Below are 53,661 nucleotides of genomic sequence, written 5' to 3'. Positions count from 1 at the left end.
TTATCGGCTCGCAGTTTGGGGTAGAGGAAGAAGCGACAAAAATATTGCGTCACTTGGTTGTCCAAACGAGACAGTACAGAGACAAGAAATGTCCCGGTAAAGACGCAATATCACCTTGCCAACCGCGCGAGCGCCCGCTCAAGGCGTTCACAACACAACAAGCATGACGGCCACCGCTCGCGGCGCGCCGCAGTGCGTCCTATCGTCTGGAGAGTCATCATGGAACGTTTTGCCCGTTTGCTGCCCTTTCGCCAATTCGGCCGTCTGCGCCATCTGCGCACGCTGATCGCGTGCGGCATGCCGCGCGCCGAAACCACGCCCGATCTCTTCGACGAAATGCCAGCGCTGCCGTCGCGCCAGCCGGCTTTCGCGCGCGTGTCGCTCAACAGCGGCGTGCATGCGGATGCAGCGGAACGCGCGCCGGTGCGCGTTTATCGCGGACAATCCCGCGTCATTCTGGTAGGCAAGATCGACGAAGTATCGCGCATGATCGATCGCTGCATCGCCGAGGAAAACGCGGGGCTCGCCGGCGGAATCCTTGCCTGAGCGCGCGTTGCATGTTGCGACGGCGATTTGTGCCTGGAATTGAGGCCGAACGCACGAAGAACGAGAAATTTTGGGATATATCCCGCATCCGCATGGTCAATTCCAGATTCACGTTCTGCAAGAGAGGCTTCGCCGTCGCATGACCCGCACCACCCGATCTATCGCCACCGCGCTCGTCGTCGTGATTCTGAGCGCGGCGCTCGGTTTCATTTATGCGTCACCCTACATCGCGTTGAATCGCGTGAAGCGCGCCGCCGATGCGCGCGACGCGCAGACCGTCAACCAGTACGTCGATTTTCCCGCCCTGCGCGCAAGTCTCAAGGATCAGATCGCCGGATTGCTCACGCGGCGCGTCGATATTCAGAAAAGCGGCAATCCGCTGGCGATCATCGGTGCCATGATCGGCGCGGCGCTGGTCGGTCCCCTGGTGGACTCGTACGCGACGCCGGACGGTGTCGCGGCCATCCTGAACGGCATCCCGCCGCGCGGCAATCCGGGAGAGCGTCCGCCACAGCCTGGTAGTGTCGCGTCGGCGAATCCTGCTGGTTCATCGGATGCGTCCGGCGTGTCCGGCGTCGCGAACGCGCCTCAAGCGCCGAAAGAACCGCCTCAGACCACGGCCGGTTATCGAAGCCTGAACGAATTCGTCGTCACCTATCGGCACGGCGCGGGCGACGCCCGTTACTCGGCGATCTTTCATCGCGACGGCCTCGTGTCATGGAAGCTCGTCGCGGTGGATCTGAACGGTTGACGGATCAGGCGCCGGCTTCCGCTTTGACCGGCTTCGCCGCATACGCCGCCTCGTCCTCCGCTTCGGCGGATTCACCGGCCTGACACACGGCGACGAGAATGCTGCACTTCACGCGATCGAGCAGCGGCGTGTTGCCCGCGCCCATCCACCAGCGCGCAAGCCCGTTGCGGCAGCGATGCCCGACGACCACGAGGTCCACCTGAAGGCTTTCGGCCAGGGCCGCGATCTCGTCGATCGGGTGCCCGAACGCGAAGTGCCCCTGCGCCTGCAGACCGCGCTCGCGCAGCCAGTCGACGCCTTCCTGCAGAATGTCGCGCGCCGCCTCCTCGAAACGCCCGCACGCCATATCGGTAAGCAGTCCGGCGCTCTGTGCAATGCTCGAACGCATGTCCACCACCGCGAGCACGTGCGTTTCCGCATTCAGATCGAGCGCGAGATTCGCGCCCTGCCGGAGCGCCTTGCGGCCCTCTCTGGAGCCGTCATAGCACAGCAGGATTTTTCGATAGCTTTCCATCATGACCTCCCTGGCCAACTCGCCTTTTCGCTTCGCCGGACGCGACTCAAAGCGCAATTTACACGCGGCGTGACTTCATCATCGTGTGTCGCCCCATGCGTGGCAACGCTGGAAAACGCTAACCGGCGTGCCTGCGCGCGAACATGCTAGCTTGCACCGTGCCAGATACCCGCAGTCCTTGGCCGACAAGCCTCTGGCACTATCGGCCGGAACCGGTTCGATGCCCGCTGCACACGTTTGACACGGACATGCGGCGTGCGGTTGCACGGCGCTGGCCGCCCGAGCGCCGCGCTGGTGCATTGGATTACACTAGCCCGCTGGATTTCCCTGATGCGCCTTTCCCTCGCGGGTCGAATGCATGACTGATCAAACATTGCACCAAGGTGCGCGGCCCGGCGTCGATGAAAGGGGCGCGCCCGCCATCGAGTTCAGCGAAGTAAGGAAACACTACGGTGAGCGCAGCGTCGTCGATGGCCTGTCCTTCGAGGTGCGGCGCGGCGAATGCTTTGGACTGCTCGGACCGAACGGCGCGGGCAAGACGACGACGCTCAAGATGCTGCTCGGCATCACCTCGCCGGACAGCGGCGCCATCCGGCTCGTCGGCGAGCCGGTGCCGGCCCGCGCGCGTCACGCGCGCGAGCGTGTGGGCGTCGTGCCGCAGTTCGACAATCTCGACCCCGATTTCACGGTGCGCGAGAACCTCGTCGTGTTCGGCCGTTACTTCGGCCTGACGGGTGCGCGCATGGACGCGCTCGTGCCTTCGCTGCTCGAATTCGCGCGGCTCGAAAGCAAGGCCGATGCGCGCGTCGGCGAACTGTCGGGTGGCATGAAGCGGCGTCTCACGCTGGCGCGCGCGCTCGTCAACGATCCCGACGTCCTCGTGATGGACGAACCGACCACCGGCCTCGATCCGCAGGCGCGTCATCTGATCTGGGAACGGCTGCGCTCGCTGCTCGCGCGCGGCAAGACGATCCTCCTGACCACGCATTTCATGGAAGAAGCCGAGCGTCTGTGCGACCGCGTCTGCGTGATCGAGGAAGGCCGCAAGATCGCGGAGGGACGTCCCCACGACCTCGTCGAGTCGGTGATCGGTTCGGATGTCATCGAGATCTACGGGCCCGATCCGCAGGCGCTCGCCGCCGAACTGGCGCCTCTGGTCGAGCGCATGGAAGTGAGCGGCGAGACGCTCTTCTGCTATGTCGACGACCCGCAACCCGTGCATGCGCGCGTGAAGGGCCGCGCCGGCGTGCGCTATCTGCATCGTCCGGCGAATCTCGAAGATGTGTTTCTGCGTCTCACCGGACGTGAAATGGTGGACTGACCGAATGGATACGCTCGAACCATCGCGCGTGGGAAAAAAGCGCGCGCCGTCCGCGAAGCACGCGGAAAGCTTCACGCCGATGTCCAGCGCACTGCCCGCCAACGCCACGCACTGGATGTCGGTGTGGCGGCGCAACTATCTCGTCTGGAAGAAGCTCGCGATCGCCTCGATGATCGGCAATCTCGCCGATCCGATGATCTATCTGTTCGGTCTGGGACTCGGTCTCGGGCTGATGGTCGGACATGTCGAGGGCGTTTCGTATATCGCGTTCCTCGCGGCGGGCACGGCGGCGTCGAGCGTCATGATGTCCGCGAGTTTCGAGGCGATGTACTCGGGCTTCTCGCGCATGCACGTGCAGCGCACGTGGGAGGCGATCATGCACACGCCGCTCACGCTCGGCGATATCGTGCTCGGCGAGATCGTGTGGGCCGCGAGCAAATCGGTACTGTCGGGCGTGGCGATCATGATCGTCGCGGGCGCGCTGGGCTATGCGAGCTTTCCTTCGATGCTGATCGCGCTCCCCGTCATCGTGCTGACCGGGCTCGCGTTCGCCAGCACCGCGATGGTCATCACCGCGCTCGCGCCGAGCTACGATTTCTTCATGTTTTATCAGACGCTCGCGCTCACGCCGATGCTGCTGCTCTCCGGCGTGTTCTTTCCGATCGCGCAGTTGCCCGCGCTCGCGCAGCATGTCACGCAGGCGCTGCCGTTGTTTCACGCGGTGGAGCTGATTCGCCCGGCGATGCTCGGCCGTCCGTTCAATGGCGTCGCACTGCATGTGATCGTGCTGACTGCGTATGTCGTCGTGCCGTTCGGCCTGTGTGCGTGGCTGTTCAGGCGACGCATGATGAAATGAAAAACGGCGATGGACTTCGAAGGTCCATCGCCGTTTTTACGTCTGCACGATAAGGCGCTACTTCACCGGAAACTCGTGATGTCCGCCGAAGCCGAAGCGCATCGCCGAGAGCAGCCGCTCGGGGAACGCTTCGACATCCCGCGAGCGGAAGCGCGTGTAGAGCGCCGCCGACAGCACCTGCGCCGGCACCGCTTCTTCGATCGCCGCCTCGATGGTCCAGCGCCCTTCGCCGCTGTCCGCGACCTCCGCCGAGTAGCGATCGAGCGAGCGGTCGCCGGCGAGCGCGCCCGCGGTCAAATCGAGCAGCCACGACGAAACGACGCTGCCGCGACGCCACACCTCCGCGACATCGGCGAGATCGAGCGAGTAGCGTTCGCTCTCGGGCAATTCCGTCGAATCCTTGCGCTCGAGCACATGGAAGCCCTCGGCATACGCCTGCATCAACCCGTATTCGATGCCGTTGTGCACCATCTTCACGAAGTGCCCCGAGCCGACCGGTCCGCAATGCATATAGCCGTTCTCGACACGCGGATCGCGCCCTTCGCGCCCCGGTGTCTCGGGCACGTCGCCGCGTCCGGGTGCGAGCGTCGCGAGAATCGGATCGATGCGCCTCACGACCTCCTCTTCGCCGCCGATCATCATGCAGTAACCGCGCGTGAGGCCCCACACGCCGCCCGACGTGCCCACATCCACATAATGGATGCCTTGCTCGCGCAACTCCTTGGCGCGGCGGATATCGTCCTTGTAGAAGCTGTTGCCGCCGTCGATGATCACGTCGTCCGCGCCGAGGATCTTGCGAAGGTCGTTCAGCGTGTCCTCGGTGATCTTGCCCGCCGGCAGCATCAGCCAGACGACGCGCGGCGCGGCCAGCTTCGCGACGAGATCGCCGAGATCCTTCGCGCCGGTCGCGCCCTCGCCCGCCAGCGTCTCGGTGGCTTGCGGATTGTGGTCGTACACGACGCACGCATGTCCGTCGCGCATCAGGCGCCGTCCGATGTTGCCGCCCATGCGCCCCAGTCCCACGATGCCGATCTGCATGTTGGTCACTCCTTGCCGTTGGATTTCACGCGTTCGATCTGCTTCTTCGCGGCCTCGTAGACCGCTTCCGGCGTGAAGCCGAACTTCGTCTTGAGCGCCTTGAGCGGCGCGGAGGCGCCGAACGTATGCATGACGATCTGCGATCCCAGGCGGCCGACATAGCGGTCCCAGCCGAGCGTCGCGGCCTGCTCGACGCATACTCGCGCGTGCACGTCCGGCGTGAGCACCGAATCCTTGTACGCCCGATCCTGCTGCTCGAAGATGTCCCATGACGGCATCGAGACCACGCGCGCCGCCACGCCCTCGCCTTTCAGCTTCTCGTACGCCTCGACGCACAATGACACTTCGCTGCCGGTGGCCATGAGGATGACTTCGGGCTTTTTGCCGCCCTCGGTATCGGCGAGCACGTAGGCACCGCGCTTCACGCCATCCGCCGATGCGTATTTCTTGCGGTCGAACGTGGGCAGCGGCTGGCGCGTGAGCACGATGCACGACGGCTCCTTCGGATGCGACAGCGCCACGCGCCACGCTTCGCCGACTTCGTTCGCGTCCGCCGGACGCAGCGTGCACAGGCCCGGCACGCCGCGCAAGGACGCAAGCTGTTCGATCGGCTGATGCGTCGGGCCGTCCTCGCCGACGCCGATCGAGTCGTGCGTGAACACGTAGATCACCGGGACTTCCATGATCGCGGAGAGGCGGATCGGCGGCTTCATGTAGTCGCTGAAGATCAGGAACGTCGAACCGTACGGCCGCAGCCCGGAAAGCGCGAGACCGTTGCAGACCGCGCCCATGCCGTGCTCGCGAATGCCGAAATGCAGATTCCGGCCGCCGTAGTTGTCGAACTCGAAGCTGCCCGCGCCTTCGAACTTGAGGTTCGTCTTGGTCGATGGCGACAGGTCCGCCGCGCCGCCGATCAGCCACGGAATGCGCTGCGCGATCGCGTTCAGCACCTTGCCCGACGACTCGCGCGTGGCGATGCCCTTCGCGTCCGGCTCGAAGGTGGGGATGTCGGCGTCCCAGCCTTCGGGCAGCTTGCCTTCGAGCATCTGCCACGCCTCTTTCGCGAGTTCCGGATTGCTCTTCTCGTAGGCATCGAAACGCTGCTTCCATTCGGCGTGCAGCTTCTTGCCGCGCGCGCCCATGCCGTCGGCGAAGTGCTGCATGACGCCATCGGGCACGTAGAACTGCTTGTCCTCCGGCCAGCCGTAGAACTTCTTCGCGAGCTTCACTTCCTCTTCGCCCAGCGCCTCGCCGTGCGCGCTCGCCGTGTTCTGCTTGTTCGGCGCGCCCCAGCCGATGATGCTCTTCACGACGATCAGCGTCGGCTTGTCGGTGTGCGACTTCGCCTTGTTGATGGCGTTTTCGAGCGCGTTGCCGTCGTTGGCGTCGTCCACGTGCAGCGTGTGCCAGTTGTAGCCGTGAAAGCGCGCTTCCACGTCGTCGCTGTAGGCGAGTTCCGTGTGGCCTTCGATCGTGATCGTGTTGCTGTCGTAGATCCAGATGAGATTCGAGAGCCGCAAGTGCCCGGCGAGCGACGCGGCTTCGTGCGACACGCCCTCCATCATGTCGCCGTCGCCGCAGAGCGCGTAGACGCGGTAATCGAAGAGCTTGTCGTTGCCCTTGTTGTAGCGGGTCTCCTTCCAGCGCGCGGCCATCGCCATGCCGACGCTGTTGCCGAGACCCTGGCCGAGCGGTCCGGTCGTCGTCTCGACGCCGGTTGTCATGCGAAATTCGGGGTGGCCCGGCGTCTTGCTGTCGAGCTGACGGAAGTGCTCGATGTCCTCGAGCGACACCGCGGGCTTGCCGGTGGGCTTGCCGTCTTCGTCGAATTCCTTTACGCCGGCCAGATGCAGCAGCGAATACAGCAGCATCGACGCATGCCCGACCGACAGCACGAAGCGGTCGCGATTCGGCCACATCGGCGCGTCGGGGTCGTAGCGCAGATGGTTCTGCCAGAGATGGAAGGCGACGGGCGCGAGCGCCATTGGCGTGCCGGGATGGCCGGAATTGGCCTTCTGCACGGCGTCCATCGAGAGGGTGCGAATGGTGTCGATCGTGAGGCGATCGAGGTCTTTGGCCTGAGGTGTTGCTTGAGACATGAGCGACGACTCCTTTGCGAAGAGCGCGCTGTGGCGAGAGGCGCCGCAGCGGGCAACCAGGACCATCGAGCAAGTGTAGTGCCTTGCGAGTGGCACCGCACCGCATGTGACACGGGGAGCGCGCCGCCAAATCCCATGTGAGGGATTCGCGGCGGCGGTGAGGCAGAATACGGGCCGAACGTTAGCCCGAAGTTACAAAGCGCGAAGCTTTAAAGCGATATCCGACGAGAACGCGAACGTCAATGCTGACACATTCGCGGCCGGACGATGCAATTCTTCATCAAATGACTGAGCCGGCAGGGAAATTCTTCAGGGCGCCGGATTCGGCTGGCGTTCGTGCAAAGCCTCGATCTCGGCCAGAATTTCCTCCGACAGTTCAATATCCACGCTCTCGATGTTCTCCTTCAGTTGCTGCATCGAGGTCGCGCCGATCAGCGTGCTCGTCGTGAATGGCCGCGTGTTGACGAACGCGAGCGCGAGCTGCGTCGGCGTGAGTCCGTGGCGCTTCGCCAGCTCGACATAGGACGTGATCGCGGCGATCGATTGCGGCTTGCTGTAACGCTGGAAGCGCTCGAATAGCGTGATGCGCGCGCCCGCCGGACGCGCCCCGCCTTCGTACTTGCCGGACAGCCAGCCGAACGCGAGCGGCGAATACGCGAGCAGCCCGACGCCTACCTTATGCGTGAATTCGGACAGCCCGGTTTCGAACGTGCGATTCACCAGGCTGTACGGATTCTGAATGCTGACGATCTTCGGCACGCCCGCCTTCTCGGCCGCGCGCAGGAATTGCGCGACGCCCCACGGCGTTTCGTTCGACACGCCCACGTGGCGGATCTTGCCCGCCTTCACGAGTTCGCCGAGCGCGTCGAGCGTTTCCTCGATCGGCACCGTGTATTCGTCGTCGAGATACGGATACGCGGGGCGGCCGAAGGTCATCGTGCTGCGGTCGGGCCAGTGCAACTGATACAGATCGACGTAATCGGTCTGCAGCCGCTTCAGGCTGTCGTCGATGGCTTCATTCAGATTCTTGCGGTCGAACTGGTTGCCCGCGCCGCGGATATGACGCGGATTGTGCGGCTGGCGCGCAGGCCCGGCGATCTTGGTCGCGAGCACGATATCGGCGCGCTTCGCCGGATTCTTCGCGAGCCATGTGCCGATATATTCCTCCGTGCGGCCCTGCGTCTCGGGGCGCGGCGGCACCGGGTACATTTCGGCGGCATCGATCAGATTCACGCCCTGAGCGAGTGCGTAGTCGATCTGCTCGTGCGCCTCGCGCTCGGTGTTCTGCTCGCCCCAGGTCATGGTGCCGAGGCCGATCAGGCTCACGTCGACGCCCGAATCCCCCAGTTTCCGAAACTTCATTGCTCGATTCCTCTTGTTGGCTTTGTGTTTGCGCGCTGTCGGCGCATTGTCGGAAATGCTGCCTGACTGCCGGGCTGGCTTTCCGGCAAGCGCAAAAACTACCATAGGCGCGAAACATCTGCTCTCGCGGCTAGAATGGCAAGCTGCCAATACGTTCGAAAGGAACATTCGACCGATGCCGTCCGAAAGCGATCGCGAGAAAAAGGGCTCGTCGCTCATCGTCATGCTCGTCGCGGCGACGTTCTTCATGGAGAACCTCGACGGCACGATCATCGCCACCGCCCTGCCGCAGATGGCGCATTCGTTCAACGTGCATCCCGCCGACATGTCTCTCGGCATCACCGCGTATCTGCTCACGCTCGCGGTCTTCATCCCGATCTCCGGCTGGGCCGCCGACCGGTTTGGCCTGCGCACCGTGTTCGCCAGCGCGATCGCCGTGTTCACCGCGGCGTCCGTGCTGTGCGCGACCACCTCGACCTTGCCCGCTTTCGCGGCGGCGCGCGTGCTGCAGGGCATCGGCGGCGCAATGATGGTGCCGGTCGGCCGGCTCGCCGTTCTACGCGCGACGCCCAAGGAAGGCCTGATGCGCGCAATCGCCATCATCACGTGGCCCGGGCTCGTCGCGCCGGTGATCGGCCCGCCGCTCGGCGGCTTCATCACGACCTATTCGTCATGGCGCTGGATCTTCTATCTGAACGTGCCGCTGGGCCTGATCGGCCTGATGCTGACGCTGCGCTTCATCGACAACGTGCGTGAGGACGCGAAGCGGCGCTTCGACATGCAGGGCTTCGCGCTGTGCGGCATCGCGTGCACGACGCTGCTCTACGCGATGGAACTGATCGGCCGCAGCGATGCGAACTGGAGTTTCGTCGGCCTGCTGATCGCGGTGGGGTTGGTCTCGGGCGTCGCGTCGTGGCGGCATCTGCGGCGCGCGGCACAGCCGGTGGTCGATCTGTCGGCGCTGAAGGTCAAGACCTTTGCGGTGGCGATGGGCGGCGGCTCGCTGTTTCGCATCGCGATCAGCGCGGCGCCGTTCCTTTTGCCGCTGATGTTCCAGGTCGGCTTCGGCATGAACGCGTTCGAATCCGGGCTGCTCACGCTGGCCGTATTCGCGGGCAATCTCTCGATGAAACTGATCACCACGCCCGTCATGCGCCGGTTCGGCTTCAGACCGGTGCTGATCGTGAACGGCGTGATAGCCGCGCTCTCGCTCGCCGCGATGAGCCTGCTCACACCGTCGACGCCAACGCTCGTGATCGTCGTCGTGCTGTTCGCGAGCGGCCTTTCGCGCTCGTTGCAGTTCACCGCGCTCAACACGCTGTCCTTCGCGGACGTGCCGAAAGCGCAGATGAGCGGCGCGTCGGCGCTCTCCAGCACGCTGTTTCAGATGACGATGGGCATCGGCGTGGCGATCGGCGCGATTGCCTTGCGGATCGGCGAATGGATTCACGGCCACGACGCGCATTCGATCGGGCCGGAGGATTTCAGCGTCGCGTTTCTGATCGTGGCCCTCATCGGGTTGATTGGCGTCGTGGACCTGTTCGGGCTCGCGCGCGACGCGGGCGCGCTGGTTTCGGGGCATGGGAAGCGGAAGGCGTGATCGGGAGAAACAGCGGGCGAAACATTTAGGGCTCAAGCCCCCGCCGCCCGCGCCGATAACCGCGATATGAACTCGCAAACGCTCGACTCCCTCTCCGCCCTGACCGAAACCGTCGCCGTCATCCGCCACGCGAAAGGCCTGAAAAACCCCCACGACTTGCCCGCAGGCTCGCTCGAGCATCAACTCGCCAGCGACGCGTTCGCCGCCGACTTCCTCCGCGCGCTGGATGCCGAGCCCGGCATCGGCACGTGGTGGCCGATCTGATCCGGTGCGCCTCCTCTCGATGACATATCGGACCGCCCGGCGGCAACGCCACGGTCCCGATTCGCACGATCCGGGCAGCCCGTTTCCCGAAATAACCGTCTTCTGAGTCAAGTCTTGCTATTTGGCGAAACGTTTGCGCGCCGCTATCAAGTCGCGTGTGCGCGCGCCGACAACTCGCATATCGCCAAGACCAAATCAGGAGATGCCAGTGAAGTGGGCAGTATCACTTTTTGCCATCGCCGTCGCAGTCGCCGTGACCGGCTGCGCGCCGATGCCCGCGGCCAGCACGGCCCAGACCGACAGGCCGCTGGTTTCCACGGAAATCATGCGCTTCGAGATTCCCGCCGACGCGCTCGGCGCACGCGACGCGCAACTGAGCGCGATCCTCGCGAAAGCCGGCGCGCTCGCCGCCGCGCAGAAGCAGCCGACGACCATCCTCGTCACCGCGCTCGCGCAGGATTTCCCCTACCTCAATCAGGCGATCTGGAAAGGCGTGCCGGCAAGACATTCGGTCAGGCTGAGCCTCGAGAATCTGACCGCTGGCGCGCGCCAGCCGTACAGCGTGTCGATCAAGCCGACGCAGGGAGGCTGAGCCGATGCGCACGATCCTGAGTCTCGCCTCCGGCCTGCTGCTGTGCGCCACCGCGCACGCCGGTCCGCTCGACGTGAGCGCGCCCGCCTCCGGGCAAACGCTGGCCGCGCTCGCGCCGGCCACGCAAAAGGTCTATCCGCCGCTGCCGACGCTCGCGATGCTGCCGCCCGCCGGCAGCGACGACGACGAACCGCCCGCCAGAACCGTCGGCAAGAAAGGCAAGAAAACGCGCCGCGTCGTGGATTGCAAATGCAACGGGCCGGAGCCGCGGCTCGTCGTGTCCGACGAATCGCGCTCTTATCTGAAAGACGTCGACCATCGCATCGACATCGCGCTCGGGCAGTAAGCCGCGCTCGTTCATTCCCGGAAGGAGCTTCGCTTCATGGTCCATACGACTCAACGCATCATCGCCGCCTGGCTGCTGCTCGGCGCATCGCTCGTGGCGGACGCCGCTCGCGCCGACGATTGCTTCGAGCAGGCAGGCGCCTATCAGGGCGTCAATCCGCTCGTGCTGCGCGCGGTGGCCTGGCGCGAATCGAAAGGCGACGTCGCCGCAATCAACCGCAACGCCAACGGCTCGATCGATGTCGGCCAGTTGCAGATCAATTCGATCCACTTCCCCGATCTCGCGCGCCAGGGCATTCCGCATCGCGCGCTCACCGATCCGTGCGTCAACGTGTTCGTCGCCGCGTGGCTGCTCAAGCAAAAGATGGTCAAGTACGGCAATACGTGGCGAGCGATCGGCGCGTATCACTCGGAGTCGCCGAAGCATCGCGATGCCTACGCGCGCAGCATTCAGGCGATTCTCGTCAGTTGGGGCGAGTTGCAGCCGACGGTGCGCTGAGCCGGTGCGCGCTCAACGTCGCAGCCAGTCCAGCCAGCCGAGCGCGATCGCCGCGTTGACGATCACGCCGCAGGTTGCCGCGAGCGCCGCGATCATCGTCCAGAAGGCGCTGCGGCGTGAGGCCTGCGCCGAGTCGCGGGCGAGCTGCGCGGCATCGTTGGCCGAACTCACCGACGCGAACATCGCGCGAAACTGCTCGTCCTGACGCGCGCCTTCCTTGCGGCGCAGCCACGCGCGCTTGAATGCGGCTTCGGGGTCGGTGTCGGCGGATTCGTCGAGATCGGCGCGGATCGCCGGTTCGCCTTGCGCCTCGTAACGGCGGTAACGCGCCTCGCGCGCCGCTTGTGCGGCTTGTGCCGCTTGCGCATCGTTGTGTTCGTCGTTTTCGTTCATCACGATGACCCGATCCTTCGTTGCCTCGCGCGATTTTGCGCTTCGGCGGGCGTCATCGCCGACGCCCGCCATGCCGGCACCTCAAAGCTGGCTCATGCCGCCATCGATGATGATCTCCGTGCCGACGATGAAGCCCGACTCCGGCGACGCCAGATGCAGCACCGTCGCCGCCACCTCGCTCGACTTGCCGAAGCGCCCGAGCGGAATCTGACTCGTCAGTTGCGCGACGGTTTCGTCGTCCATGCCGAGCTTGGCGTGCAGCGGCGTCGTCACCGGACCGGGACTCACGACATTCACGCGCGCGCCGCGCGGCAGCAATTCCGCCGACAAGGTCTTGGCGAGCGACACGAGCGCTGCCTTGCTCGCCGCATACACGGACGAAGCCGGCATGCCGATGTGCGCGTTGATCGAGCCGTTCAGCACGATCGAAGCGCCCGCATTGAGCAGCGGCACGAGCGCCTGAATCTGGAAGTACGGCCCCTTCACGTTGATCGCGAAGGTTTCGTCCCACGCCTTTTCGTCGATATCGGTGAACGGCGCGAAGGTGCCGACGCCCGCATTGACGAAAATCGCATCGAGCCGGATGTTCGCGTCGATCAGCTTTTGCGCGAGTTCGCGCGCGGCGCCGACCGTGCCGGTGACATTGCGAATGGCGATGGCGTCCGCGCCCAGCGACGCGCGCGCCGTGCCGAGCGACGCCTCATCGCGACCGGTGATGACGACCCGCGCGCCTTCCGCCGCGAACGCCTGCGCTGCCGCGAGACCGATGCCGCTGTTGCCGCCGGTGACCAGAACTGTCTTGCCTTCGAAGCGATTCATGACGTTCTCCTTGTGAACGTTGATCAGTGTGAAGTCATTATGGGTAATGGCCGTAGCCTTGCCGTACGACATTTCCGGCGCACACATTCGATATCATCGAACATGTTTCCCGTGCGTTCGGCGGCCCACATTCGCGCCTTGAACGCGACGCGAACGGCACCTAGAGTTACGCAGTCTTTTCCCGCCCGCTTGCATCTTCCCCGTTCGCCCGTTCGTCAACTCATCGCATTTCCGACAGGAGGCGTTTCATGCAAGAAGCGCAAGGCAATTCGAACGCGGCGCCCGATCCCGGCCGGCTGCTGCAGATGGGCATGGCGTTCTGGGCATCGAAGGCGCTGCTGTCCGCCGTCGAGCTGGGCGTGTTCACGCAACTGGCGAACGGCCCGCGCCCCGCCGACGAACTCGCCGATGCGCTCGAACTGCATCCGCGCGGCGCGCTCGATTTTCTCGACACGCTGGTCGCGCTGAACCTCCTCACGCGCGACGACGGCCGCTACGCCAACGTCGCCGACGCCGATCTTTTCCTCGATAGCAACAAGCCTTCATACGTTGGCGGATTGCTGGAGATGGCGAATTCGCGGCTCTATCCGTTCTGGGGATCGCTGACCGAGGCATTGCGCACGGGCCTGCCGCAAAACGAATCGAAGCACGGCGGCAACGTCTTCGATGCGCTCTACAGCGATCCGGCGCGCCTGCGCACCTTCCTGCATGCGATGAGCGGCGTCAGCATGGGCGCGGCGCAGGCTATCGCGCAGCAGTTTCCGTGGAGCCGGTACGGTTCGTTCATCGATCTCGGCGCGGCGCAGGGCGCATTGCCGGTGCAGATCGCGCTCGCGCATTCGCATTTGACGGGCGGCGGTTTCGATTTGCCCGTCGTCGGTCCGATCTTCGTCGAATACGTCGCCGCCAACGGGCTTCAGGAGCGCGTGCGCTTTTATCCGGGAGATTTTTTCAAGGACCCGATTCCGTCGGCGGACGTGCTCGTGATGGGACACATCCTGCACGACTGGAATCTGCAGGAGAAGCGCGAGTTGCTGGCGAAGTGCTACGCGGCGCTGCCGCCGGGTGGCTGCCTCGTCGTCTACGACGCGATCATCGACGACGAACGGCGCGAGAACGCCTTCGGCCTGCTGATGAGCCTCAACATGCTGATCGAGACGCCCGGCGGCTTCGACTACACCGGCGCGCAATGCTGCGCGTGGATGAAGGAAGCGGGATTCGCGACGGCACGCGTCGAACCGCTGGTCGGCGGAGACTCGATGGTCATCGCCACCAAGTAAGCACGCGGGCGGCCGCCCGCGTGTGAGCGAAGCGCCGTCAGCGGTCGTTCGACATGCCTTTGAGACGATCGTTGCCGGCGTCGCGGGCGGCGTCGGCGGTCGAGAAATTTTCTTCCGAGACGAGCGCGCGCTTGACCTCGCGCGACGCGAAATCGACGAGCGCGATCACCCAGACGAAACCGCCCGCCTGCTCCGCGGTCTGCACGAATGCGCCCAGATTGCCTTCATTCGACGATGCCATAACGACCTCCACGTTCATGGTGATGCGCCCTGCCGGTTTCGCTGGAAGCGTATGCACCGGATGCAATGCGTCGGCTGAAGGGGCGCCGAGAGGCGGCAGCCGGCCGCCGTGATCAGGACTCGAAGTCGAGACCGCCGAACAGCACCGACGGTTCCGCTTGCGAGCGCGTCGCGAGATCGACGTCGCGCGCGCCTTGCCAGGCGTCGAGCTTGGCGCCGATCGCGTCGAGATATCGCAGGAAACGGGCCTCTCCGCCCGCGCCGAGCAATCGTTCGATTTCCTCGTCGTCCCAGGTCAGGAACACGTTGAGCGGATGCGCGTAGCGGTGCCGGTGTCCGTCGCCCTGTCCTGGTGCGGGCTCGGCACTGACACGTAACCGCGTCGGAACGTGTGCGCTTTCATAGGAAAGAATCTCGATGCGCACGCCGTGATCGACCACGCGCGCAACGCGCTCGACGATACGCGGCAGGAACTCGATTTCGAAGCGGTACGCCTGTTCGCTATTCAAGACTTGTCTCCGCGAGCGGAGTGCGTGTCGGAAAACCGCGCCCTTCGCGCGTCTCAGACCGCCGGCAGATCTTCGAGCGACTTCTCGATCTGGCCGTCCTGCACGCGCGCCTCGATGCCGATATGGCCGTTCGTATAAGGCAGCGCGCTGACTTTCGGGCCGAGGAAAGGACGTCCGCCGAGCGTGAAGAGCGTGCGGACCTCCTTGCCGCTCTTGATGGCATCCACGACTTGCTGGACATCCACGATGGTGGTGGGCGCCGCCCAGTTGTTGGTCGCTGGATCGAAGCTGCCCCAGCGCACGCTGGTCACACGGTCGTTGACCCAGCGTACGCCGTCGATCGCCAAAGTAGCCATAGCTGCCTCCAATGTCGTCGTTGGGGTTGGTCTCAAAATCCTAGCATGGTGTGGGAAAGGCGGTTGGCGTTTGCGCGCCCCGATGCGTTCAGGCGGGACGCCCGAACCGCCGCGCTGCGGTAAAATCCCGAATTCGCCTTTATTTTCAAGCGGCTTCGCAATCGAGTGAAGTCGAAATCGAAGTACTTATCGAAGTACCTATCGAAGTACCCACCGAAGAAGTACCCACCGAAGTCATCATCGCCCATGTCAGCCGTATCGAAGATCAGCCCCCGCCGCGTATCCGTCGCTCCGATGATGGACTGGACCGACCGCCATTGCCGGTCCCTGCACCGACTCGTGTCGCGCCACACCTGGCTCTATACGGAAATGGTGACGACGGGCGCGCTGCTCTACGGCGACGTCGCGCGTCATCTCGCGTTCACGCCCGCGGAAGCGCCTGTCGCGCTGCAACTCGGCGGCAGCGAGCCGGATGATCTCGCCCGCAGCGCAAAGCTCGGCGAGCAATGGGGTTACGACGAGATCAACCTGAATTGCGGCTGCCCGTCCGAACGCGTGCAGCGCGGCGCCTTCGGCGCGTGCCTGATGAAGGAGCCGCGCCTCGTCGCGGACTGCGTCAAGGCAATGCGCGATGCGGTGTCGATTCCGGTGACGGTCAAGCATCGCATCGGCGTGGATACGGTCGAGGACTACGAGTTCGTGCGCGATTTCGTCGGCACGATCGCCGATGCGGGCTGCGAGGTGTTCATCGTGCACGCGCGCAATGCGATTCTCAAAGGCCTGAGCCCGAAGGAGAACCGCGAGATTCCGCCCCTCAAGTACGAATATGCGTACCGGCTGAAGCGCGATTTCCCGCATCTGGAAATCTCGATCAACGGCGGCATCAAGACGCTCGATGAAGTCGAGGAGCATCTGAAACACGTCGATGGCGTAATGCTCGGACGCGAGGCTTATCACAATCCCTATGTGCTCGCCGGCGTCGATACGCGCTTCTATGCCGCCGACACGCCGGTGCCGACGCGCGAAGAGATCGAAGCCGGTCTCATCGACTATGCGCGCGCCGAACTCGCACGCGGCAACTATCTCGGCGCGGTGACGCGGCATGCGCTCGGCCTCTATCGCGGCGTCGCGGGCGCGCGCGGATGGCGTCGCGTTTTGTCTGACAGCCGGCGGCTCGCGACGGGCGATCTGTCCATTTTCGACGAGGCGCGCAGCCATCTTCGCGAGGCTGTCGAAGCGGTCGAATCGTGACACGCGCAGCCTGCGGAAAAAGATGCTCGAAAGGGCTAGGCAAGCGCAATCATTGTTCGTATAATCTCGCTTCTTGATTGCTGCAGCGTTTCTGAAGCAGTCGGGATCGCGGTAACAGTGGTGGCTGTAGCTCAGTTGGTAGAGTCCAGGATTGTGATTCCTGTCGTCGTGGGTTCGAGTCCCATCAGCCACCCCACCGAGAATTCATGCAAAAAGCCCAGTCGAAAGACTGGGCTTTTTGCATTCCGGGTTTGCCCCGGATGCGCCCCGGGCACACCGCATGCGCATCCGGAAACTCCCCTTCGCGGAGACCGATCATGCGCGGACGACACCTCGCGACAGCCGCCCTTCTCCTCGCCGCCTCGTTCGCGGCGCACGCCCAGACCAATCGCCCCGACGATACCGCATCGATGGTCAAGCCGCCTTCGGCCCCCGGCGCGCCGTCCGCGAGCGCCACCCGCCCCGACAATCCCGACAACATGCCGGTCAAGCGCCCGAACCCGCCGCAGAACAGCGATCGCATGCTGCATCACAGCCCGGCGAGCGACGCCATCGCGAAATAGCCTGCAAAGACCCGCAATCACCCTAAGACCCAGCCTAAAAGCGCGCGCGACGCCTCTATAATGGCGCTCGTCCGATAAACCGAGAGAACCGCGCCCAAGGCCTCAAGCGGTCTAGCCAATGCAAAAAGTCATTCTGCCGTTCGTTTCCGGTTTCCTCGCCGCGCTCTTTTTTCGCGAATCGACTCTGGCGCTCCTGCACGCAGCGGGCATCGCCGATCCGGCCGGGTTCTCCACCGCACCGTTTCTGCCGCTGGGTATCCCTGAATTCATCGCCAATGCGCTCTGGAGTTCGGTCTTCGGCGTGCTGATGGCGTGGTTGCTGCGCGTCGCACCCGATCGCAGCGCGCCATGGATCGGTGCGCTCGTGTTCGGCGGCATCGTGTTGACGGCGGTGGGCGCGTTCGTGATCGACCCGGTGCGCGGCGTCTGGCCGAGCGGCAACATGCTGCCGCGTCTTGCGCCGAATCTGATCGCCAATGCGATCTGGGGCTGGGGAGCGCTCGTCTTCATGCGCGCCTTCATGGCAGGCAGCGAAGCGCGCTGAACCTGCCGCCTCGAAACGAAAGCGGCCCGGACGCAACCAGTGGGCCGCTCCTTCGTTTCAGTCCTTCAGTAGCCGTAGCGGATGCGCCGCCGGCGTCCACGCGCTCTCGAACATGCGGTCGACATCGGCGGCGTTGACGTCCTCCGCGCGCGCGATCTTCCAGCGCGGCTCGTTGTCCTTGTCGACGATGCGCGCGCGTATGCCCTCCACCACGTCGCCGCGCTCGAACACCGTGCGCGTGAGATCGAGGTCGCGGCGCAGCGTCTCGGCCATCGTCGAAAACTTCGCGCGATCGACCTGCTGCAACGCGATATCGACCGAAAGCGGCGAACGCTCGCGCAGCTCGGCCACCGTTTCCCGCGCCCAGTCGTTGCCGGCATCGGCCTCGCGCGCAAGCGACGCCAGAATCGACGCGCCATTGCCCGCGGCGAAGTGCTTGTCGATCATCGTGCGTGCGCCGGCAAGCGCGCTCTTCTCGGGAATCGGCGCGACCTTGTGCTTCGTCGTCTCGCTCTGCACGAAGCGCACGATCTCGACGCCATCGAGAAAGCGCTGATGCCTGAGCGATTCGATCAGTCCAGGCAGCGCGCCGTCGTCGAGATGAGCGTCGGCCATGCGCGCGTACAGCGCGTCGGCTGCGCCCATGCTCGCGCCCGTCGCCGCGAGATAGCGGCCGATCGCGCCCGGCGCGCGCGACAGGAACCAGCTCACGCCCACATCGGGAAAGAGCCCGATGCGCGTCTCGGGCATTGCCATTTTCGTTGACGGCGTGACGATGCGCAGTCCGCCCGTATGATGCGCGCCCTGCGAAATGCCCATGCCCCCACCCATCACGACGCCATTCACGACCGCGATGTACGGCTTCGGAAACGTGAAGATCGCGTGATTGAGCTTGTATTCGTCGGTGAAGAACGCGTCGATCGCCTCGCGCTCGCCGGCCTTCGCCGAATCGTACAGAAAGCGGATATCGCCGCCCGCGCAGAACGCCCGCGCATGCGGGCTGTACACGACGACGGCGCGGATCGCCTGATCGTGACGCCACGCGCGCAATGCCTCGCTGATCGCGCGCAGCATCGGCGCTGTCAAGGCGTTGAGTGCCTTCGGACGATCGAGCGCAATGAAGCCGATGCCGTTGGCGGTGTCGATACGGATGTCTTCGGTGGTCATCGTGTTGAAGTGTCGGGTCGGTTCGCTGTCTTGCTTCGAGATTCGGTTCCTCGAGGTCCTGTTCCGTCCGCCGGCGCACACCATGCATCGAGCGACAACTCGACGAGCGTCGCGACCGGTGTCTGCGGCAACGGCGCGCCGTTCAGCGCAAGCGCGACGATGCCGTGCAGGTTCGCCCACAGCCCTTCGGCACACGCGCCCGGCGCGACATGCGGCGGCAGCCGGTCAGCCGCGCGCAGTTCGACGAACGCATCCGCGATCAGCGACAGCGTCGGAGCGCGTCCATGGGCCGCCGGGTCGATGGCGTTCGCGGCCGCGTCAGGCGGTTCCGCGGGCTCCATGAACATCAGCCGATACGTCTCGGGCTCGGCCAGCCCGAATTCGACATAAGCACGCGCCATTGCGTTCAGCCGCGCAGCAGGCTCCGCGATGCTCGCCTGCGCAAGAAACGCCTCATGCAGACGCGCGTGCCCTTCCATGCGCAACGCCTGCGCGATCTCGCCACGGCTCCTGAAATGAAGATAAAGCGCGGCGGGCGAGTAGTCGATCGCGTCGGCGAGTTTTCTCATCGACAACGATGCGAATCCGTCGCGCTTCACGATCTGGCGCGAAACTTCAAGTATGCGCTCACGCAGCGCCTCGCGCTGCTCGCGTCTCTGGCTCGAGCGCTGCGCCTGCAGTCCCGTCCGGGGCATTGTCGGCACCGCCTCTTTTGAAGTCAAATCGCGTCGCGCCCGGCCGGGCCCGGTCGGGTCAGACGATCATCTTGCCGTCGTCGTCCCGACGCGATGCCGCGCGATAAAGCGGCTCCTCTGAGTCCCGCATCACGACGGACGCGAACACGATGCACAACGCAAGTATCAGCACACCGACGGCTGCCCAGATGAGCCATAGCGCGTTGGACTCGACAAGTGAGTGAAGAAAGGATTGAAGCATGACGACCCCGCGCGATTTTTATATTTGGTTGTTCAACGAAAGCGCATTCCGTTGAGCAAGTAATGTGCCGAGCGAATCGCATCGCGTGCGGCGAATATCGAGATGGTACTCCGTTGCGCGTTGCCGGGAAAGGACGCGCGAGGGATTCGGTTGCAAAGAGAGCGGGCGGCGCGAGGAAGGACTTACATCGAGCATTGTAAGACGAGACGCGCAGCCTCAGGCGATCACACGTCCCGGCGGAAAATGGCCGCTCTTGAGCAGCACGGGCATGCCGTTGGTTATGCGCAGATGCTCGCGCGCAACTGCTTCGATGCGCGGACGTCCGGCGTCGAAGGCATTGATCCAGCCGGCGCTGTCATAGGTTTGCGCGCCGAAATGATCTTCCAGTGCCTCGACGGAAATGGCGCACGGCACGCGCCGGCCATCGACGAGCGCGGCGAACTCGATCGTCAGATTGGAGTCGCGGTAATCCGGCGCATCCGGGAGGAATCGGATATCCATGATGGTCTCGTTGCTCGATTCGGCGACTATGGTACTCGCGCTCGCATCGCGCGGTCCAGCGGAGCGCCATTCACGCGATCAGCACGGATTCGTCGACATCGACGACCAGCAGCGAGCTTGCCAGCGGATCGGCGTAATTGAAGTCCAGCAGACGGCTCATCTCGCGCACGCGCTCGCACACACGCTGGCGCACGTCTTCCGGAAGCCGCGGATAGTCACGCAGCACCTGCGTGTCGAAGCGATAGTGCACGCCCCACGCGATGTTGCCCGGATGATTTGCGACGCCCCCCGTCCGCCAGCTCACGAACAGCGAGGGCGATGCTTCGACGCCGACTTCGGCGACATCCGCGCCGCTCGGAAACAGGTCGATCAGGCAACTGGCGACGTCGTACAGCACGGCGTGCCGGAGATGAACGGGTCGCATCACGTCGAATGCAGCAAGCGGTCGATGTACTCGCGCGCCGCCTGCTCTACATGTTCGAGCGCCTCGTCCTCGGTCGCGAAGCGGCGCTCGGGCCCAAGATCGACGAGCGCCTCGAAACGATGCACGTCGTCCGGACCACCCCGCGCGAGACTCACCGAGCCGACGTAGATCGGTGCGCCGTCGCCATCGCGCTCGTGAGTCTGCACGAGCCGCGCCGTGGCGCTGATGAAATACCCTCGATAAGGACCCGTCACTCTCTCCGCCATGTTCTCACCTCCCTGTGTGCGAGCCACGCGTGTCGGCGCATCGTCCGCGCGGCAGGCAATTCCAACCGAAAATCCAGATGGTTAAGGCGTGCGATCCGGAAAATAGTTCATCGGCGATTGCTCCGTGCGCAGCACGGCAGGTGCGAACCGCCTCGCTCAATCCGTTCGCAAGCATCGCGCCCGCGATCGGACTTCGGGCATTCGTCGATGCCGAGGAGTTTGACGAGGTGCTCCCCGCTAACAACCGCTTACGGGTCGCGTAAGCCGCGTATGGGACAATGCGCATCTCAAAAGTGCCCTGCCCGTCGGTCCGGCATGCGGCGCAACTCGAATTTCGCTCTCACGAGGTAAAGATGATGGAACACGGACGGCGCATGCGCCGGATCTCCGCGCGCGCGGCGCAGATTGCGCCTGGGTCGTGGTTGCGCACGGCCACGTTCGGCGCGTTCGGCGCGTTCAGCGCGGCGGCGCTGGTCGTCGCGGGCCTGTCGGGCTGCGCTTCGTCGAACGATGCATCGCTCATCAATCTGCCCGATGGCCAGACGGGTTATGCCGTCAACTGCAGCGGCGCCGATGCGGGTTCGAGCTGGGCGAGCTGCTACGTGCTCGCCGGCAAGAAATGCGGCGCGACCGGCTACGACATCGTCTCGAAGGACAACGAGGAAGGCGGCCCGACCGGCGGCGGCATCACCAACGTGATTTCGGCGAACGTCAAGAACCGCTCGATGATCGTGCGCTGCAAGTAAGCGCGATGCCTCAATGCGCGCTCATCTTCGAGAACGCGTTGAGCACCACCACGCCGGCGACGATCAGACCCATGCCGAACATGGCGGGCAGATCGGGCACCTGCTTGAAGAGCAGCGCGGCGACGAGCGTGATCAGCACGATGCCCGCGCCCGACCACACCGCATACACGACGCCGACCGGCAACGCGCGCAGCGTCAGCGACAACAGATAGAACGATAGCCCGTATCCGACGACGACGATCGCCGCGGGCAACGCGCGCGTGAAGCCATCGGAGGCGCGTAACGCGGAAGTCGCGACGACTTCCGCGACGATCGCGATCGCGAGAAGCAGATAAGCGGATGAGCGCATCGGCGTTCAGTCTCTCCTGGTTCGTTTGCCGGCTGTCTCAGTCGTGCTTGAGCGACAGTTCGCCGAAGTTCTGGCCGAGCACCGCGCACAACGCTTCGACCACGAGTTGATGATCGTCGCGCTGCGGCAGTCCCGATACCGCGACCGATCCGATCACGCCCGCACCCGCCACGCGCAACGGAAACGCGCCGCCATGCGTTGCGTACTCCGCGGGATCGAGGCTGAACTTCTCCGCGAGCGTCGTCCCGGCCTGCTGCAACGTGAGGCCCATCGCGTAGGAACTGCGGTGAAAGTGCTCGACGGTGCGCGACTTGCGTTCGACCCAGCGCGCGTTGTCGGGCGTGGTGCCGTCGAGCGCAACGTAGAAGAGCTTGCGTCCGAAAGTGCGCACGTCGATGACGATCGCGGCGTTTCGCGCGAGCGCCATCTCGCGCAGTTGCGAGCCGATCTGCCACGCGTGATCGGCATGGAACTGCGGGAACGCGAGCGTTTGTTCCTGATGCGCGATGGCTTGCAGATCGTGTGGGATATCCATGAGCGCGAGACTCCTTGTATGCGTGCGTCGAATGAGGATGGCGTGTGCGGCGCATCGGATGAACGCGCCAACGCCCAAGCCTTGCGATTTTGACATGTGTGCAAAGCACCGCAACATGCAAACGGCCATGAAGCGGTTCTATTGCGACGCGGCGCGAACACACGAACGATCCGGGATCTTTGCGATTTCGAATTCGATGCAAACGAGGCATTGCATCGAGGTAAGCAATGACTTATAATCTTTTCTTCGACGGACGCGGGGTGGAGCAGTCTGGCAGCTCGTCGGGCTCATAACCCGAAGGTCGTAGGTTCAAATCCTACCCCCGCAACCAACCGTCCAGAATCACGTTGAAAAGCCCGGTCAACCCGGGCTTTTTGCTTTTCTGCTCGCGCAATTGCCGTGCGGAGGCTGCATCGACAAGCTGCGTCGAAGCGCCTAGCCCCTCACCCGAAAGCCCCGCGACACGCGTGGCATAATCGTCCGCTCATCATCGTTCATACAGCGACCAGCTAACGAGCGCGGCATGCACTTCTTGCGTCGGAGCATCATCCGGAAGATCGGCGGTTTCGCGGCCTTGTGCGCGATCCTGCTGCTTTCGCTCGCGCCGGCCGTTTCGCAGTCGGTCGAGCATGCGCGTCTCGATTCGTTGCTCGCGTCGGTGTGCGCATCGGGCACGCAGGCGTCGCCCGAATCACATGCCTCTCACGCAAAGCACGGCGTAGTCGATCATCTGCAGGCGTGCGCCTATTGCGATCTCGCGACGCATGCACCCACGCCGCCGAACTCGCCGAATCGCGCGGCCGCTGGCCGGGCCCCACGCGAAGCCTTCGCGGCCGGCCATTTCGTCGAGGCGCCCCGACGCGCGCCGCTGAACGACGCGCAACCCCGCGCCCCGCCCGCCCTCGCCTGATTCCACCCGGAGGCTTCGCGCATCGCATGATGCAGCTCGAAGCCGCTTTCGCACATCACCCGATGCATCACCGGCTTCGGGCATGCAAGGACACATCATGAAGTCATCAACATTCCTGCGCGGCGTGCTTGCGCTGGCATTCATCGGCCTCGCGCCGCTCGCTGTCGCGCACGCATTGCCGAAGCTCCAGCAACCCGGCCCCGGCGCCACTGTCAGCGCGCCGCATGAAGTCTCGATCGAATTCGGCGAAGCGCTTGAGCCGACCTTCAGCAAGCTCATCGTCACCAATGCGCAGGGCACGCAGGTCAACACGGAAAAATCCATCGTCGATGCGAACGACAAGAAGCACATGAGCGTCGCGCTCCCCGACCTGCAAGCGGGCGTCTACAAGGTGCAATGGACCGCGGTCGCGGCGGATGGCCATCGCACGCAAGGTCACTACAACTTCACCGTCAAGTGAGGACACAATGAAAAAAATCGCTGTATTCGCGGGCGCGCTCGCGTGCGCATCGCTGGCCCACGCCGCCTCGCTCGAAGCGCGCGACTGCTGGGTCCGCGCGATGCCGCCGAATCTGCCGTCTTCGGGCTACTTCACGCTCGCCAACAACGGCGACAAGCCCGAGACGCTCACGGCCGCCGAAACCCCCGCCTTCGGCATGACGATGATGCACAAGTCCGAAACCAAAAGCGGCACCGCGACGATGTCGCCGGTCGAATCCGTCGATGTGCCCGCGCACGGCACGCTGAGCTTCGCGCCCAAGGGTTATCACTTGATGCTCGAGGAGCCGGGCAAGCCGCTCAAGATCGGCACGACGATTCCGCTCACGCTCTCCTTCGCCGACAAGTCCACGCTCAAGGTGAGCTGCGAGGTGAAGTCGGCGGCGACGGTCGGCCACTGAGCACGTTTTCTCGCTCGCCAAAAGCGAAGCGCGCCGGGTTTGAAGCCCGGCGCGCTTTTTTTATCGTCGATCGACTATGCGATCCTGGTCACGGCTTGCTGAACATGTCCATGATCTTGCTGCGCTCGTCGTTCGTCACTTGCGGCGGCGGCGGCGGCGCCTGCATGCCCGCCGGACCGACACCGCCCATCGTGGTCGCATCGCCCGCCATCGGGTTTGCCTGATCCAGCCCGATGCTCGCGACAAAGCCCGCGCCCGGCGTGCGGTCCGCGTAGAAAAACTCGCCATCGACAGTCGTGATGCCGTCGGGCTGCGGCATCTGCTCCTGCGGAACGCCGCGCAGCGCGCGTCCCATGTAGTCGACCCAGATCGGCAACGCGAGCTGCGCGCCGAACTCACGGCTGCCGAGCGTCTTGGGCTGGTCGTAACCCATCCAAGCCACCGCGACGAGCTGCTTCTGATAGCCCGCGAACCAGCCGTCCTTCGCGTCGTTGGTCGTGCCGGTCTTGCCTTGCAGGTCGTTGCGCTTGAGCACGTTGGTGCCCGAGCCCGTGCCCTTGGTCGCCACTGTGTGCAGCAGGCTGTTCATGATGAACGCGTTGCGCGGCTCGAGCGTCTGCGGCGCATTGCTGCCGGCGACGAGCGGATTGGCGCGCGAGATCACGGTGCCGCGCGCATCGGCGACATCGGCGATCAGATACGGATTGATGCGATAGCCGCCGTTCGCGAACACCGAATACGCGCCGGAAAGCTGCAACGGCGTGACGAGACCCGCGCCCAGCGCGAGCGGCAGATAAGGCGGCGTCTTGTCCTTGTCGAAACCGAAGTTCTTCGTGACGAAGTCCTGCGCGTAACTCGTGCCGATGTACGACAGGATGCGGATCGACACGAGGTTCTTCGACTTCTGCAGGCCGGTGCGCATCGACATCGGGCCGTCGGGCTGGTCGTCGTCCTTCGGCTCCCACGGATCGCCGCCGTTCGTCGCGGGGAACGAGAGCGGCGCGTCGTTGATGATGGTCGCGGGTCCGAGGCCCTTGTCGAGCGACGCCGAATAGATGAACGGCTTGAAGCTCGAGCCCGGCTGACGCCACGCCTGCGTGATGTGATTGAACTTGTTCTTGTTGAAGTCGAAGCCGCCGACGAGCGCGCGAATCGCGCCGTCCTGCGGGACCATCGAGACGAGCGCGCCTTCCACTTGCGGCAATTGCGTGATTTGCCAGTTGCCCTTGTCGTCCTTCATCAGGCGGACGATGGAACCCGGCTTGATGGCCAGCGCCTTCGACGCGTTGCTGCGCAGCGCCGCCGCGACGAAGCGCAAGCCTTCGCCGGAGATGGTCGCCGTGTCGCCGCCGACAAACTGCGCGACGACCTGCTTCGGGCTCACGGCCGTCACCACCGCTGATTCGAGCTCGCCGTTGTCCGGATGATCGACCAGTGCGTCTTCGATGGCCTCGGCGCGATCGTCCGCATTCGACGGCAGATTGATGTTGCCCTCCGGCCCGCGATAGCCGTGACGGCGTTCGTAATCCATCACGCCCTTGCGCACGGCCTTGTACGCTGCGTCCTGGTCGGCGGAATCGATGGTCGTGGTGACCGTGAGGCCGCGCGTGTAGGTCTCTTCCTTGTACTGCGCGTACATCATCTGCCGCACCATTTCCGCGACATATTCGGCATGAACGCCGTACTCGGTGCCCGCCGACTTCGTGTGGATTTCCTCGGCGATGGCCTGATCGTACTGATCACGCGTGATGAAATTCAGGTCCAGCATGCGCTTCAGGATGTACTGTTGACGCACCTTCGCGCGCTTCGGATTGACGACCGGGTTATAGGCCGACGGCGCTTTCGGCAAGCCCGCGAGCATCGCCGCTTCGGCCAGCGTGATGTCCTTCAGGTCCTTGCCGAAGTACACGCGCGCGGCCGCCGAAAAACCATACGCCCGCTCGCCCAGATAGATCTGGTTCATGTACAGCTCGAGAATCTGATCCTTGGAGAGCGCGCGCTCGATCTTGTACGCGAGCAGCATCTCGTAGACCTTGCGCGTGTAGGTCTTTTCGCTGGACAGGAAGAAATTGCGCGCCACCTGCATGGTGATCGTGCTCGCGCCCTGCGATGCGCCGCCGTGCATGACATCGGTCACGCCCGCGCGCAGGATGCCCACGAAATCGACGCCGCCGTGATCGTAGAAGCGATAGTCCTCGATCGCGAGCACGGCCTTCTTCATCTGGTCGGGAATGTCCTGAAAGCGCACGAGACTGCGGCGCTCTTCACCGAATTCGCCGATCAGCACGTGATCGGCGGTATAGACGCGCAGCGGCACCTTCGGCCGGTAGTCGATGAGCGCATTGAGCGACGGCAGGTTCGGCTCCATGACGACGAGCGCGTACCCGACGATGAGCGCGCCCACCACCCCGCCGATCGCGGCGAGCCCCGCTAACCACAGCGCGATGCGCGCGAAGATGGAGCGCCGCCCGCGGCCGCCGCGGCCATTGCGGTCGTCACGATCATTGCGGCCGTTGCGGCCATTGCCGCGGTCACCGCCATTGCGTCCGCCGCCGTCGCGGCCGTCCGCATTCTTTGCATCGTTGAGGCTGTTCCAGCGGGGTTCGCGATCGTGTCGCGTGGAATTCGTTGAATCGGGTCGTTTGATGATAGGCATGACTGGGTTCGTTCGGCGCGCTGTGAAGCGCGCGCGCTGCCGCGCTACTGCGATGCGCCTGTGCTACGGCGCGACTGCAAGGACGGGACGAGCGAGTGAGCGGGCCGGCTTCGACCGAGGGTAACAGCGCATTTTAAAGAATTCGGGCGCACGACTACAAAAGCTCCCCGATTTTTTTGTAAGTAAATGCCCCGGGCCGCGCGCATGGACGCGAATGTGGGGTTACCCACAGAAAGTGTTGAGAGCCTTGTGGACAACCGTATGAGAAAATAGGCAAGTCATTGATCGCGCGCCGTTTTTACGTCACGCTCATTGCGTGTCCTACGGGGTGCCGCGCACGCACGGCGGCGCGCAAACCGATATGATGGATGCATGGATTGCGGGTTCCCGAAACGCTTGCGCGGAAGAACCCGGTAACGATGTCGCGCCGTTTGATGAACCGAAGCCGCGATCGTTCCCGTTACGATCGCCTTACTGTTTGCGAGCCGCTCATGACGACCAAACCCAGCGAACGCATCGTTGTTTTCGTGACTCCCGCGCAGAAGCTGGCCATCAGCCAGACAGCCGACACGCTCGGCATCAGCGTGAGCGAGCTCATGCGGCGCGCGGTGCTCAACTTCAACGCGACGAGCGAGCAGATCAAGGTGGCGGGCATCGTCGACCGGCTGCGCGCCCCCAAAGCGCCGGACCCGCTCAACGCCGCGCTGAAAAGCGTCGCCGCCAAGGCGGCCGCGCGCGAGGCACGCGAAGCGGCGGCGAACGCGACCAAACGCGCCGCGCAGGCGCGCAGCGCGCCGCCCGCCCGCTCCGACCCCGCTGATTCCGCCGAATCCGAAGAAGAAGTCGAGCACGACACGGATCAGGGCGACGACGCCTCGCTCACCGGCGGTCCCCGCGCCGGGCGCTGATGAATCACCTCGCGGCCTTCTCCCGGCGACGCTCGCCATGCCGGCGCGCGTCGTTACACTCCTTAACCTTCCGTTAAGTCCCGATTAAGCCACGGCGTGATCTAATGGGCGGGTAAACCCGGCGTACACGCAACGCTCACGCGATGCTTGCAAACTCGGCCATTGCGCCTCACATTCGAGCCGCGTGGCGCACGGTCGAGTGCACGCCGCTGTCTTCATCCAGGAGAAATACATGTCGCTTTTCGATTCCATCACGCGCACGGTCAAAGGTCTGTTGAACGACGCAGCCGACACCATGCAGGACCCTTCGCGCGACGCACGTCAGATCGTGCGCGAGCTCGACGACAGCATCGCGAAGGCGGAAAACTCGCTTATCGAGATCGAAGCGCAGGTCGCCACCCAGCAAAGCAAGCGCGACGCCGCCGCCGAAAAGGCGCGCAAGTATGAAGACGGCGCGAAGCGCGCGCTGCAATCCGGCGACGAAGGCCTCGCGCGCGAAGCGCTCGCGGCGCAGGCCAACGCCGAAACCGAACGCGACGCCCTCGCCGCGGAACTGCAGACGCTCGAGCCTTCCGTCGATCATCTCAAGACGCAGATCGCCGACATGCGCCAGCGCCGCAACGATCTCAACGCACGCTCGAACATCCTTCAGGCGAAGCAGCAGATCGCGCAGGCCAAGGACACGGCGGCAACCGCGCTGGGCGGCATCGGCGGCAAGAATCTTGCGGAGGATTTCCAGAAGCTCGAAGACAAGGTGCAGCTCGCCAACGCCCGCTCCGACGCACGCCTCAATTCCGCCGACCAGAAATCCGGCAAGGCGCTCGACGACAAGCTCGCCGCGCTCAATCGCGGGCCTTCGGTGGAAGATCGACTGGAAGCGCTGAAGAAGCAGATGAACACGCCGGCGCAGTAAGGTCCGGCTAATCGAGAAAGTGCGCGTGCGCGGCGAACCATCGGGCAAGCCGCGCGTCGCACGAATATGCGTTACCTTGAACACGTGTTTTTGCAGTACCCGTTCTCGCCACACCCGATTGCAGCTTCGACAGGAGACGGGCGCTCATCGCGTCCGGCCCGCATCATGAAAAAGTTTCTGACGGCTCTGGCATTGTCGCTGTCGCTCGCTTCCCCGCTCGCGTTCGCGTTGCCGACCGCGCAGCAGGTCGAGCAGTCGATGACGCAGGGCAACTGGCAAAAGGCCGACTCGCAGTTGAGCGAAGTGCTCGACGCGCATCCGAAGAACGCGCACGCGCATTACCTCTACGCGCAGGTGCTCGATCGCGAGGGCCGCTACAGTGACGCCCTCTCGCATCTGCAGCAGGCGAAAACGATCGATCCTTCGTTGAGCTTCACCGATCCGTCGCGCTTCGCGGCCACGCAGGCACGCATTCAGGCCAATGCCACCCGCGCCAGCATCTCGCCGCGCTCGAACAACGGCACGAACGGCTCCGTCGCGCAAAATCCGTTTGGTCAGGATCAGGCGGTGGCCGCGCCGCAGAAACACGGTGTCGGCATGGGCGCTTGGATCGGGCTCGCCGTGCTGATCGCGGCGATCGCACTCGTGTTGCGCTGGGGTCTGCGCCGCGCTCGCGCACGCGATGACGGCCAGGCCAACGACGACCGTCGCGCGCAACTGAAGCGCGCTACGGAACTGCTCAATGACGTGCGCACACTGAAACTCGACGTGCGGCTCTCCACTGCGCCGGGCCACGAGGCATTGCTGCGCGATGTCGAAGGCGCGGAGACGCAATTGCGTCAGATGGTCGAAGCCTTGTCGAACTCGAAAAATCCGGTGCCGCCGTACGCCATCGAAGACCTGGAGAATCAGGTCGCGAGTCTGAAAGCGCGCGCCGAAGGCCGGCCGGATCCGAACGCGGCGAACACGCAACCCGGCGCGCAGAACGCGTCGCCGTATGCGCAGGAAGCCGAGCGTTTCGGACGCGGCCAGCAGTTCCCCCAACAGGGACCGTATCCGCCGCAGCAAGGGCAGCAGCCGCCCGTCATCATCCAGCAAGGCGGCGGCGGATTCGGCGGCGGCATGGGTGGCCTGCTGACCGGCGTGCTGTTGGGCGAAGCGCTGTCGCACGGACGCGATCGCGTGATCGAGCGCGATGTGCCGGTGGATCGTCCGGTTCAGAACGACGGTGGCGGCCTCGATTTCGGCAACAACAATGGCGGCGGCCTGGACCTCGGCAACGGCTCGAACGACTGGGACGACGGCAGCGGCGGCGGCGGACTCGACCTGGGAAACAACGACGACAACTGGCGCGATACCTGATTTGCCGCGTGTTTGAGGACAATTGGCCCCGCTCGTCCAGGCGGGGCTTTTTGTTTCTACGAGGCCAGACTCAGCCGCCACCGCCCAGAAAGCGCAGCAGGCCCCAAAGGAACTTGAAGAATCCGACGACGAATTCCCAGATGCGTTCGAGCTGGTCCCAGCTCGCGACGCGCAGGATTACATGCAACATCATGCCGGACCGATCGCGCGGCCTTCGGTCGGCAAGCGCAGGCGATTTGTTGAAACGGACATCGTAAAAAAACGAGGCGGCTCGCGCCGCCTCGCGTGGCTATTCGCAGAACCGGCATGATAACCGTTCGTGCCATGCGTCCCGTCGACAGCAGCTTCAACCCTCTGCTTTCTTCTCCTCGCTCTCAGGCGGCACTTCATCGGTCAGGGCTTCTTCGAGGCGCTTGAAAATCCGCTTCGTCGCTCCACGCGGTTGCAGTGCGAGCAGCAGCAGCGAACGGCCCGTGACCTGATATACGTCGCCCGCGCCGAACTCCGGCAACTCCTCGCGCACCGGCGCGTTCGTGTCGATCAGACAGATCCATTCGTCGGGGCCCGGAATGTCCGGCAGCGTGAAATCGACCACATCGTGGTACGCATTCACGATCAGCAGCAGGGTCGCGTCGGACGCCGGCTTGCGGATGCCCGACGCCTGCGCGCGGCCGTCCATGACCACGCCGAAACAGCGCATGTTCGGATCGTCCCATTGCTCCTGCGCGAGCGGGTCGCCGCTCGGGCTCAGCCACTTGACGTCGGCGACCTCTAAATCCTCGTTGAACTCACCCGTGAGAAAACGCTGGCGTCGCAGCACCGGCAGTGTGTGGCGCAACGTCGTCAACTTGCGCACGAACTCCTGCAACGCCCGCCCTTCTTCGCCGATGTCCCAGTTCACCCAGCTGATGTCGTCGTCCTGACAGTACGCGTTGTTGTTGCCCTCCTGCGTGCGGCCGAACTCGTCGCCGGCGAGGATCATGGGCGTGCCTTGCGAAAACAGCAGCGTCGCCAGCATGTTGCGCTTCTGACGCTCGCGCAGCGTCCGGATTTCCTCGTCGTCGGTCGGGCCTTCCGCGCCGCAATTCCACGACTTGTTGTCCGAGTGACCGTCGTTGTTGTCCTCGCCGTTGGCCTCGTTGTGCTTGTCGTTGTACGAGACGAGGTCGTTCAGCGTGAAGCCGTCGTGCGCGGTGATGAAGTTCACGCTCGCCCACGGCCTGCGCCCGCGCTTGTTGAACTTGTCGCCGGATGCGGTCATGCGCGTCGCGAGCTCGGGCGCCTCGCCCTCGTCGCCCTTCCAGAAGCCGCGCACCGTGTCGCGATAGCGGTCGTTCCACTCCGCCCAGCCCGGCGGAAAACCACCGACCTGATAGCCGCCCGGACCGCAATCCCACGGCTCCGCGATGAGCTTCACGCTCGACAGGATCGGGTCCTGCCGGCAGGAATCGAGAAAGCCGCCGCCTTCGTCGAAGCCGTACGGTTCGCGGCCGAGAATCGTTGCTAGGTCGAAGCGGAAACCATCGACGTTCATCTCCGTCACCCAGTAGCGCAGGCTGTCGGTGACCATCTGCAGGACGCGCGGATGCGACAGGTTGAGCGTGTTGCCCGTGCCGGTGTCGTTGATGTAGTAGCGCGCCTCTTCCGGCATCAGCCGGTAGTACGACGCGTTGTCGATGCCGCGAAACGACAGTGTCGGCCCGCGCTCGTTGCCTTCGGCCGTGTGGTTATAGACGACGTCGAGGATCACTTCGAGGCCGGCTTCGTGCAGCCGGTCGACCATCTCCTTGAATTCGGCGACGACGCCCGGCCCGCGTGCGAAGTAGCGTGGATCGGCCGCGAAAAAGCCGATCGTGTTGTAACCCCAGTAGTTCGTCAAACCCTTGTCGAGCAGATAGCTGTCGTTGACGAACGCGTGTATCGGCAGCAACTCGACCGACGTCACGCCCAGGCTCTTGAGGTACTCGACGACTTTCTTCTGCCCGAGTCCCTCGAACGTGCCACGCATGTGCTCCGGAATCGCGGGATGGCGCTTCGTATAGCCGCGTACGTGCGTCTCGTAGAAGATCGTGTGTTCCCAGGGCACGCGCACGCGCGTCGGGTGCGTCCAGGTGAAGGTCTGATCGACGACCTGGCACTTCGGCATGAAGGGCGCGCTGTCGCGTTCATCGAAGGTGAGGTCGTCGCCTTCGGCGTCGAGCGTATAGCCGAACACGGCCGGGTCCCACTTCAGCTCGCCGACGTGCGCCTTCGCGTACGGGTCGAGCAGCAGCTTGTTCGGATTGAAGCGATGGCCGTTTTCCGGCTCGTACGGACCGTGCACGCGATAGCCGTACACGGCGCCGGGTTCGAGGCCTCGCACGTAGACGTGCCAGACTTCGTCGGTGTATTCGGGCAGTTCGATGCGCTGCGTTTCCTGCTCGCCTTTTTCGTCGAAGAGGCAGAGTTCGACCTTGGTCGCGTTGGCGGAAAAGAGCGCGAAATTAACGCCCTCTCCGTCCCAGGTTGCACCGAGCGGGAACGGCGAGCCTTCGGCAATGCGGAGTTCGTTCGGCATGAGAGGATGATTTCGAATGGATGTTGATGCACCGTTGGCGGCGGACGGCGGGATGGTGCCAGGCATTGCGTGGTTTCAGGCGGATCAGGAAAAAGCATTTCGCGTGCCCGCGCGCAGGAACCACGGCACGCCGGCCCTGACGCGCGAGTCGACGCCGTGCCTACTCGCAAGTTGTGCACGAGGCGAGCGTCGCGTGTAAAACGTTCCTGTCGGGAGCGCCAAATGCTGGTGCGCGTTTGATACCCGCGCGCGTTCGACGAATGTTCGACGCGCCCGCTACTCGTCTTCATCTTCGCCTTTTGCTTGAGGAGAACTCGCCTTGTCCACGCGCCCCGGCTCCCGCCCGATCCAATCCTCATCCCTCGGCGCGGCCGATGAAAGCCGCGCCAGCGGCCGCTCGCTACGCGACGCCGTGCCCTTCGAGGCGCACGGCGCGTGGTCGCCCGAACGCGACCGCCCCGATCCTGTCGATCGCGTGCTCGCGGGCAACGCGGGCCGGCAGGAGCGGCTGATCCCGCTGCGCATGCAGCGCATGGCGGAGTCGCCGTTCGCGTTCCTGCGCGGCTCGGCCACCGTGATGGCGTGGGACCTCGCGAAATCGCCTTCGATCGGGCACAACGTGATCATCGACGGCGATGCGCACGTCAATAACTTCGGCCTCTTTCGCACGCCGCGCCAGGACGTGGTGTTCGACCTCAACGACTTCGACGAAACGCTGGTCGGCCCGTGGGAATGGGACCTGAAGCGCCTGACCGCGAGCATCAATGTGGCGGCGCGTGAAAACAGCGTGGACATTCACGGTCGCGAGCGCGCGGTGCGCTCCGCCTGCGAGGCCTATCGCACGACCATGGCGGACCTGTGGCAGGTGAGCCCATACGATCTCTGGCAGATGCGCTCCTACGCGAGCGCGCTGCACGTGGACGCGCCGACCAGGCTCGACGCCGAAGAAAAAGCCACCATCGAAAAGACCGTGGAGCGCGCGACGAAGCGCTCGCACGCGACCATGCTCGCGAAAGTCGCGGAGCCTGTGGGCAAGAGCTATCGCTTCAAGGCCGATCCGCCGATCCTCACCGCGCTCGACGCCGCCGAGAAAAATCATGTGATCGATGGCCTCAAGGCCTATCTGCAGACCATCGCGGGGGAATGGCGCATGATGCTCGAGCGTTACGACGTGGCGGATGTCGCGCATCGGGTGGTCGGCGTGGGCAGCGTCGGCACGCGTGCGTATCTCGTGCTGATGATGGGCCGCGCGCTCGGCGATCCGCTGTTCATGCAGGTGAAGGAAGGCATCGTGCCCGCGGCCGCGCCGTTCGTGCCGCCGCTCGACGAGCCGTATCGGCATCAGGGAAGGCGTGTGGTGCACGGGCAACGGCTGATGCAGAGTTCGTCCGACGCGCTGCTCGGCTGGACCACCATCTCGGGCCGCGATTTCTACGTACGGCAGATGAAGCAGATTCGCGGCTCGATTCCGGTCGACTGGCTGCACGGCGCCACCTTCGATTTTTACGCCTGGTGCCTGGGCCTGCTGCTCGCCCGCGCGCACGCCCGCACCGGCGACGCCGCGCTGATCGCGGGCTATTGCGGCGGCTCCGACAAGCTCGACGCCGCTTACGCGATGTGGGCCGAGCGCTACGGCGCGCAGACCGTCGCGGACCATGCGGCGTTCTGCGCGGCGATCAGCGTGGGGCGCGTGCCGGCCGCCTGATTCATGCGAATCCATGCGAATCCATGCGAAGTCGCTCGCGATATTGCATGGACGGGCGGCGCGCAGTCGAATTGACTATCATTGTCGGTGCCCGCGATGAAACACGCGTCGTTTTGCGTTTCGCGGTGCATTCCAATGGCATAGCCCTTGCTGCCGCCTTAACCCGCATAACCGTCCAACTCAAACCGGAGGAAGCCGCGCATGAGCATGATTGACGAATTCAAGAGCTTCGCCCTCAAGGGCAACGTCATGGACCTCGCAGTCGGCGTGATCATCGGCGGCGCTTTCTCGACGATCGTGAACTCCGTCGTGAAGGATCTGATCATGCCGGTGGTCGGAGTCGCCACCGGCGGTCTCGACTTTTCAAACCTGTTCGTCCGGCTCGGACACATACCGCCAAGCTTCAAGGGCAATCCCGATTCATACAAGGATCTGCAAACCGCCGGCGTCGCCGTGTTCGGCTATGGCTCGTTCATCACCGCGGTCATCAACTTCGTCATTCTCGCGTTCATCATCTTTCTGATGGTGAAATTCATCAACAATCTGCGCAAGCCGGCCGAAGCCGCGCCGCCGCCCGCGACACCCGAAGACGTGCTGCTCCTGCGCGAGATTCGCGACGAGCTGAAGAACGCGCCGCGCGTCTAGGCGGACAAACCCGCTGCCCATCCACGGAACCCGCGCCGAGCGCGCGGGTCTGGAAAGAGTACTCCCCGTTTTTCTTGGTGCGCCCCCCCGCTTTTTTCTTCGCGAAAGCTGTTCGCACGGGTAGCAGCAGGACTATTATTGAGACAGAGATGCTCAGAGGGAAGCCAAGCGGGCCGCCAAACGGTCATCGGCACGAAACGTGCGCCAGGAGTCATCGCCGGCAGTGTGTCGGTCAAGAATCCGAACGCCCGAATCACCGTGACCTGATCACATCGATGCGCTATAAAAGATCGACGTGCGGCTCGCAAGACGGGAGTGGCCGCATGAGGACGCTGCGTTTCTTGCAATTCTTTTTCAGGCGAGTTTTTATGTCCTTCCCGAAAAAGCGTAAGCGCGTGAAGGCTGATGGCGACGAGTCTTTTCTCGCCGTGCTGCGGCATTTCAAGCCGTTTGGCCAGCTAGACACGAAAATCGCGCGGGCCCGAGCACAGGATGAACCGGTGCTCTACGCCCATGTTCTGCCAGGACTCGACCTGCTCCTGTGCAGCGTACGCGGCGCACAGCCGCCGTATCCGGCCATCGACGAGCTGCACAGGCGTTGTGTCGAATCGATCACCAACGCGCTCGAGCAACCGCTCGACGGACTCGAAAACGGCGGCTACTGGTACGAGGCGAACGGCTTCGGCTTACTTGTATTCGCGAGCCGTGCGCGCGCGCAGATTCTGAGCGAATTCGGCGCGACGGTTTCGGCGCGCAGGCGTCGCGGCACGCGCCGCCAGGACGCGGGCGACGCTGCCTCGCGGCCGCTGCGCTGATTTTTCCGGTTTTTTCTCCGGCTGTTCCCAGGCGAGCGGGCCTCGTCATCGAGGCCCGCTCGTCATGCGCGCGCGTCGGCGCTTCGCGCAAACCCCGACTGTTCCCGCACGCTTTCGTATCCTTTAATGGAAGCCACGCGCCCGCACGATGGCGCGCGCCTTGCTGCATCGACATCGCAGGTTTCTCGCGACGCAACGGGCCGCCTAGGTCCATCAATAAAGGAGAACACCATGTCGGAACACGTCTATAAGCAGATCGAACTCACCGGCTCGTCGCCGAAATCGAGCGACGACGCTGTGCGCGTCGCGCTGGAGAAGGCCTCGAAAACGCTGCGCAACATGCACTGGTTCGAAGTGACGGAAACTCGCGGGCACGTCGAGGACGGCAAGATCCTGCACTGGCAGGTGACAATCAAGGTGGGATTGCGCATCGAGGATTGATGCCATGCTTGCATGACATGAAAAAACCGCGCCTTCGCTTGCACGAGGCGCGGTTTTTCATTGCACCGCCTGAAATGCTTGGCCGTGCTTACTTCGGCAGCGAACCGTCGACACCTTCGACGTACCAGTTGATACGCTGCAGTTCCGGATCGCTCAGCGTCTTGCCCGCCGGTACCTTCTCCGCGCCCAACTGATCCTTGATCGGACCCGAGAAGACATCGCGCTTGCCCGAATGCAGTTCTTCGCGCTGCGCCGCGACCGCCTGCATCGCCTTCGCCGGAATCACCGCGGTATTCAGATCTTCGAGATCGACTGCCTTCTGCGGAATGCCGAGCCAAACAGGGTCGTTCTTCCACTTGCCGTCGATCACCTTCTGGATCACGTCGTTGTAGTACACGCCCCAGTGCGCGACCACCGAGCCCAGATGCGCGTTCGGGCCGAACTTCTTCATGTTCGAATCCCAGCCGAAGGCATAGACGTGTTTCTCGGCCGCCGCGTTGAGCGTCGCGTTGGAGTCGGTGTTCTGCAACAGCACGTCGGCGCCCTGACCGATCAGCGTTTCAGCCGCCTGCTTTTCCTTGCCCGGATCGAACCAGCTATTGATCCAGATAACCTTCGTGTGAATCTTCGGATTCACCGAGCGCGCGCCCATCGTGTAGGCGTTGATGTTGCGCACCACTTCGGGGATCGGCACCGACGCGACGAAGCCGAGCGTGTTGGTCTTCGTCACGTAGCCGGCGGCGACGCCCGCGAGATACGCGCCCTGATACATGCGCACGTCATAGGTGCCGAAGTTCTTCGCCTTCTTGAAGCCGGTGGCCGTCAGGAAGATGGTGTCGGGGAAATCCTTCGCGACCTTCAGCGCGAAATCCTGATAGCCGAAGCTCGTCGCGAAGATGATCTTGTTGCCCTTGTTCGCCAGATCGCGGAACACGCGCTCCGAATCGGCCGACTCCGGCACGTTTTCCACGCGCGTGATCTTGATCTTGCTGCCGTACTTCGCTTCCGCTTCCTTGCTGCCGGCGTCGTGCGCGAAGGTCCAGCCCGCATCGCCCGGATTGCCGAGATAGACGAACGCGACGCCCGGTACGTCCGCCGCCTGCGCGCTCGCCGCCGCGACGGTGGCGGACAGCGCGACGGTCGCGGTGATCGCCTTCAGCCATGGTTTATTCATTGTGATTCTCCTGGTCGATGTTGTGTTTGAATCTGAGATTTGCGCCTTGGCCGCCCGCCAGTTTCATCGGTCAAAAATCGGAACGTAACCGGAACGAATGGGCGATGCGGCCTCGAAGCAACAGCGATCAGCTCGCCGCGAAGAACGGCTTGCCGAGCGATGCTGGCGCGTTGAGCTTGATCGTGTTCGGATTGCGCGAGATCAGCACCAGCACGACGATGGTCGCGACATACGGCAGCATCGCGAGAAACTGCGTCGGCACCGGCACGCCGATCGCCTGCGCGTAGAACTGCAGCGCCATCACCGCGCCGAACAGCAAGGCGCCGATGAGCAGCCGCCCCGGACGCCAGGTCGCGAACACGACGAGCGCGAGCGCGATCCAGCCGCGGCCGGAGGTCAACTGCTCCTGCCAGACGTGCAGGTAGACGATCGAGTAATAGCCGCCCGCGATGCCCGCCATCGCGCCGCCGAAGAGCGTCGCGCCGTAGCGCACGCCCACCACCGGAAAGCCCACCGAATGCGCGACCGCCGGCGATTCGCCGACCGAGCGCAGCACGAGACCCGCGCGCGTCCTGTAGAGGAACCAGCCGATCACCGCGAACATGATGAACGCGAGGTAACCGAGCGGCGTCAGCGAGAAGATCGCGGGGCCGAGCACGGGAATGCTGGACAGGCCCGGAATCGGCATGACGTCGATGCTCGCGCGCACGGCGGCAGACGTATACGGCTTGCCGACATACGCCGAAAAGCCGATGCCGAAGATCGTCAGCGAGAGGCCGGTCGCGACCTGGTTGGCGAGCATCGTGATGGTGAGAAAGCCGAACAGCAGCGCCATCGCGAGGCCGGCGAACACGGACGCGAGAATGCCGAGCCACGGACTGCCGGTGATCGCGGTGACGGCATAGCCGGTGACGGCGCCCATCAGCATCATCCCTTCGACGCCGAGATTCAGAACGCCCGACTTTTCCGCGACGAGTTCGCCCGCGCCTGCGTACATCAGCGGAATGGCGGCGACGACGGCGCTCGAGGCGAGATTGCTGGCTTGATTGATGTCCATCTTGTCTGGTCTCTTAAGCGGCGTGATGCGCACTCGTACGACGCTTGATGCGGTAGTTCACGAAAAGATCGCAGCCGAGCAGGCAGAACAGCAACAGGCCCTGAAACACGCCTGCGAGCGCCTGCGGCAATTGCAGCGAGGTCTGCACCGCTTCGCCGCCGAGATACAGCAATGCCATCAACAGGCTGGCCAGCACGATGCCCACCGGATGCAGCCGCCCCACGAACACGACGATGATCGCCGTGAAGCCATAACCCGGCGACCAGCCCGCCTGAAGCTGCCCGATCGGCCCGGCGACCTCGCCCATGCCGGCCAGCCCCGCGAGGCCGCCGGAGAGCAGCAGCGAGGTCCAGATGGTCTTTTTGTCGGAGAAGCCTGCGTAGCGCGCGGCGAGCGGCGCGAGACCGCCGACGTTCATGCGGAATCCCGCGAAGCTCTTGCGCATGAAGAGCCACACGCAGGGAATCGCGATCGCCGTCAGAAACACCGAAGCGTTGATGCGCGTGCCCTTGAGCCACGTCCAGTGCCAGTCGCCGTAGAGGCGCGGAAACAGCGCGTCGTCGCCGAACATCGCGGAAATCGGGAAATTCATGCCTTCCGGGTCGCGCCACGGGCCGCTCACGAGATAGATCAGGAGCTGCGTCGCGACGTAGGTGAGCATCAGGCTCGTCAGGATTTCATTGGTGTTGAAGCGGCTCTTGAGCAGCGCGGGAATCGCGGCCCAGACCATGCCGCCGATCACGCCGCCCACGATCATCAGCGGCAACGTCCACCAGCCGGAGGCATCGCCGACATGCACCGCGATCCCGCCCGCGACGATGCCGCCCAGCAGCATCTGCCCTTCCGCGCCGATGTTCCACACGTTCGCGCGATAGCCGACCGCGAGCCCGAGCCCGATCAGGCACAGCGGCGACGCCTTCAGCACGAGCTCCGACCAGCCGTTGATGCTCGACAGCGGTTCAATGAAGAACGCGTGCATCGCGCGCAGCGGGTCCTGGCCGACCAGACTGAAAATCAGAAAGCCGATGACGAGCGTCGCGACGGCGGCGACGACGGGCACCGCGAGCTGCATGGCGCGCGAGGGCGTCGGGCGAGCTTCGAGTCGATAGGGAAAGGTCATCGTTCTTATTTGGAGAGGGAGTCGATTTCAGCAGCGGGCGCGCGCTTGCCCTCGAAAAGTCCGGCCATGAACAGGCCGACTTCCTCCGCGTTGGTCTCGCTCGTCTTGCGCACCGGCGAGAGCTTGCCGCGCGCGATCACGGCGAGGCGGTCGCAGATGTCGAAGAGTTCTTCCAGCTCTTCGGAGATCACGAGAATCGCGACGCCGCGGGCCGCGAGATCGAGCAGTTGCTGGCGGATGAAGCCCGCCGCGCCGACATCCACGCCCCAGGTCGGCTGCGCGACGACGAGCACCTTCGGCTCCTGAAGAATCTCGCGCCCGACGATGAACTTTTGCAGGTTGCCGCCCGACAGGCTTTGCGCGAGGGCATCGCTGCCGCCGCAGCGCACATCGAACGACTTGATGCAGCGCTCCGCGAACGCCTTGACCGTGCCGGATTTGATCCAGCCGCTCTTCACCATGTTTTCGCGATGGGCGGTGAGCAGGCCGTTGTCCGCGAGCGACATTGCCGGGACGGCGCCGCGTCCGAGCCGCTCCTCGGGCACGAAGGCGAAGCCGAGGCGGCGGCGTCCGCCGGCGGTCAGTCGCGCTGCGGGCTTGCCGCAGATCGACACGGCGTCGGCGGCGACGTGTTTATCGCGGATTTCGCCCGACAGCGCGGAGAGCAGTTCCGCCTGACCGTTGCCCGACACGCCCGCTATCCCGAAAATCTCGCCCGCGTGCACCGCGAACGACACGTCGTCCAGCGAGGTGCCGAACGGATCGGGACTCGCCACCGAGAGATGCTTCACCGCGAGCCGGACATCGCCCGGCGTGTGTTCGCGGCGCGTGTAGTCCGGCAGCGAATGGCCGACCATCATCTGCGCGAGCGACGCCTGCGTCTCGCGGCGCGGATCGGCGTTGCCGGTCACGCGGCCGCCGCGCATCACCGTGGCGGTTTCGCAGAGCGACTGGATTTCGTCGAGCTTGTGGCTGATATAGAGAATGCTGCAGCCCTCGGACGCGAGGCGGCGCAGCGTCAGGAAGAGCTTCTGCACCGCCTGCGGCGTGAGCACCGAAGTCGGCTCGTCCATGATGAGCAGACGCGGATTCTGCAAAAGACAACGCACGATCTCCACGCGCTGCCGCTCACCCACGGTCAGGCTGTGCACGTGGCGTTGCGGATCGACATCGAGCCCGTAGTCCTTCGACACCTCGCGGATGCGTCGCGACAAGGTCTTCATGTCGAACTTCTCGTCGAGCGCGAGCGCGATGTTCTCGCCGACCGTCAGCGTCTCGAACAGCGAGAAATGCTGAAACACCATGCCGATGCCGAGCTTGCGCGCCGCCGCCGGGCTGCCGATTTCGACCACTTCGCCCTGCCAGCGGATCTCGCCCTCGTCCGGACGCACGGCGCCGTAGATGATTTTCATCAGCGTCGACTTGCCCGCGCCGTTCTCGCCGAGCACGGCGTGGATTTCGCCCGGCATGACGACGAGATTCACGCCGTCGTTCGCCTTGACCGACGGATACTGCTTGCTGATGCCCGACAACGCCAGGCGCGGTGGCGTCGTCGACGTTTGGATGGCGTCGCCCATTGAGATCCAGATATGCGCCCGGCCACCGAGCAGGCCGGACTGGAAAAAGTTACCGCGAAACCGGCGCGCAACATTTTCGTGTCACGCAAATTGGGCCGCGGGCAGAATGTACAGAATTCGAGACGCTAAGTCGATTCCTCAAAATAACGCGCCAAATCGCGCTGAGCCAGTATTTGCGGGTTAGCCACACCTTGACGAAATTTTTGCTTCATATTAAAAATGATATGTCGCACCCCTGCGTCGATCAGCCAGAACATATAGTGGAGATAACATGAGTCAGCAACGCGAGGCGATCGATACGTATTTATTGCGCGTCTTGCACACCCTCCTGATGGAACGCAGCGTGACCCGCGCGGCCGTCAAGCTCAATCAGTCGCAACCCGCCATCAGCGCCGCGCTGCGCCGTCTGCGCGACATCACCGGCGACCCGCTGCTGGTGCGCGGCAAATCCGGCATGGTGCCCACCGAATACGGCCTGCGCCTGCTCGAACCGACGCAGAACGCACTGCGCGAAATCGAGCGCATCAAGGTCCAGCAGCACAACTTCGATCCGTCGACATCGGTGCGGTGCTATCGCATCGGCTGCCCGGATTACCTGAACGTGCTGTTCGTGCCGACCGTCGTCGAACGCTTCCGCCAGGCCGCGCCCAACGCGACGCTCGAGTTTCATTCGCTCGGGCCGGCGTTCGACTACGAACTCGCGCTGGAGGACGGCAAGCTCGATATCGTCGTCGGCAACTGGCCCGAGCCGCCCGAACAGTTGCACCTCTCCAATCTGTTCGTCGACAAGATCGTGTGTCTCGTCAGCAACACGCATCCGTTCGCCAAGCGCGGCGGGCTCACGCTCGATCAGTATCTCAACGCGCCGCATCTCGCGCCGACGCCCTATTCCGTCGGCCAGCGCGGCGCCATCGACGTGCATCTCGCGCGCGAGCGTCTGAAGCGTCACGTCGTCGTCACGCTGCCGTACTTCAATCTCGCGCCGTACGTGCTGATCAAGTCGGATCTCGTGTTCACCACGACGCGGCTGTTCGCGGATCATTACGCGCGCTTCCTGCCGCTCGCCGTCGTGCCGGCGCCGCTCGATTTCCCGCCGATGCAGTATTACCAGCTCTGGCACGAGCGCTGCCATTACTCCGATGAAGTGCGCTGGCTGCGCGGGCTCGTCGCCGAAGCGACGCGCTCGCTGATCGACCAGCCTTGACGCGATACACGGGGCGCTTTCGGGCGCCCCGCTTCATTTCCTACGCCCGGTTCGCCAACTCGCCCGCCAGCCGGTTGTGGCGTTCCACCACCGCGCCCAGATCGAGCGTCGTCAGGCGGCCTTCCTTCACCACGACCTTGCCGTCGATGACGCTCGTGGATACCTGCGACGGCGCGCAGAACACCAGCGCCGCCACCGGATCGTGCAGCGCACCCGCAAAAGCCGGCTGCGACAGATCGAACGACACGAAATCCGCCGCCATGCCCGGGGCGAGCGCGCCGATGTCATCGCGATTGAGCACTTTCGCGCCGCCGAGCGTGGCGATTTCGAGCGCCTCGCGCGCGGTCATCGCATCGGGCCCGAAGCCCACGCGCTGCAAAAGCAGCGCCTGCCGCACTTCGCCGACCATCTGCGCGCCATCGTTCGATGCCGACCCGTCCACGCCGATACCGACCGGCACGCCCGCATCGCGCATTGCGCGAATCGGCGCGATGCCCGACGCGAGCCGCATGTTCGAGCACGGACAGTGCGCGACGCCCGTGCCGGTGCGCGCAAACAGCTCGATCCCCGGCTTGTCCAGTTGCACGCAGTGCGCGTGCCACACGTCGTGGCCTACCCAGCCCAGATCTTCTGCGTACTCGGCCGGCGTCATGCCGAACTTCTCGCGGCTGTACGCGACGTCGTTCACGTTCTCGGCCAGGTGCGTGTGCAGCGAGACGCCGTACTCGCGCGCGAGCAACGCCGCATCGCGCATCAGCTCGCGGCTCACGGAAAACGGCGAACAAGGCGCCACGACCACGCGCAGCATCGCGTAGCGTCCTTCGTCGTGATAGGTCTCGATGAGCCGCTGCGAGTCCTTCAGAATCGCATCTTCCCTTTCGACGACGGAATCAGGCGGCAAGCCGCCATCCTTCTGCCCGACGCTCATGCTGCCGCGCGCCGCATGAAAGCGCATGCCGATTTCGCGCGCCGCGGCGATGCTGTCGTCGAGCCGGCTGCCGTTCGGATAGATATAAAGATGGTCGCTCGACGTCGTACAGCCGGACAGCAGCAATTCGGCCATCGCGGTCTTGGTCGAGACGTTGATCATCTCGGGCGTCAGATGCGCCCAGATCTTGTAGAGATTCGTGAGCCAGCCGAACAGTTCGGCGTTCTGCGCGGCGGGAATCGCCCGCGTCAGGCTCTGATACATGTGGTGATGCGTGTTGACGAGACCGGGAATGACGAGATGGCCGCGCATGTCGAGCACGTCGTCGGCGGTGGGCGGGAGTTCGCTCGTCGGTCCCGCCTGAACGATCCGGTTGTCCTCGATGTAGAGGCCGCCATCGGCGATCTCGCGGCGTTGCGCGTCCATCGTGACGAGCATGTGGGCGTTCTTGACCAGCAGGGTGCGTGGCATCGTTTAAGTCTCCAAAAGACGGCCGGATGAAAACTACGGGGAACCAGTGAAAAGCCCCGGTTACCCAGCGTTCGCCGCCGTCTTCGGGACGCCGCAAGCATGCATGGATGCCGCGCGCATCGACACTGTCCGCAGCCAAAAATTCGGACGCAATCAAGCTGCCGTCATAGTCCCCCTCAGGCCCGCGATATATTCGCGAATTTTGGCGGGGGTAGGATCGGCGAAAAGGCCGTGCGCAAGGGCGTCCGGCCCCGCCCGCCAAGGCTTACGGGTGGCTGTCATGCGTTGGGCATTATCTTTCCTATCGGGGGCGCACAGCGCATCTCAAATTCCTACAATGCTGTACACGGCGCGCATCTGAAACGCCGACGGGTATGTAGCCACTGACGTGGAGCCTCGATCCGCCGCAGACGCACTGTTTGTTCAAGGTGCCGAAATTCGGATCGATGCGCAAAGCCGGATCTCGCACAACTCAAGGAATCTGCGAAATGGGCAAGCTCACTACCCACGTCCTCGACACCGCGCACGGCCGCCCGGGCGCCAACATCACAGTCGAGCTGTTCGCGCTCAACGGCGACACCCGCCGCGCGATCAAAACCATCCAGACCAACGAAGACGGCCGCGCCGACGCGCCGCTGCTCGAAGGCGCCGAATTCGAAACCGGCGAATACGAGCTGTTGTTTCATGCAGGCGATTACTTCGCGAAGCTGGGCGTAAAAGTGCCCGAGCCGCGTTTCGTCGATCGCGTCGCGCTGCGCTTCGGCATCGCGGATTCGGCGTCGCACTATCACGTGCCGCTGCTCGTCTCGCCGTGGTCGTACAGCACCTATCGCGGCAGCTAAAACATAGATATCAGCACATCGCGCGCGTCCCCGATGAATCGTGACGATGTGCGCATAACAAATCGGTAGTGGAGGAGTTCATGGAAGGCTTTGTCACCGACTGGCTCAATCTCGTATTGCGCTGTCTGCACGTCATCGTCGCGATCGCGTGGATCGGCGAATCGTTCTACTTCGTCGCGCTCGACAACAGTTTGAAACCGCCTACGGACCCGAACGCGCGCCGTCGCGGCGTGTTCGGCGATTTCTGGCACGTTCACGGCGGCGGTTTCTATCACATGCAGAAGTACTCCGTCGCGCCGCAGGACATGCCGGAGAATCTGCACTGGTCGTTCTGGCCGTCGTACACCACGTGGATGTCGGGTTTCGGCCTGTTCTTCGTGCTGTATCTGCTCTCGCCCAGCACGTATCTCATCGACAAGAGCGTGCTCGACATGGGCCCGGTCGTCGCGGTCTCCGCCGCACTCGGGTTCCTGCTGGCAGGCTGGATCGTGTATGACTCGCTGTGCCGCCTGCTCGGCACCAACGACAAGCTGCTGGGCATCTGCGTCGGCATCTATGTGCTGGTCGCCGCGTTCGTCGCGTGCCACGTGTTCGCCGGCCGCGCCGCGTATCTGATCACCGGCGCGATGATCGCGACGATCATGTCGGCCAACGTGTTCTTCGTCATCATTCCGGGCCAGCGCAAGATGGTCGCGGCGATGCTCAAGGGCGAAACGCCGAACGCGATCTACGGCAAGCGCGGCAAGCAGCGCTCGGTGCACAACACGTATTTCACGCTGCCGGTGGTGTTCGCGATGCTGTCGAACCACTATGCGATGACCTACACGCACACGTTCAACTGGCTGATCCTCGTGCTGATCATGCTGGCCGGCGCGCTGATTCGCCAGTTCTTCGTGATGCGTCATCGCGGCCAGGTGCTGTGGTACATGCCGGTCGCCGGTCTGGTGCTGGTGCTCGGCGCCTTCGCCTGGACGATGCCCGCGCCTTCCGTGCCGGTTGCGCAAGCCGCGGGCGCGCCGACGATAAAGGTCGCCGACATTCAGCCGATCATCCAGCAGCGTTGCGCGACCTGCCACTCCGCGCATCCGACGATGATGGGCAGCGCACCGGCAGGCGTGTTGCTCGATACGCCGGCCGAGATCAAGCAGAATGCGCAGCGCGTGCATCAGCAGGCTGTGACGCTGAAGGCGATGCCGCTGGGCAATGTCACGCAGATGACGGACGCGGAGCGCCAGAAGGTGGCCGCGTGGTTTGCGGGCGGCGCGGTGGAATAAGCTTTCGCTGCCGCACGGGAATCACCAGATGCCCCGCTTCACACGAAGCGAGGCATTTTTGTTTCAGCGCGCGAAGTAGTCCTTCATCGCGCGAATCACGGCATCAATATCGTCCCGCGACACATCGCGATGCGTGACAAACCGCGACGCATAGAGCATTTGCGTGAGAATGCCGCGCTCCTTCAGAAACGCTTCGAGCGACGCGCAATGCGCGTCCGGAATGCGCGCGAAAACCATGTTGGTCGCGAGCGATTGCACTTCCAGGCCGTCGATTTGAGCGAGTCCGGCGGCGAGATGTGCGGCGTTGTCGTGATCCCGCGCGAGACCATCGACATGATGATCAAGCGCATGCAGACACGCCGCCGCCAGCACGCCCGATTGACGCATGCCGCCGCCCAGCACCTTGCGCCAGCGGCTCGCGACTTCGATCAACGCCTTCGAGCCGACCAGCACCGAACCCACCGGCGCGCCGAGCCCCTTCGAAAAGCAGATCGACACCGAATCGAACGGCGCGCACAGCTCGCCCACCGGTTTATCCGATGCCACCGCCGCGTTGAACACGCGCGCGCCGTCGAGATGCGTGGCAAGACCGCGATCGCGCGCGAGCTGCGTCGCCTGCGCGACATACGACGCCGGCAACACCTTCCCGCCGATCGTGTTTTCCAATGCGAGCAGACGCGTGCGCGCAAAGTGATTGTCGATGGGCTTGATCGCCGCCGCGATCTTGTCGAGCGGCAACGAGCCGTCGGACGCGTTTTCGATCGGCTGCGGCTGGATGCTGCCGAGCACCGCCGCCCCGCCGCCTTCGTATTTGTACGTGTGCGCGTGCTGCCCGACGACGTACTCGTCGCCGCGCGCGCAATGCGCCATCAACGCCGCGAGATTGCTTTGCGTGCCGCTCGGGAAGAACAGGCCGGCTTCCTTGCCGGTGCGCTCCGCGAGCGTGGCCTGAAGTTTGATGACGGTGGGATCGTCGCCCCAGACGTCGTCCCCGGTTTCGGCTGCGGTCATGGCCGCGAGCATGGCTTGGCTGGGACGGGTGACGGTATCGCTGCGCAGGTCGATCATCGTTGAGTGGCTCGTCAGTCGGGGAAATGAGCCGCTTATCTTAACGCCGTCAAAACAAAAAGACCGGCCATACCGCGCCGGTCCCTTTTTCAAGCCACGAAGCAACGCGTTACCGCAGCGCTTGTTCCGTCAGCCACAACGACTCTCTCAGGTCCTGCTCGTTGAGGTTATGCCCTTCGCCACCGCCGCGATCCACGACGATGTAATCGCTTACCTTCCCCAGCGCCAGCAGCGGGTGATGCCACACGCCCTTCGCGTAGTTCACGCCCTGCCATGCGCTCGTGACAAAGGCGCGAATCTTCGTTTCGTCGAGATCGCCCGCGGGCGCGACGACCACGAGATACGGCCGGTCGTCGAGCGGAATGAACGCCTGGCTGCCGAGCGGATGACGCTCCATCATCTTGCATTCGAACGGCAGCGTGCGCGGCTGCCCACGAAACAGATTGACGATGGCATGACCGCCCTGATCCGTCACATCGACGTTGCACAGATCGTGAAAGCGGATCGTGGTGCCGAGGTTGATCGGAATCTGTTTGGCGCCATCGAGTTCGATGACATCGCCATAAGGCTTGAACGCAGCGCGCGTCAACGGTTCGATAGCGAGCTTTTTCATCATGCGAGCGTCCCGAAAAGACGAAGGCGCGACACGCCGCCGTCGGGATAAATGTTGAAGCGCACGTGCGTCACCGGGCCGAGCGCCGCGACTTCCGACTCGAAGAAATGTTGCTTGTCCATTTGCAGCTTCTGTTCGCCGAGCAGCGCGGGCCAGAACATCGCCTGCGTGACGAGCGAGCTGTCCGTACCGCCCTTCACGTACGCTGCCTGCAGCGAGCAGCGGTCGGGATAATTGCCCTTGAAGTGCGCGGTATCCACTTCGACCTTCTTGATGATGCCCGGCTGCGCGAGCGCGACGATACACCAGTCGTTGCCCGGCTCGCGACGGCGGCGCGTTTCCCAGCCATCCCCCATGTTCACGCCGCGGCCCGGCATCAGGAGCGTCGATGCGAGACCGAAGTGCTGGTTGTTCGTGCCGACCATGTACGCGCCGTTTTCCATCGCGCCGAGATCGACGAGTTCGTTGCGGTCAGCGCGGCTCCAGTCGAGCTGCGGCTGGCCGTACACGCGCAGACGCGCGATCCCGCCGTCCGGATAGATGTTCACGCGCAGGTGCGTGAACGGCTGCTCCGACTTGACTTCGAGGTAGTGGTGGCTGTTGCCCTGCAACGTGGTCGACGGAACGATTTCGGTCCATTGAGCCGGTGCTTCTCCGTCAGCCGCATAGCCGCCTTCGATCGACGCCGCCGGCGGAAAATTGCCGGTGAAGTGACTCGTATCGACATCGATGCCCTTGATCACGCCCGGACGCGCCAGCTTGACGACACACCAGTCATAGCCGGTCGTGCGCTTGCGGCGCGTTTCCCAGCCGTCCATCCATTTGCCGTGATCGTCGTACTTGCCGGGAATGAACACTGCCGGCTCGGGGTTCAGCATGCGTTCCTTCGGCGCGAAGAAATCGTCGCTCGCCTCGAGTGCCTGCGCGCCCAGCCGCGGGTCCGCGAGATTCACATAGCGGCGCGTGAAATCGGGCGCGTTGGGATCGAGTGTCGGAATTGCCATTGTTGCGGTCCTTATCGTGACTTATCGTGTCTTGTCGTGACAGTGAATGCGGATCAAGCCTGGATCAGGTCGTTCAGCCTGAAGCCGGCGATCCGGTAAATCTGGTCGAGACTCGTGCGAAGCTCTTCGGTGCGGTCATGATTCACGCGCTTTTCGAAGTTCGCGATGATGCCGTGACGGTCATAGCCGCGCACCGCGAGAATGAACGGAAAGCCGAACTTCTCGCGATACTGCGCGTTGAGCGCTTGCAGCCTGTCGAATTCTTCCTGCGTGCACAGATTGAGGCCTGCGCCGCTCTGCTCGCGCGTCGATTCGGCCGTCAGTTCGCCGCGCACCGCCGCCTTGCCCGCGAGCTCCGGGTGCGCGTTGATGAGCGCGAGCTGCTTTTCATCGCCCGCCTGTTCGACGATGCGCGACATCGCTGCGTGAAGCGAATCGATGTCCTTGAACGGACGCTGCGTCGCCGCCGCTTCCGGCACCCACGGCGAATGTTCGAAGATGCCCGCGAGCACCGTCACGAACGTGTCGGCGGGCATGGTGTTGAGTTGGTCGAGTGTATAGTGCATCGCCTTCATGCCGCCGTCCCGTTGTTAGCTTTTTCGAAAGGATGTTGCTCGCGCCAGTGACGCGCGATGTCGATACGACGCGTGACCCACACGCGATCGTGCTTCTCGATGTGATCGAGGAACTTCTGCAGGCCGCGGAAGCGCCCGGGGCGTCCGAGCAAACGGCAGTGCATGCCGATGGAAAGCATCTTCGGCGCTTCGTCGCCTTCCTCGTAGAGCACGTCGAACGCGTCTTTCAGATACGTGAAGAAGTGATCGCCCGTGTTGAAGCCTTGCGGCGTGGCGAAGCGCATGTCGTTGGTGTCGAGCGTGTACGGGACGATCAAATGCGGCTTCTTCTCGCCGCCGGTGACTTCGACTTGCGTCCAGAACGGCAGGTCGTCGCCGTAATAATCCGAGTCGTATAGAAAGCCGCCGTATTCCGCGACCAGCCGATGCGTATTCGGGCTGTCGCGGCCGGTATACCAGCCTTGCGGGCGCACGCCCGTCACGCGTTCGATCGCTTCCATGCCGAGGCGCATGTGCTCCGCCTCGCGCTCCGGCGACATGTCCTGATAGTGGATCCAGCGGTAGCCGTGGCACGCGATCTCGTGCCCCAGTTCGACGAACGCCTTCGACAGTTCCGGATGACGCTCCATCGCCATGCCGACGCCGAAAATGGTCATCGGCAGGCCGCGCTTCTCGAACTCGCGCAGAATGCGCCACACGCCCGCGCGCGATCCGTATTCGTAGATCGACTCCATGCTCATGTGACGCGACGGATACGCCGCCGCACCGACGATTTCGGACAGAAACTGCTCCGAGCCGGGATCGCCGTGCAGCACGCAGTTCTCGCCGCCTTCTTCGTAATTGAGCACGAATTGAACGGCGACGCGCGCGCGTCCCGGCCAGTTGGCCTGCACCGGGTGGCGACCGTAGCCGATCAGGTCGCGGGGATAGTTCGGATCGATTGACATGGCTGGCGTGGAAAGCTCAAGCGTTAGGGGAACGGGATTGTCGACGATTCAGTTTAGCCAAAAGACCCGGACGCGCCCATACATCAGCGCAGATAATCCGGGTCACGTCGCGTGTATGTTTCGGCGGAAATCCGCCATCAGCGCGGACTGAAATCCGACAGGACGCCGTCGTACCGTTTCGCGAGCGGGCGCGCGTAGTCGCCGCGTTTCGCCGTGTGCAGCCTGAGCGCGACCAGCGCTTCCGTCCATTTCACCGCCGCCGTGACGCCCTCCACCACCGGCGCGCCGATCGCGTCCTCGACCTCGCGGCAAAATTCCGCCATGCCCGCGCAGCCGAGCACGATGGCGTCGGAGCCGTCTTCATCCAGCGCGCGGCGGCATTCGTCGATGATCGTCTGACGTGCGGGAGAACCCGGCACGTCGAGTTCGAGCACGGGAACGTCAGTCGCGCGGACGTTCTTGCAGAAGCGCGTCATGCCATAGCGCTCCGCCAGATGCCAGGCCATGCCGACCGTGCGCTGCAAGGTCGTCACCACGGAAAATCCGGGTGCGATCACGCTCGCCGCGTGCATCGCCGCTTCCGCGATGCCGATGACCGGGCCGCGCGCCAGTTCGCGCGCGGCGTAAAGGGCCGGATCGCCGAAGCAGGCGATGACGTAGCCGTCGAAGCCCTGCTTTTCGCCAGCCTCGATTTCGGCCAGCAGCCCGAGCGAGGCGACTGCTTCGTCGTAGTAGCCTTCAATGGACTGCGGGCCCATCGTCGGGCTGACGGCGACGATCTCCGTGCCGGGCGCGGCGACTTCGCGGGCGCAGCGGCCCATCGAATCGGTCATGCGCTGCGTGGTGTTCGGATTGATCAGTTTGATGCGCATTGCTGTTCTCCACGTACTGCTTCGAAAGGTACTCTCAGGTTCTATCGTTCGTTATAGGTCCTTCGCTCAGACGGCGCGCTTGCGATCCGCGAGGAAGTAATAGAACACCGCACCCAGACCCGCTCCGATGAACCACGAGAAGTTTGCGGCGCCTTCCAGCGAGGGCAGCATCACACAGAGAATCGCGATCACGGCAGCCGGCAGGAGCGCCATCACCGCGCGGCGGTTCACGCCCTTCGTGTACCAGTACTTGCCTTCTTCGGACACCGTGTAGAGATCGTCGACCACGAGCTTGCCGCGCTTGACCATATAGAAGTCGAGGATCAGCACGCCATACAGCGGTCCGATGAAGCTGCCGAGAATGTCCAGCGTGTAGTGGATCACCGCCGGGTTGTTGAACAGGTTCCACGGCGTGATGAAGATCGACGCCACCGCCGCCAGCATGCCGCCCATACGCCAGCTGATCAGCTTCGGCGCGACGTTCGAGAAGTCGAAGGCCGGCGACACGAAGTTCGCCACGATATTGATGCCGATGGTCGCGATCGTGAAGGTCAGCGCGCCGAGAATGACAGCCGACGGATGATCGATGCGGCCGACGGTCTCGACCGGATCGGTGATCAGCTGGCCGAACACCGGAAGCGTCGCGGCAGTCGTGATGACGGTCACCAGCGAAAACGCCAGGAAGTTGACCGGCAGACCCCAGAAGTTGCCGCGCTTCACGCTGCGGAAGCTCTTGCCGTAGCGCGAGAAGTCGCCGAAGTTCAGCATCGGACCGGAGAAGTACGACACGACGAGCGAGATCGCGGTGATCATCACGGGAATCACTTCCATGCCGTGATACTTCACGCCGCCGAGATTCAGGCCAATGTTCTTGAGACCAGCGCGCCACACCATGTAGCCGGCCAGAATGAACATCACGACATAGACGGCGGGACCGGCGAAGTCGATGAACTTCTTGATCATCTCCATGCCGCGCCAGAACACGACGGCCTGCAGCACCCAGAGCAGCATGAAGCCCGCCCAGCCGAGCGCCGAAAGCCCGACGAAGCCGTACTTGTGCACGTCGGCATAAGGCATCAGCGACGGCACGAACTTGAGCACGACGATGACCAGCGCGCTCGATGCCAGATACGTCTGAATGCCGTACCACGCAACCGCGATGAGCCCGCGGATCACCGCCGGAATGTTCGCGCCGAGCACGCCGAAGGTGGCGCGGCACGCGACCGGATACGGCACACCCGCGACCTGGCTGGGCTTGGCGATCATGTTGCACAGCACGTTCACGAAGCCGATGCCGATCAGGAGCGACACCAGCACTTGCCAGCTAGTCAGGCCGAGCGCGAACAGGCTGCCCGCGAACACATAGCCGCCGACGCTGTGCACGTCCGACATCCAGAACGCGAAGATGTTGTACGCGCCCCAGGTCTGGTGCTTGAGCGGGGCGAGGTCCTCGTTGTAGAGCCGGTCGCTGTAACCGGCGGGAAGCGTGGAATCGTGTCCTGATGATTCTTCGTATTGCGGCAGGGCTGAGCTGCCGGGTGCACTGACTTGGGCCATGACGTCTCCTTCATTGGCTGCTTGCGTAATGAAAAAACTGCAAATACTCGAGTGAAGCTTCGATCGGATACCTTCGCTGATGTCTCGAATCAGCGCGGCATTCTTGGATTTGCGTTTGCGTCGCGGGGCGTCGTGCCGAGGGCGCGCGGGACTTGCCCTGCGCGCCCGCCCTGCGGCGGATTTCATTGCACGCTCGCGTGAGCGTCCTGTCTCTGTGCGATGCACGGCGCGAAGTTTTTGCGCGTGCGATTCTCCACGCGCCCGGCGCGGGCGCGCGGGGCACGGTCTCCAAATATTTAGTCCTGCTATTTTCTTCCGATGGCAGATGCTTCGATCTGCCCTCTCACTGCTGTTCGTTACGCGTCGAGCGCCTTCTCGCGTTCGGCGGGTCTCGAGAATACTTCCTTCAGATCGACCGCGCCGCGCGCCGGCCGCTCCAGCATCTTCAGCTCGACATCGCGCAGATGTTGCGCCATCAGGGCGGCGGCTTTTGCCGCATCGCCGGCGTCCAGCGCCGCGAGGATGTCTTCGTGATCCTCGAACGAGCACGAACTCTTGCCTAGCGATTCATACAGCGCCGAGATCAGCGTCGAACGCGCGACGAGTCCTGCGAGACATTCGCACAGCACCGTGTTGCCGGTGAGCGCGGCAAGCTCGGTATGAAACTCGCCGGAGAGCCGGATCCACGATGAAAAGTCGTGACTCTCGAACGCGCGCCGCTCGCGGCCGATGGTCGCGCTGATCGACTTGAGCCGGCGCGTGCCGTGGCCCTGCGCGATTCGCTCGACGACCGCCAGCTCGATGATGCGGCGCATCTCGAACACCTCATGCACTTCCTGCAGCGACGGACTCGCGACGAACGCGCCGCGATTCGGCTCCAGATCGACGAGCCGCTCGTTCG

61 protein-coding genes and 2 tRNA genes (1 of these 63 cut by a window edge) are annotated in these 53,661 nt (G+C 64.0%); 29 read left to right on the top strand and 34 right to left on the bottom strand.

The features are described from left to right. The first annotated feature begins 219 nt into the window (after positions 1-219). The gene (locus AWB79_RS17290) at positions 220-546 is read left to right on the top strand and encodes a hypothetical protein (protein WP_061168636.1); all 327 of its coding nucleotides are present in this window, start codon (positions 220-222) and stop codon (positions 544-546) included. 139 nt (positions 547-685) lie between these two features. After that, positions 686-1,297 carry a DUF2939 domain-containing protein gene (locus AWB79_RS17285; RefSeq protein WP_061168635.1) on the top strand — a complete coding sequence of 204 codons (612 nt, stop codon included), beginning with the start codon at positions 686-688 and terminating at the stop codon, positions 1,295-1,297. A 4-nt stretch (positions 1,298-1,301) separates the two neighbouring features. Here the strand turns inward: AWB79_RS17285 and AWB79_RS17280 are convergent, their stop codons facing one another. Beyond that, positions 1,302-1,811 carry a universal stress protein gene (locus tag AWB79_RS17280; RefSeq protein WP_061117618.1) on the bottom strand — a complete coding sequence of 170 codons (510 nt, stop codon included), beginning with the start codon at positions 1,809-1,811 and terminating at the stop codon, positions 1,302-1,304. Positions 1,812-2,169: 358 nt separating this feature from the next. Between AWB79_RS17280 and nodI the strand changes: the two genes are divergently transcribed. Both nodI and nodJ read left to right on the top strand, forming a co-directional pair. Beyond that, positions 2,170-3,132, top strand: a complete 963-nt coding sequence (gene nodI, locus AWB79_RS17275) for a nodulation factor ABC transporter ATP-binding protein NodI (RefSeq protein ID WP_061168634.1) — start codon at positions 2,170-2,172, stop codon at positions 3,130-3,132. Positions 3,133-3,211: 79 nt separating this feature from the next. Further along, positions 3,212-3,988, top strand: a complete 777-nt coding sequence (nodJ, locus tag AWB79_RS17270) for a nodulation factor ABC transporter permease subunit NodJ (RefSeq protein ID WP_096031557.1) — start codon at positions 3,212-3,214, stop codon at positions 3,986-3,988. A 57-nt stretch (positions 3,989-4,045) separates the two neighbouring features. Here the strand turns inward: nodJ and gnd are convergent, their stop codons facing one another. From gnd to AWB79_RS17255, 3 genes are all read right to left on the bottom strand, one after another. Next, complete coding sequence (gene gnd / locus AWB79_RS17265; protein ID WP_061168703.1) at positions 4,046-5,026, bottom strand: phosphogluconate dehydrogenase (NAD(+)-dependent, decarboxylating); 981 nt, start codon at positions 5,024-5,026, stop codon at positions 4,046-4,048. Between the two features lie 5 nt (positions 5,027-5,031). After that, positions 5,032-7,125: a transketolase gene (tkt, locus tag AWB79_RS17260; protein WP_061168632.1), complete on the bottom strand. Its 2,094-nt coding sequence runs from the start codon at positions 7,123-7,125 to the stop codon at positions 5,032-5,034. Positions 7,126-7,434: 309 nt separating this feature from the next. Next, positions 7,435-8,487, bottom strand: coding sequence for an NADP(H)-dependent aldo-keto reductase (locus AWB79_RS17255; RefSeq protein ID WP_061168631.1), 1,053 nt, complete (start codon positions 8,485-8,487; stop codon positions 7,435-7,437). A 175-nt stretch (positions 8,488-8,662) separates the two neighbouring features. Between AWB79_RS17255 and AWB79_RS17250 the strand changes: the two genes are divergently transcribed. The 5 genes from AWB79_RS17250 to AWB79_RS17230 all read left to right on the top strand — a co-directional run bounded on the left by AWB79_RS17250 (position 8,663) and on the right by AWB79_RS17230 (position 11,787). Then, complete coding sequence (locus AWB79_RS17250) at positions 8,663-10,087, top strand: MFS transporter (RefSeq protein WP_061168630.1); 1,425 nt, start codon at positions 8,663-8,665, stop codon at positions 10,085-10,087. Between the two features lie 66 nt (positions 10,088-10,153). Then, on the top strand, positions 10,154-10,351 hold the full coding sequence (locus tag AWB79_RS17245; RefSeq protein WP_061168629.1) for a hypothetical protein: 198 nt from the start codon (positions 10,154-10,156) through the stop codon (positions 10,349-10,351). Positions 10,352-10,553: 202 nt separating this feature from the next. After that, a complete protein-coding gene (locus AWB79_RS17240) occupies positions 10,554-10,943 on the top strand; it encodes a hypothetical protein (protein WP_061168628.1) in 390 nt (129 codons plus the stop codon). A gap of 4 nt (positions 10,944-10,947) precedes the next feature. Further along, positions 10,948-11,289: a hypothetical protein gene (locus AWB79_RS17235; protein WP_061168627.1), complete on the top strand. Its 342-nt coding sequence runs from the start codon at positions 10,948-10,950 to the stop codon at positions 11,287-11,289. Between the two features lie 36 nt (positions 11,290-11,325). Further along, the gene (locus tag AWB79_RS17230) at positions 11,326-11,787 is read left to right on the top strand and encodes a lytic transglycosylase domain-containing protein (RefSeq protein ID WP_061168626.1); all 462 of its coding nucleotides are present in this window, start codon (positions 11,326-11,328) and stop codon (positions 11,785-11,787) included. Positions 11,788-11,799: 12 nt separating this feature from the next. Here AWB79_RS17230 and AWB79_RS17225 read toward each other — a convergent pair whose 3' ends face one another. Beyond that, on the bottom strand, positions 11,800-12,180 hold the full coding sequence (locus AWB79_RS17225) for a hypothetical protein (protein WP_061168702.1): 381 nt from the start codon (positions 12,178-12,180) through the stop codon (positions 11,800-11,802). 81 nt (positions 12,181-12,261) lie between these two features. Further along, complete coding sequence (locus AWB79_RS17220; protein WP_061168701.1) at positions 12,262-12,999, bottom strand: SDR family oxidoreductase; 738 nt, start codon at positions 12,997-12,999, stop codon at positions 12,262-12,264. A 248-nt stretch (positions 13,000-13,247) separates the two neighbouring features. Between AWB79_RS17220 and AWB79_RS17215 the strand changes: the two genes are divergently transcribed. Next, positions 13,248-14,279 (top strand): methyltransferase, encoded by a 1,032-nt coding sequence (locus tag AWB79_RS17215; protein ID WP_061168625.1) that lies wholly within the window; start codon positions 13,248-13,250, stop codon positions 14,277-14,279. A gap of 37 nt (positions 14,280-14,316) precedes the next feature. Here AWB79_RS17215 and AWB79_RS17210 read toward each other — a convergent pair whose 3' ends face one another. The 4 genes from AWB79_RS17210 to AWB79_RS17195 all read right to left on the bottom strand — a co-directional run bounded on the left by AWB79_RS17210 (position 14,317) and on the right by AWB79_RS17195 (position 15,632). Then, positions 14,317-14,520, bottom strand: a complete 204-nt coding sequence (locus AWB79_RS17210; RefSeq protein WP_061168624.1) for a hypothetical protein — start codon at positions 14,518-14,520, stop codon at positions 14,317-14,319. A 112-nt stretch (positions 14,521-14,632) separates the two neighbouring features. Further along, positions 14,633-15,028 carry a DUF5594 family protein gene (locus AWB79_RS17205; RefSeq protein ID WP_061168623.1) on the bottom strand — a complete coding sequence of 132 codons (396 nt, stop codon included), beginning with the start codon at positions 15,026-15,028 and terminating at the stop codon, positions 14,633-14,635. Positions 15,029-15,081: 53 nt separating this feature from the next. Further along, positions 15,082-15,384 (bottom strand): hypothetical protein, encoded by a 303-nt coding sequence (locus tag AWB79_RS17200; RefSeq protein WP_061168622.1) that lies wholly within the window; start codon positions 15,382-15,384, stop codon positions 15,082-15,084. A gap of 32 nt (positions 15,385-15,416) precedes the next feature. Continuing rightward, positions 15,417-15,632, bottom strand: coding sequence for a hypothetical protein (locus AWB79_RS17195; RefSeq protein WP_061168621.1), 216 nt, complete (start codon positions 15,630-15,632; stop codon positions 15,417-15,419). Here AWB79_RS17195 and dusA point away from each other — a divergent pair. From dusA to AWB79_RS17175, 4 genes are all read left to right on the top strand, one after another. Next, complete coding sequence (gene dusA / locus AWB79_RS17190; protein WP_061168620.1) at positions 15,631-16,635, top strand: tRNA dihydrouridine(20/20a) synthase DusA; 1,005 nt, start codon at positions 15,631-15,633, stop codon at positions 16,633-16,635. The genes AWB79_RS17195 and dusA overlap by 2 nt on opposite strands. A 120-nt stretch (positions 16,636-16,755) precedes the next feature. Continuing rightward, positions 16,756-16,831, top strand: a tRNA-His gene (locus AWB79_RS17185). A 121-nt stretch (positions 16,832-16,952) separates the two neighbouring features. Beyond that, the gene (locus AWB79_RS17180) at positions 16,953-17,198 is read left to right on the top strand and encodes a hypothetical protein (RefSeq protein ID WP_061168619.1); all 246 of its coding nucleotides are present in this window, start codon (positions 16,953-16,955) and stop codon (positions 17,196-17,198) included. Positions 17,199-17,316: 118 nt separating this feature from the next. Beyond that, positions 17,317-17,742: a hypothetical protein gene (locus tag AWB79_RS17175; protein WP_061168618.1), complete on the top strand. Its 426-nt coding sequence runs from the start codon at positions 17,317-17,319 to the stop codon at positions 17,740-17,742. Positions 17,743-17,799: 57 nt separating this feature from the next. Here the strand turns inward: AWB79_RS17175 and AWB79_RS17170 are convergent, their stop codons facing one another. The 6 genes from AWB79_RS17170 to AWB79_RS17145 all read right to left on the bottom strand — a co-directional run bounded on the left by AWB79_RS17170 (position 17,800) and on the right by AWB79_RS17145 (position 21,036). Then, positions 17,800-18,909 carry an enoyl-CoA hydratase/isomerase family protein gene (locus tag AWB79_RS17170; protein ID WP_061168617.1) on the bottom strand — a complete coding sequence of 370 codons (1,110 nt, stop codon included), beginning with the start codon at positions 18,907-18,909 and terminating at the stop codon, positions 17,800-17,802. Then, the gene (locus tag AWB79_RS17165) at positions 18,906-19,604 is read right to left on the bottom strand and encodes a TetR/AcrR family transcriptional regulator (RefSeq protein ID WP_061168616.1); all 699 of its coding nucleotides are present in this window, start codon (positions 19,602-19,604) and stop codon (positions 18,906-18,908) included. Before AWB79_RS17165 ends, AWB79_RS17170 begins: the two co-directional genes overlap by 4 nt. Positions 19,605-19,662: 58 nt before the next feature. Further along, positions 19,663-19,845 (bottom strand): hypothetical protein, encoded by a 183-nt coding sequence (locus AWB79_RS17160; RefSeq protein ID WP_061168615.1) that lies wholly within the window; start codon positions 19,843-19,845, stop codon positions 19,663-19,665. Positions 19,846-20,061: 216 nt separating this feature from the next. Next, positions 20,062-20,346: a DUF1488 family protein gene (locus tag AWB79_RS17155; RefSeq protein ID WP_061168614.1), complete on the bottom strand. Its 285-nt coding sequence runs from the start codon at positions 20,344-20,346 to the stop codon at positions 20,062-20,064. Between the two features lie 70 nt (positions 20,347-20,416). Then, entirely contained in the window at positions 20,417-20,770 is a 354-nt protein-coding gene (locus AWB79_RS17150; RefSeq protein WP_232470922.1) for a hypothetical protein, read from the bottom strand. Next, positions 20,770-21,036 carry a hypothetical protein gene (locus AWB79_RS17145; protein WP_061168612.1) on the bottom strand — a complete coding sequence of 89 codons (267 nt, stop codon included), beginning with the start codon at positions 21,034-21,036 and terminating at the stop codon, positions 20,770-20,772. Before AWB79_RS17145 ends, AWB79_RS17150 begins: the two co-directional genes overlap by 1 nt. 353 nt (positions 21,037-21,389) lie before the next feature. Between AWB79_RS17145 and AWB79_RS17135 the strand changes: the two genes are divergently transcribed. Beyond that, positions 21,390-21,782 carry a hypothetical protein gene (locus AWB79_RS17135; protein ID WP_096031553.1) on the top strand — a complete coding sequence of 131 codons (393 nt, stop codon included), beginning with the start codon at positions 21,390-21,392 and terminating at the stop codon, positions 21,780-21,782. Positions 21,783-21,792: 10 nt separating this feature from the next. Here AWB79_RS17135 and AWB79_RS17130 read toward each other — a convergent pair whose 3' ends face one another. Then, on the bottom strand, positions 21,793-22,131 hold the full coding sequence (locus tag AWB79_RS17130) for a DMT family transporter (RefSeq protein ID WP_061168610.1): 339 nt from the start codon (positions 22,129-22,131) through the stop codon (positions 21,793-21,795). A 37-nt stretch (positions 22,132-22,168) separates the two neighbouring features. Then, positions 22,169-22,666 (bottom strand): heme-degrading domain-containing protein, encoded by a 498-nt coding sequence (locus tag AWB79_RS17125; RefSeq protein ID WP_061168609.1) that lies wholly within the window; start codon positions 22,664-22,666, stop codon positions 22,169-22,171. A gap of 254 nt (positions 22,667-22,920) precedes the next feature. Between AWB79_RS17125 and AWB79_RS17120 the strand changes: the two genes are divergently transcribed. The 4 genes from AWB79_RS17120 to AWB79_RS17105 all read left to right on the top strand — a co-directional run bounded on the left by AWB79_RS17120 (position 22,921) and on the right by AWB79_RS17105 (position 24,475). Further along, positions 22,921-22,997, top strand: a tRNA-Met gene (locus tag AWB79_RS17120). Between the two features lie 192 nt (positions 22,998-23,189). Then, positions 23,190-23,576 (top strand): DUF2946 domain-containing protein, encoded by a 387-nt coding sequence (locus AWB79_RS17115; RefSeq protein ID WP_061168608.1) that lies wholly within the window; start codon positions 23,190-23,192, stop codon positions 23,574-23,576. Between the two features lie 97 nt (positions 23,577-23,673). Next, positions 23,674-24,036 carry a copper homeostasis periplasmic binding protein CopC gene (copC, locus tag AWB79_RS17110; RefSeq protein WP_061168699.1) on the top strand — a complete coding sequence of 121 codons (363 nt, stop codon included), beginning with the start codon at positions 23,674-23,676 and terminating at the stop codon, positions 24,034-24,036. Positions 24,037-24,043: 7 nt separating this feature from the next. Beyond that, positions 24,044-24,475 (top strand): copper chaperone PCu(A)C, encoded by a 432-nt coding sequence (locus AWB79_RS17105; protein ID WP_061168607.1) that lies wholly within the window; start codon positions 24,044-24,046, stop codon positions 24,473-24,475. Between the two features lie 88 nt (positions 24,476-24,563). Here AWB79_RS17105 and AWB79_RS17100 read toward each other — a convergent pair whose 3' ends face one another. Continuing rightward, the gene (locus tag AWB79_RS17100; RefSeq protein ID WP_061168606.1) at positions 24,564-27,131 is read right to left on the bottom strand and encodes a penicillin-binding protein 1A; all 2,568 of its coding nucleotides are present in this window, start codon (positions 27,129-27,131) and stop codon (positions 24,564-24,566) included. 491 nt (positions 27,132-27,622) lie between these two features. Here AWB79_RS17100 and AWB79_RS17095 point away from each other — a divergent pair, with 491 nt between their 5' ends. From AWB79_RS17095 to AWB79_RS17085, 3 genes are all read left to right on the top strand, one after another. Continuing rightward, entirely contained in the window at positions 27,623-28,039 is a 417-nt protein-coding gene (locus AWB79_RS17095) for a plasmid mobilization protein (protein WP_061168605.1), read from the top strand. 232 nt (positions 28,040-28,271) lie between these two features. Then, positions 28,272-28,952, top strand: coding sequence for a PspA/IM30 family protein (locus AWB79_RS17090; RefSeq protein ID WP_061168698.1), 681 nt, complete (start codon positions 28,272-28,274; stop codon positions 28,950-28,952). A 165-nt stretch (positions 28,953-29,117) separates the two neighbouring features. Further along, complete coding sequence (locus tag AWB79_RS17085; protein WP_061168604.1) at positions 29,118-30,314, top strand: tetratricopeptide repeat protein; 1,197 nt, start codon at positions 29,118-29,120, stop codon at positions 30,312-30,314. A gap of 70 nt (positions 30,315-30,384) precedes the next feature. Here AWB79_RS17085 and AWB79_RS40815 read toward each other — a convergent pair whose 3' ends face one another. Continuing rightward, positions 30,385-30,507 (bottom strand): hypothetical protein, encoded by a 123-nt coding sequence (locus AWB79_RS40815; RefSeq protein WP_269767966.1) that lies wholly within the window; start codon positions 30,505-30,507, stop codon positions 30,385-30,387. 153 nt (positions 30,508-30,660) lie between these two features. Beyond that, entirely contained in the window at positions 30,661-32,871 is a 2,211-nt protein-coding gene (gene glgX, locus AWB79_RS17080) for a glycogen debranching protein GlgX (protein ID WP_061168603.1), read from the bottom strand. A gap of 319 nt (positions 32,872-33,190) precedes the next feature. Between glgX and AWB79_RS17075 the strand changes: the two genes are divergently transcribed. The 4 genes from AWB79_RS17075 (at position 33,191) to AWB79_RS17055 (ending at position 36,477) form a co-directional block, all read left to right on the top strand. After that, complete coding sequence (locus AWB79_RS17075) at positions 33,191-34,576, top strand: DUF2252 domain-containing protein (RefSeq protein ID WP_061168602.1); 1,386 nt, start codon at positions 33,191-33,193, stop codon at positions 34,574-34,576. 201 nt (positions 34,577-34,777) lie between these two features. Next, a complete protein-coding gene (gene mscL, locus AWB79_RS17065; protein WP_061168600.1) occupies positions 34,778-35,221 on the top strand; it encodes a large conductance mechanosensitive channel protein MscL in 444 nt (147 codons plus the stop codon). A 323-nt stretch (positions 35,222-35,544) separates the two neighbouring features. Continuing rightward, entirely contained in the window at positions 35,545-36,036 is a 492-nt protein-coding gene (locus AWB79_RS17060) for a hypothetical protein (RefSeq protein WP_061168599.1), read from the top strand. Between the two features lie 231 nt (positions 36,037-36,267). Beyond that, positions 36,268-36,477 (top strand): dodecin, encoded by a 210-nt coding sequence (locus AWB79_RS17055; protein ID WP_061168598.1) that lies wholly within the window; start codon positions 36,268-36,270, stop codon positions 36,475-36,477. Between the two features lie 88 nt (positions 36,478-36,565). Here AWB79_RS17055 and AWB79_RS17050 read toward each other — a convergent pair whose 3' ends face one another. The 4 genes from AWB79_RS17050 to AWB79_RS17035 all read right to left on the bottom strand — a co-directional run bounded on the left by AWB79_RS17050 (position 36,566) and on the right by AWB79_RS17035 (position 41,405). Continuing rightward, complete coding sequence (locus tag AWB79_RS17050; RefSeq protein ID WP_061168597.1) at positions 36,566-37,651, bottom strand: BMP family ABC transporter substrate-binding protein; 1,086 nt, start codon at positions 37,649-37,651, stop codon at positions 36,566-36,568. Between the two features lie 127 nt (positions 37,652-37,778). Further along, a complete protein-coding gene (locus AWB79_RS17045; protein WP_061168596.1) occupies positions 37,779-38,708 on the bottom strand; it encodes an ABC transporter permease in 930 nt (309 codons plus the stop codon). Between the two features lie 13 nt (positions 38,709-38,721). Next, the gene (locus AWB79_RS17040; protein WP_061168595.1) at positions 38,722-39,828 is read right to left on the bottom strand and encodes an ABC transporter permease; all 1,107 of its coding nucleotides are present in this window, start codon (positions 39,826-39,828) and stop codon (positions 38,722-38,724) included. Positions 39,829-39,833: 5 nt separating this feature from the next. After that, positions 39,834-41,405: an ABC transporter ATP-binding protein gene (locus AWB79_RS17035; protein WP_061168594.1), complete on the bottom strand. Its 1,572-nt coding sequence runs from the start codon at positions 41,403-41,405 to the stop codon at positions 39,834-39,836. 271 nt (positions 41,406-41,676) lie between these two features. On the opposite strand from AWB79_RS17035, the gene AWB79_RS17030 reads away from it, so the two are divergent. After that, positions 41,677-42,609: a LysR substrate-binding domain-containing protein gene (locus AWB79_RS17030; protein WP_008349998.1), complete on the top strand. Its 933-nt coding sequence runs from the start codon at positions 41,677-41,679 to the stop codon at positions 42,607-42,609. 40 nt (positions 42,610-42,649) lie between these two features. Here the strand turns inward: AWB79_RS17030 and AWB79_RS17025 are convergent, their stop codons facing one another. Beyond that, positions 42,650-44,008 carry an 8-oxoguanine deaminase gene (locus AWB79_RS17025; RefSeq protein ID WP_061168593.1) on the bottom strand — a complete coding sequence of 453 codons (1,359 nt, stop codon included), beginning with the start codon at positions 44,006-44,008 and terminating at the stop codon, positions 42,650-42,652. A gap of 488 nt (positions 44,009-44,496) precedes the next feature. Here AWB79_RS17025 and uraH point away from each other — a divergent pair, with 488 nt between their 5' ends. Both uraH and AWB79_RS17015 read left to right on the top strand, forming a co-directional pair. Beyond that, entirely contained in the window at positions 44,497-44,850 is a 354-nt protein-coding gene (gene uraH / locus AWB79_RS17020; RefSeq protein WP_061168592.1) for a hydroxyisourate hydrolase, read from the top strand. Between the two features lie 80 nt (positions 44,851-44,930). Then, positions 44,931-46,124, top strand: a complete 1,194-nt coding sequence (locus tag AWB79_RS17015; RefSeq protein WP_061168697.1) for a urate hydroxylase PuuD — start codon at positions 44,931-44,933, stop codon at positions 46,122-46,124. Positions 46,125-46,187: 63 nt separating this feature from the next. On the opposite strand, the gene ltaE is transcribed toward AWB79_RS17015, so the two are convergent. The 8 genes from ltaE to AWB79_RS16975 all read right to left on the bottom strand — a co-directional run. Continuing rightward, positions 46,188-47,192 (bottom strand): low-specificity L-threonine aldolase, encoded by a 1,005-nt coding sequence (gene ltaE / locus AWB79_RS17010; RefSeq protein ID WP_061168591.1) that lies wholly within the window; start codon positions 47,190-47,192, stop codon positions 46,188-46,190. A 109-nt stretch (positions 47,193-47,301) separates the two neighbouring features. Continuing rightward, positions 47,302-47,805 carry an ureidoglycolate lyase gene (locus AWB79_RS17005; protein ID WP_061168696.1) on the bottom strand — a complete coding sequence of 168 codons (504 nt, stop codon included), beginning with the start codon at positions 47,803-47,805 and terminating at the stop codon, positions 47,302-47,304. After that, positions 47,805-48,809, bottom strand: coding sequence for an allantoicase (gene alc / locus AWB79_RS17000; RefSeq protein ID WP_061168590.1), 1,005 nt, complete (start codon positions 48,807-48,809; stop codon positions 47,805-47,807). The genes AWB79_RS17005 and alc overlap by 1 nt, the downstream gene beginning before the upstream one ends. A 53-nt stretch (positions 48,810-48,862) precedes the next feature. Next, positions 48,863-49,384, bottom strand: a complete 522-nt coding sequence (uraD, locus tag AWB79_RS16995; protein WP_061168589.1) for a 2-oxo-4-hydroxy-4-carboxy-5-ureidoimidazoline decarboxylase — start codon at positions 49,382-49,384, stop codon at positions 48,863-48,865. Next, positions 49,381-50,331, bottom strand: a complete 951-nt coding sequence (puuE, locus tag AWB79_RS16990) for an allantoinase PuuE (protein ID WP_061168588.1) — start codon at positions 50,329-50,331, stop codon at positions 49,381-49,383. Before puuE ends, uraD begins: the two co-directional genes overlap by 4 nt. 137 nt (positions 50,332-50,468) lie before the next feature. Next, positions 50,469-51,203 (bottom strand): aspartate/glutamate racemase family protein, encoded by a 735-nt coding sequence (locus AWB79_RS16985; RefSeq protein WP_061168587.1) that lies wholly within the window; start codon positions 51,201-51,203, stop codon positions 50,469-50,471. A gap of 66 nt (positions 51,204-51,269) precedes the next feature. After that, positions 51,270-52,760 (bottom strand): NCS1 family nucleobase:cation symporter-1, encoded by a 1,491-nt coding sequence (locus AWB79_RS16980; protein WP_061168586.1) that lies wholly within the window; start codon positions 52,758-52,760, stop codon positions 51,270-51,272. Between the two features lie 356 nt (positions 52,761-53,116). Beyond that, positions 53,117-53,661, bottom strand: partial view of a GntR family transcriptional regulator gene (locus AWB79_RS16975; RefSeq protein WP_061168585.1) — the 3' portion only. 202 nt of this gene lie beyond the right edge of the window; only the last 545 of its 747 coding nucleotides appear in the window; its start codon lies beyond the right edge, outside the window; the stop codon is at positions 53,117-53,119.

The organism is Caballeronia hypogeia, assembly GCF_001544875.2.
GTDB lineage: Bacteria > Pseudomonadota > Gammaproteobacteria > Burkholderiales > Burkholderiaceae > Caballeronia > Caballeronia hypogeia.
Note: the sequence above shows the minus strand (reverse complement) of the source record. Positions and strands in the feature narration are given on the sequence as shown.

Excerpts from the sequence above, each read along its gene's own strand:
- AWB79_RS17280 (WP_061117618.1), bottom strand. The coding sequence starts at position 1,811 with ATGGAAAGCTATCGAAAAATCCTGCTGTGCTATGACGGCTCCAGAGAG.
- AWB79_RS17030 (WP_008349998.1), top strand. The coding sequence starts at position 41,677 with ATGAGTCAGCAACGCGAGGCGATCGATACGTATTTATTGCGCGTCTTG.
- AWB79_RS17100 (WP_061168606.1), bottom strand. The coding sequence starts at position 27,131 with ATGCCTATCATCAAACGACCCGATTCAACGAATTCCACGCGACACGAT.
- AWB79_RS17210 (WP_061168624.1), bottom strand. The coding sequence starts at position 14,520 with ATGGCATCGTCGAATGAAGGCAATCTGGGCGCATTCGTGCAGACCGCG.
- AWB79_RS17055 (WP_061168598.1), top strand. The coding sequence starts at position 36,268 with ATGTCGGAACACGTCTATAAGCAGATCGAACTCACCGGCTCGTCGCCG.
- AWB79_RS17255 (WP_061168631.1), bottom strand. The coding sequence starts at position 8,487 with ATGAAGTTTCGGAAACTGGGGGATTCGGGCGTCGACGTGAGCCTGATC.
- AWB79_RS17245 (WP_061168629.1), top strand. The coding sequence starts at position 10,154 with ATGAACTCGCAAACGCTCGACTCCCTCTCCGCCCTGACCGAAACCGTC.
- dusA (WP_061168620.1), top strand. The coding sequence starts at position 15,631 with ATGTCAGCCGTATCGAAGATCAGCCCCCGCCGCGTATCCGTCGCTCCG.
- AWB79_RS17125 (WP_061168609.1), bottom strand. The coding sequence starts at position 22,666 with ATGGATATCCCACACGATCTGCAAGCCATCGCGCATCAGGAACAAACG.
- AWB79_RS17025 (WP_061168593.1), bottom strand. The coding sequence starts at position 44,008 with ATGCCACGCACCCTGCTGGTCAAGAACGCCCACATGCTCGTCACGATG.
- nodJ (WP_096031557.1), top strand. The coding sequence starts at position 3,212 with ATGTCCAGCGCACTGCCCGCCAACGCCACGCACTGGATGTCGGTGTGG.
- uraD (WP_061168589.1), bottom strand. The coding sequence starts at position 49,384 with ATGAAGGCGATGCACTATACACTCGACCAACTCAACACCATGCCCGCC.
- AWB79_RS17240 (WP_061168628.1), top strand. The coding sequence starts at position 10,554 with ATGCCAGTGAAGTGGGCAGTATCACTTTTTGCCATCGCCGTCGCAGTC.
- AWB79_RS16980 (WP_061168586.1), bottom strand. The coding sequence starts at position 52,760 with ATGGCCCAAGTCAGTGCACCCGGCAGCTCAGCCCTGCCGCAATACGAA.
- AWB79_RS40815 (WP_269767966.1), bottom strand. The coding sequence starts at position 30,507 with ATGATGTTGCATGTAATCCTGCGCGTCGCGAGCTGGGACCAGCTCGAA.
- AWB79_RS17085 (WP_061168604.1), top strand. The coding sequence starts at position 29,118 with ATGAAAAAGTTTCTGACGGCTCTGGCATTGTCGCTGTCGCTCGCTTCC.
- AWB79_RS17050 (WP_061168597.1), bottom strand. The coding sequence starts at position 37,651 with ATGAATAAACCATGGCTGAAGGCGATCACCGCGACCGTCGCGCTGTCC.
- AWB79_RS17095 (WP_061168605.1), top strand. The coding sequence starts at position 27,623 with ATGACGACCAAACCCAGCGAACGCATCGTTGTTTTCGTGACTCCCGCG.
- uraH (WP_061168592.1), top strand. The coding sequence starts at position 44,497 with ATGGGCAAGCTCACTACCCACGTCCTCGACACCGCGCACGGCCGCCCG.
- tkt (WP_061168632.1), bottom strand. The coding sequence starts at position 7,125 with ATGTCTCAAGCAACACCTCAGGCCAAAGACCTCGATCGCCTCACGATC.
- AWB79_RS17160 (WP_061168615.1), bottom strand. The coding sequence starts at position 19,845 with ATGCTTCAATCCTTTCTTCACTCACTTGTCGAGTCCAACGCGCTATGG.
- AWB79_RS17035 (WP_061168594.1), bottom strand. The coding sequence starts at position 41,405 with ATGGGCGACGCCATCCAAACGTCGACGACGCCACCGCGCCTGGCGTTG.
- AWB79_RS17285 (WP_061168635.1), top strand. The coding sequence starts at position 686 with ATGACCCGCACCACCCGATCTATCGCCACCGCGCTCGTCGTCGTGATT.
- AWB79_RS17180 (WP_061168619.1), top strand. The coding sequence starts at position 16,953 with ATGCGCGGACGACACCTCGCGACAGCCGCCCTTCTCCTCGCCGCCTCG.
- AWB79_RS17130 (WP_061168610.1), bottom strand. The coding sequence starts at position 22,131 with ATGCGCTCATCCGCTTATCTGCTTCTCGCGATCGCGATCGTCGCGGAA.
- AWB79_RS17015 (WP_061168697.1), top strand. The coding sequence starts at position 44,931 with ATGGAAGGCTTTGTCACCGACTGGCTCAATCTCGTATTGCGCTGTCTG.
- nodI (WP_061168634.1), top strand. The coding sequence starts at position 2,170 with ATGACTGATCAAACATTGCACCAAGGTGCGCGGCCCGGCGTCGATGAA.
- copC (WP_061168699.1), top strand. The coding sequence starts at position 23,674 with ATGAAGTCATCAACATTCCTGCGCGGCGTGCTTGCGCTGGCATTCATC.
- AWB79_RS17220 (WP_061168701.1), bottom strand. The coding sequence starts at position 12,999 with ATGAATCGCTTCGAAGGCAAGACAGTTCTGGTCACCGGCGGCAACAGC.
- glgX (WP_061168603.1), bottom strand. The coding sequence starts at position 32,871 with ATGCCGAACGAACTCCGCATTGCCGAAGGCTCGCCGTTCCCGCTCGGT.
- AWB79_RS17045 (WP_061168596.1), bottom strand. The coding sequence starts at position 38,708 with ATGGACATCAATCAAGCCAGCAATCTCGCCTCGAGCGCCGTCGTCGCC.
- AWB79_RS17105 (WP_061168607.1), top strand. The coding sequence starts at position 24,044 with ATGAAAAAAATCGCTGTATTCGCGGGCGCGCTCGCGTGCGCATCGCTG.
- AWB79_RS17040 (WP_061168595.1), bottom strand. The coding sequence starts at position 39,828 with ATGACCTTTCCCTATCGACTCGAAGCTCGCCCGACGCCCTCGCGCGCC.
- AWB79_RS17250 (WP_061168630.1), top strand. The coding sequence starts at position 8,663 with ATGCCGTCCGAAAGCGATCGCGAGAAAAAGGGCTCGTCGCTCATCGTC.
- AWB79_RS17005 (WP_061168696.1), bottom strand. The coding sequence starts at position 47,805 with ATGAAAAAGCTCGCTATCGAACCGTTGACGCGCGCTGCGTTCAAGCCT.
- AWB79_RS17155 (WP_061168614.1), bottom strand. The coding sequence starts at position 20,346 with ATGGATATCCGATTCCTCCCGGATGCGCCGGATTACCGCGACTCCAAT.
- AWB79_RS17135 (WP_096031553.1), top strand. The coding sequence starts at position 21,390 with ATGATGGAACACGGACGGCGCATGCGCCGGATCTCCGCGCGCGCGGCG.
- AWB79_RS17165 (WP_061168616.1), bottom strand. The coding sequence starts at position 19,604 with ATGCCCCGGACGGGACTGCAGGCGCAGCGCTCGAGCCAGAGACGCGAG.
- AWB79_RS17170 (WP_061168617.1), bottom strand. The coding sequence starts at position 18,909 with ATGACCACCGAAGACATCCGTATCGACACCGCCAACGGCATCGGCTTC.
- gnd (WP_061168703.1), bottom strand. The coding sequence starts at position 5,026 with ATGCAGATCGGCATCGTGGGACTGGGGCGCATGGGCGGCAACATCGGA.
- AWB79_RS17150 (WP_232470922.1), bottom strand. The coding sequence starts at position 20,770 with ATGCGACCCGTTCATCTCCGGCACGCCGTGCTGTACGACGTCGCCAGT.
- AWB79_RS17290 (WP_061168636.1), top strand. The coding sequence starts at position 220 with ATGGAACGTTTTGCCCGTTTGCTGCCCTTTCGCCAATTCGGCCGTCTG.
- puuE (WP_061168588.1), bottom strand. The coding sequence starts at position 50,331 with ATGTCAATCGATCCGAACTATCCCCGCGACCTGATCGGCTACGGTCGC.
- AWB79_RS17215 (WP_061168625.1), top strand. The coding sequence starts at position 13,248 with ATGCAAGAAGCGCAAGGCAATTCGAACGCGGCGCCCGATCCCGGCCGG.
- AWB79_RS16985 (WP_061168587.1), bottom strand. The coding sequence starts at position 51,203 with ATGCGCATCAAACTGATCAATCCGAACACCACGCAGCGCATGACCGAT.
- AWB79_RS17195 (WP_061168621.1), bottom strand. The coding sequence starts at position 15,632 with ATGGGCGATGATGACTTCGGTGGGTACTTCTTCGGTGGGTACTTCGAT.
- alc (WP_061168590.1), bottom strand. The coding sequence starts at position 48,809 with ATGGCAATTCCGACACTCGATCCCAACGCGCCCGATTTCACGCGCCGC.
- AWB79_RS17200 (WP_061168622.1), bottom strand. The coding sequence starts at position 15,384 with ATGGCTACTTTGGCGATCGACGGCGTACGCTGGGTCAACGACCGTGTG.
- AWB79_RS17175 (WP_061168618.1), top strand. The coding sequence starts at position 17,317 with ATGCAAAAAGTCATTCTGCCGTTCGTTTCCGGTTTCCTCGCCGCGCTC.
- AWB79_RS17060 (WP_061168599.1), top strand. The coding sequence starts at position 35,545 with ATGAGGACGCTGCGTTTCTTGCAATTCTTTTTCAGGCGAGTTTTTATG.
- AWB79_RS17090 (WP_061168698.1), top strand. The coding sequence starts at position 28,272 with ATGTCGCTTTTCGATTCCATCACGCGCACGGTCAAAGGTCTGTTGAAC.
- AWB79_RS17115 (WP_061168608.1), top strand. The coding sequence starts at position 23,190 with ATGCACTTCTTGCGTCGGAGCATCATCCGGAAGATCGGCGGTTTCGCG.
- AWB79_RS17230 (WP_061168626.1), top strand. The coding sequence starts at position 11,326 with ATGGTCCATACGACTCAACGCATCATCGCCGCCTGGCTGCTGCTCGGC.
- AWB79_RS17225 (WP_061168702.1), bottom strand. The coding sequence starts at position 12,180 with ATGAACGAAAACGACGAACACAACGATGCGCAAGCGGCACAAGCCGCA.
- mscL (WP_061168600.1), top strand. The coding sequence starts at position 34,778 with ATGAGCATGATTGACGAATTCAAGAGCTTCGCCCTCAAGGGCAACGTC.
- AWB79_RS17235 (WP_061168627.1), top strand. The coding sequence starts at position 10,948 with ATGCGCACGATCCTGAGTCTCGCCTCCGGCCTGCTGCTGTGCGCCACC.
- AWB79_RS17145 (WP_061168612.1), bottom strand. The coding sequence starts at position 21,036 with ATGGCGGAGAGAGTGACGGGTCCTTATCGAGGGTATTTCATCAGCGCC.
- ltaE (WP_061168591.1), bottom strand. The coding sequence starts at position 47,192 with ATGATCGACCTGCGCAGCGATACCGTCACCCGTCCCAGCCAAGCCATG.